The sequence below is a fragment of the Nonomuraea sp. NPDC004186 genome (genome assembly GCF_053603495.1).
The window spans coordinates 1-55,797 of the sequence record NZ_JBSGFQ010000078.1; the positions used below are offsets into that span (position 1 = coordinate 1).

General features: G+C 71.8%; 50 protein-coding genes and 1 pseudogene (1 of these 51 only partly in view). 37 read left to right on the plus strand and 14 right to left on the minus strand.

What is annotated here, in order from left to right; translation table 11 throughout:
* The 5 genes and pseudogenes from ACWEPL_RS44100 to ACWEPL_RS44120 all read left to right on the plus strand — a co-directional run.
* Positions 1-201: pseudogene (locus ACWEPL_RS44100) on the plus strand (hypothetical protein); the annotation flags it as partial.
* A gap of 119 nt (positions 202-320) precedes the next feature.
* Positions 321-803, plus strand: a complete 483-nt coding sequence (locus tag ACWEPL_RS44105; protein ID WP_452439713.1) for a nuclear transport factor 2 family protein — start codon at positions 321-323, stop codon at positions 801-803.
* A 40-nt stretch (positions 804-843) separates the two neighbouring features.
* On the plus strand, positions 844-1,074 hold the full coding sequence (locus ACWEPL_RS44110; RefSeq protein ID WP_452439714.1) for a hypothetical protein: 231 nt from the start codon (positions 844-846) through the stop codon (positions 1,072-1,074).
* Positions 1,075-1,105: 31 nt separating this feature from the next.
* A complete protein-coding gene (locus ACWEPL_RS44115; RefSeq protein WP_452439715.1) occupies positions 1,106-1,576 on the plus strand; it encodes a heme-degrading domain-containing protein in 471 nt (156 codons plus the stop codon).
* Positions 1,573-2,532, plus strand: coding sequence for a TolB family protein (locus ACWEPL_RS44120; protein WP_452439716.1), 960 nt, complete (start codon positions 1,573-1,575; stop codon positions 2,530-2,532). Before ACWEPL_RS44115 ends, ACWEPL_RS44120 begins: the two co-directional genes overlap by 4 nt.
* Before the next feature lie 10 nt (positions 2,533-2,542).
* Here the strand turns inward: ACWEPL_RS44120 and ACWEPL_RS44125 are convergent, their stop codons facing one another.
* Complete coding sequence (locus ACWEPL_RS44125; RefSeq protein WP_452439717.1) at positions 2,543-4,027, minus strand: alpha/beta fold hydrolase; 1,485 nt, start codon at positions 4,025-4,027, stop codon at positions 2,543-2,545.
* Positions 4,028-4,610: 583 nt separating this feature from the next.
* On the opposite strand from ACWEPL_RS44125, the gene ACWEPL_RS44130 reads away from it, so the two are divergent.
* The 9 genes from ACWEPL_RS44130 (at position 4,611) to ACWEPL_RS44170 (ending at position 16,839) form a co-directional block, all read left to right on the plus strand.
* Entirely contained in the window at positions 4,611-6,542 is a 1,932-nt protein-coding gene (locus tag ACWEPL_RS44130; protein WP_452439718.1) for a S9 family peptidase, read from the plus strand.
* Positions 6,506-7,819, plus strand: a complete 1,314-nt coding sequence (locus tag ACWEPL_RS44135; protein ID WP_452439719.1) for a serine hydrolase domain-containing protein — start codon at positions 6,506-6,508, stop codon at positions 7,817-7,819. Before ACWEPL_RS44130 ends, ACWEPL_RS44135 begins: the two co-directional genes overlap by 37 nt.
* 10 nt (positions 7,820-7,829) lie before the next feature.
* Entirely contained in the window at positions 7,830-9,143 is a 1,314-nt protein-coding gene (locus ACWEPL_RS44140; RefSeq protein WP_452439720.1) for a serine hydrolase domain-containing protein, read from the plus strand.
* On the plus strand, positions 9,136-9,978 hold the full coding sequence (locus ACWEPL_RS44145; protein ID WP_363985341.1) for a serine hydrolase: 843 nt from the start codon (positions 9,136-9,138) through the stop codon (positions 9,976-9,978). The genes ACWEPL_RS44140 and ACWEPL_RS44145 overlap by 8 nt, the downstream gene beginning before the upstream one ends.
* A 29-nt stretch (positions 9,979-10,007) precedes the next feature.
* A complete protein-coding gene (locus ACWEPL_RS44150; RefSeq protein ID WP_452439721.1) occupies positions 10,008-11,597 on the plus strand; it encodes a PucR family transcriptional regulator in 1,590 nt (529 codons plus the stop codon).
* Positions 11,598-11,694: 97 nt separating this feature from the next.
* Positions 11,695-13,275, plus strand: coding sequence for an ABC transporter substrate-binding protein (locus ACWEPL_RS44155; RefSeq protein ID WP_363985337.1), 1,581 nt, complete (start codon positions 11,695-11,697; stop codon positions 13,273-13,275).
* 47 nt (positions 13,276-13,322) lie between these two features.
* Positions 13,323-14,282, plus strand: coding sequence for an ABC transporter permease (locus ACWEPL_RS44160; RefSeq protein ID WP_452439722.1), 960 nt, complete (start codon positions 13,323-13,325; stop codon positions 14,280-14,282).
* On the plus strand, positions 14,282-16,165 hold the full coding sequence (locus ACWEPL_RS44165) for a dipeptide/oligopeptide/nickel ABC transporter permease/ATP-binding protein (RefSeq protein WP_363985333.1): 1,884 nt from the start codon (positions 14,282-14,284) through the stop codon (positions 16,163-16,165). Before ACWEPL_RS44160 ends, ACWEPL_RS44165 begins: the two co-directional genes overlap by 1 nt.
* A complete protein-coding gene (locus tag ACWEPL_RS44170; RefSeq protein WP_355211588.1) occupies positions 16,162-16,839 on the plus strand; it encodes an ABC transporter ATP-binding protein in 678 nt (225 codons plus the stop codon). The genes ACWEPL_RS44165 and ACWEPL_RS44170 overlap by 4 nt, the downstream gene beginning before the upstream one ends.
* A gap of 41 nt (positions 16,840-16,880) precedes the next feature.
* Here ACWEPL_RS44170 and ACWEPL_RS44175 read toward each other — a convergent pair whose 3' ends face one another.
* Positions 16,881-17,249: a cupin domain-containing protein gene (locus ACWEPL_RS44175; protein ID WP_363985331.1), complete on the minus strand. Its 369-nt coding sequence runs from the start codon at positions 17,247-17,249 to the stop codon at positions 16,881-16,883.
* A gap of 35 nt (positions 17,250-17,284) precedes the next feature.
* Here ACWEPL_RS44175 and ACWEPL_RS44180 point away from each other — a divergent pair, with 35 nt between their 5' ends.
* Positions 17,285-17,887 carry a TetR/AcrR family transcriptional regulator gene (locus ACWEPL_RS44180; RefSeq protein ID WP_452439723.1) on the plus strand — a complete coding sequence of 201 codons (603 nt, stop codon included), beginning with the start codon at positions 17,285-17,287 and terminating at the stop codon, positions 17,885-17,887.
* 78 nt (positions 17,888-17,965) lie between these two features.
* Here ACWEPL_RS44180 and ACWEPL_RS44185 read toward each other — a convergent pair whose 3' ends face one another.
* From ACWEPL_RS44185 to ACWEPL_RS44200, 4 genes are all read right to left on the minus strand, one after another.
* Positions 17,966-18,439: an SRPBCC family protein gene (locus ACWEPL_RS44185; RefSeq protein ID WP_363985327.1), complete on the minus strand. Its 474-nt coding sequence runs from the start codon at positions 18,437-18,439 to the stop codon at positions 17,966-17,968.
* Entirely contained in the window at positions 18,436-18,795 is a 360-nt protein-coding gene (locus ACWEPL_RS44190) for an ArsR/SmtB family transcription factor (protein ID WP_363985325.1), read from the minus strand. Before ACWEPL_RS44190 ends, ACWEPL_RS44185 begins: the two co-directional genes overlap by 4 nt.
* A 63-nt stretch (positions 18,796-18,858) precedes the next feature.
* Positions 18,859-19,476, minus strand: coding sequence for a LysE family translocator (locus tag ACWEPL_RS44195; protein ID WP_452439724.1), 618 nt, complete (start codon positions 19,474-19,476; stop codon positions 18,859-18,861).
* Positions 19,473-20,222: a metallophosphoesterase gene (locus ACWEPL_RS44200; protein ID WP_452439725.1), complete on the minus strand. Its 750-nt coding sequence runs from the start codon at positions 20,220-20,222 to the stop codon at positions 19,473-19,475. The genes ACWEPL_RS44195 and ACWEPL_RS44200 overlap by 4 nt, the downstream gene beginning before the upstream one ends.
* A gap of 93 nt (positions 20,223-20,315) precedes the next feature.
* Between ACWEPL_RS44200 and ACWEPL_RS44205 the strand changes: the two genes are divergently transcribed.
* Positions 20,316-20,933, plus strand: a complete 618-nt coding sequence (locus tag ACWEPL_RS44205; RefSeq protein ID WP_363985319.1) for a CGNR zinc finger domain-containing protein — start codon at positions 20,316-20,318, stop codon at positions 20,931-20,933.
* A 21-nt stretch (positions 20,934-20,954) separates the two neighbouring features.
* Here ACWEPL_RS44205 and ACWEPL_RS44210 read toward each other — a convergent pair whose 3' ends face one another.
* Positions 20,955-23,750 carry a helix-turn-helix transcriptional regulator gene (locus ACWEPL_RS44210; protein WP_452439726.1) on the minus strand — a complete coding sequence of 932 codons (2,796 nt, stop codon included), beginning with the start codon at positions 23,748-23,750 and terminating at the stop codon, positions 20,955-20,957.
* A gap of 148 nt (positions 23,751-23,898) precedes the next feature.
* On the opposite strand from ACWEPL_RS44210, the gene ACWEPL_RS44215 reads away from it, so the two are divergent.
* Both ACWEPL_RS44215 and ACWEPL_RS44220 read left to right on the plus strand, forming a co-directional pair.
* Positions 23,899-25,014 (plus strand): MFS transporter, encoded by a 1,116-nt coding sequence (locus ACWEPL_RS44215; RefSeq protein ID WP_452439727.1) that lies wholly within the window; start codon positions 23,899-23,901, stop codon positions 25,012-25,014.
* A complete protein-coding gene (locus ACWEPL_RS44220; RefSeq protein ID WP_452439728.1) occupies positions 25,004-26,395 on the plus strand; it encodes a M20/M25/M40 family metallo-hydrolase in 1,392 nt (463 codons plus the stop codon). The genes ACWEPL_RS44215 and ACWEPL_RS44220 overlap by 11 nt, the downstream gene beginning before the upstream one ends.
* Here ACWEPL_RS44220 and ACWEPL_RS44225 read toward each other — a convergent pair.
* Entirely contained in the window at positions 26,356-29,757 is a 3,402-nt protein-coding gene (locus ACWEPL_RS44225; RefSeq protein ID WP_452439730.1) for a protein kinase domain-containing protein, read from the minus strand. The genes ACWEPL_RS44220 and ACWEPL_RS44225 overlap by 40 nt on opposite strands.
* Before the next feature lie 267 nt (positions 29,758-30,024).
* Between ACWEPL_RS44225 and ACWEPL_RS44230 the strand changes: the two genes are divergently transcribed.
* From ACWEPL_RS44230 to ACWEPL_RS44240, 3 genes are all read left to right on the plus strand, one after another.
* On the plus strand, positions 30,025-30,615 hold the full coding sequence (locus ACWEPL_RS44230; RefSeq protein WP_452439731.1) for a Chromate resistance protein ChrB: 591 nt from the start codon (positions 30,025-30,027) through the stop codon (positions 30,613-30,615).
* Complete coding sequence (locus ACWEPL_RS44235) at positions 30,612-31,052, plus strand: YkvA family protein (RefSeq protein WP_363985307.1); 441 nt, start codon at positions 30,612-30,614, stop codon at positions 31,050-31,052. The genes ACWEPL_RS44230 and ACWEPL_RS44235 overlap by 4 nt, the downstream gene beginning before the upstream one ends.
* Before the next feature lie 76 nt (positions 31,053-31,128).
* Positions 31,129-31,581, plus strand: a complete 453-nt coding sequence (locus ACWEPL_RS44240) for a winged helix-turn-helix domain-containing protein (protein ID WP_452439732.1) — start codon at positions 31,129-31,131, stop codon at positions 31,579-31,581.
* Positions 31,582-31,603: 22 nt separating this feature from the next.
* Here the strand turns inward: ACWEPL_RS44240 and ACWEPL_RS44245 are convergent, their stop codons facing one another.
* Entirely contained in the window at positions 31,604-33,484 is a 1,881-nt protein-coding gene (locus ACWEPL_RS44245; protein WP_452439733.1) for a sensor histidine kinase, read from the minus strand.
* A gap of 60 nt (positions 33,485-33,544) precedes the next feature.
* Between ACWEPL_RS44245 and ACWEPL_RS44250 the strand changes: the two genes are divergently transcribed.
* The 4 genes from ACWEPL_RS44250 to ACWEPL_RS44265 all read left to right on the plus strand — a co-directional run bounded on the left by ACWEPL_RS44250 (position 33,545) and on the right by ACWEPL_RS44265 (position 37,506).
* On the plus strand, positions 33,545-34,150 hold the full coding sequence (locus ACWEPL_RS44250; protein WP_355211647.1) for a response regulator transcription factor: 606 nt from the start codon (positions 33,545-33,547) through the stop codon (positions 34,148-34,150).
* Positions 34,151-34,291: 141 nt separating this feature from the next.
* The gene (locus ACWEPL_RS44255) at positions 34,292-35,182 is read left to right on the plus strand and encodes an alpha/beta hydrolase (protein ID WP_363985303.1); all 891 of its coding nucleotides are present in this window, start codon (positions 34,292-34,294) and stop codon (positions 35,180-35,182) included.
* Complete coding sequence (locus ACWEPL_RS44260) at positions 35,182-36,225, plus strand: aldo/keto reductase (protein WP_452439734.1); 1,044 nt, start codon at positions 35,182-35,184, stop codon at positions 36,223-36,225. The genes ACWEPL_RS44255 and ACWEPL_RS44260 overlap by 1 nt, the downstream gene beginning before the upstream one ends.
* 27 nt (positions 36,226-36,252) lie before the next feature.
* Complete coding sequence (locus ACWEPL_RS44265) at positions 36,253-37,506, plus strand: alpha/beta fold hydrolase (RefSeq protein ID WP_452439735.1); 1,254 nt, start codon at positions 36,253-36,255, stop codon at positions 37,504-37,506.
* 129 nt (positions 37,507-37,635) lie between these two features.
* Here the strand turns inward: ACWEPL_RS44265 and ACWEPL_RS44270 are convergent, their stop codons facing one another.
* Positions 37,636-38,598 carry an aldo/keto reductase gene (locus ACWEPL_RS44270; RefSeq protein WP_452439736.1) on the minus strand — a complete coding sequence of 321 codons (963 nt, stop codon included), beginning with the start codon at positions 38,596-38,598 and terminating at the stop codon, positions 37,636-37,638.
* Positions 38,599-38,704: 106 nt separating this feature from the next.
* Between ACWEPL_RS44270 and ACWEPL_RS44275 the strand changes: the two genes are divergently transcribed.
* Entirely contained in the window at positions 38,705-39,325 is a 621-nt protein-coding gene (locus ACWEPL_RS44275; RefSeq protein WP_363985295.1) for a TetR family transcriptional regulator, read from the plus strand.
* Positions 39,326-39,643: 318 nt separating this feature from the next.
* Positions 39,644-40,933: a glycoside hydrolase family 30 beta sandwich domain-containing protein gene (locus tag ACWEPL_RS44280; RefSeq protein ID WP_452439737.1), complete on the plus strand. Its 1,290-nt coding sequence runs from the start codon at positions 39,644-39,646 to the stop codon at positions 40,931-40,933.
* 42 nt (positions 40,934-40,975) lie between these two features.
* Here the strand turns inward: ACWEPL_RS44280 and ACWEPL_RS44285 are convergent, their stop codons facing one another.
* The gene (locus ACWEPL_RS44285) at positions 40,976-42,736 is read right to left on the minus strand and encodes a helix-turn-helix domain-containing protein (protein ID WP_452439738.1); all 1,761 of its coding nucleotides are present in this window, start codon (positions 42,734-42,736) and stop codon (positions 40,976-40,978) included.
* A 117-nt stretch (positions 42,737-42,853) separates the two neighbouring features.
* On the opposite strand from ACWEPL_RS44285, the gene ACWEPL_RS44290 reads away from it, so the two are divergent.
* The 6 genes from ACWEPL_RS44290 to ACWEPL_RS44315 are packed head-to-tail and all read left to right on the plus strand — an operon-like array spanning position 42,854 to position 49,442.
* Positions 42,854-44,317 (plus strand): aldehyde dehydrogenase family protein, encoded by a 1,464-nt coding sequence (locus ACWEPL_RS44290; RefSeq protein ID WP_452439739.1) that lies wholly within the window; start codon positions 42,854-42,856, stop codon positions 44,315-44,317.
* Positions 44,318-44,348: 31 nt separating this feature from the next.
* Positions 44,349-45,746: an MFS transporter gene (locus ACWEPL_RS44295; protein WP_452439740.1), complete on the plus strand. Its 1,398-nt coding sequence runs from the start codon at positions 44,349-44,351 to the stop codon at positions 45,744-45,746.
* Positions 45,743-46,936: an FAD binding domain-containing protein gene (locus ACWEPL_RS44300; protein WP_452439741.1), complete on the plus strand. Its 1,194-nt coding sequence runs from the start codon at positions 45,743-45,745 to the stop codon at positions 46,934-46,936. The genes ACWEPL_RS44295 and ACWEPL_RS44300 overlap by 4 nt, the downstream gene beginning before the upstream one ends.
* 24 nt (positions 46,937-46,960) lie before the next feature.
* Positions 46,961-47,407 (plus strand): hypothetical protein, encoded by a 447-nt coding sequence (locus ACWEPL_RS44305; protein ID WP_452439742.1) that lies wholly within the window; start codon positions 46,961-46,963, stop codon positions 47,405-47,407.
* On the plus strand, positions 47,404-48,375 hold the full coding sequence (locus tag ACWEPL_RS44310; RefSeq protein ID WP_452439743.1) for an amidohydrolase family protein: 972 nt from the start codon (positions 47,404-47,406) through the stop codon (positions 48,373-48,375). The genes ACWEPL_RS44305 and ACWEPL_RS44310 overlap by 4 nt, the downstream gene beginning before the upstream one ends.
* Positions 48,372-49,442, plus strand: a complete 1,071-nt coding sequence (locus ACWEPL_RS44315; RefSeq protein WP_452439744.1) for an NADH:flavin oxidoreductase/NADH oxidase — start codon at positions 48,372-48,374, stop codon at positions 49,440-49,442. Before ACWEPL_RS44310 ends, ACWEPL_RS44315 begins: the two co-directional genes overlap by 4 nt.
* A gap of 9 nt (positions 49,443-49,451) precedes the next feature.
* Here ACWEPL_RS44315 and ACWEPL_RS44320 read toward each other — a convergent pair whose 3' ends face one another.
* The 3 genes from ACWEPL_RS44320 to ACWEPL_RS44330 form a co-directional block, all read right to left on the minus strand.
* The gene (locus ACWEPL_RS44320) at positions 49,452-50,126 is read right to left on the minus strand and encodes a hypothetical protein (RefSeq protein WP_452439745.1); all 675 of its coding nucleotides are present in this window, start codon (positions 50,124-50,126) and stop codon (positions 49,452-49,454) included.
* The gene (locus ACWEPL_RS44325; protein WP_363985275.1) at positions 50,123-50,632 is read right to left on the minus strand and encodes a SigE family RNA polymerase sigma factor; all 510 of its coding nucleotides are present in this window, start codon (positions 50,630-50,632) and stop codon (positions 50,123-50,125) included. Before ACWEPL_RS44325 ends, ACWEPL_RS44320 begins: the two co-directional genes overlap by 4 nt.
* An 85-nt stretch (positions 50,633-50,717) precedes the next feature.
* On the minus strand, positions 50,718-51,611 hold the full coding sequence (locus tag ACWEPL_RS44330) for a LysR family transcriptional regulator (RefSeq protein ID WP_452439746.1): 894 nt from the start codon (positions 51,609-51,611) through the stop codon (positions 50,718-50,720).
* Between the two features lie 121 nt (positions 51,612-51,732).
* Here ACWEPL_RS44330 and ACWEPL_RS44335 point away from each other — a divergent pair, with 121 nt between their 5' ends.
* The 4 genes in view from ACWEPL_RS44335 to ACWEPL_RS44350 are tightly spaced (at most 57 nt apart) and all read left to right on the plus strand, a layout consistent with a single transcriptional unit that may run on beyond the window.
* Positions 51,733-52,269: a nuclear transport factor 2 family protein gene (locus ACWEPL_RS44335; protein ID WP_363985271.1), complete on the plus strand. Its 537-nt coding sequence runs from the start codon at positions 51,733-51,735 to the stop codon at positions 52,267-52,269.
* Between the two features lie 57 nt (positions 52,270-52,326).
* Positions 52,327-52,836, plus strand: coding sequence for a PadR family transcriptional regulator (locus ACWEPL_RS44340; protein WP_452439747.1), 510 nt, complete (start codon positions 52,327-52,329; stop codon positions 52,834-52,836).
* On the plus strand, positions 52,833-53,525 hold the full coding sequence (locus ACWEPL_RS44345; RefSeq protein WP_363985268.1) for an ABC transporter ATP-binding protein: 693 nt from the start codon (positions 52,833-52,835) through the stop codon (positions 53,523-53,525). Before ACWEPL_RS44340 ends, ACWEPL_RS44345 begins: the two co-directional genes overlap by 4 nt.
* Positions 53,522-55,797, plus strand: partial view of an FtsX-like permease family protein gene (locus ACWEPL_RS44350; RefSeq protein ID WP_452439748.1) — the 5' portion only. Its footprint extends 229 nt past the window's final position; 2,276 of the gene's 2,505 nt are visible here — the first part of the coding sequence; the start codon lies at positions 53,522-53,524; the stop codon falls past the right edge of the window. Before ACWEPL_RS44345 ends, ACWEPL_RS44350 begins: the two co-directional genes overlap by 4 nt.

Below are 55,797 nucleotides of genomic sequence, written 5' to 3' on the forward strand. Positions count from 1 at the left end.
GACGCCGGGGAGCACACGGTGCCCGAGCGGCTCGACCTGCTCATCGAGCATCGCGACACCATCCGCCGCCGGATCCGTGAGCTGACCCTCTCCCTGACGGCCGTCGAGTACAAGATCGCCACGTACGGCGGCGAGACCGGGCCGGACGTCCAGACCCCCGCCATCGACCGCACGGCGCGACGGGCACTACCGGCTGGGTGAGGGAGAACGCCTGCCCCGTTCGCCGGTTGAGTGATGCGGGCGAATACGGCGGCGCCCGCGAAGGCCGCGCTCGCGGGAGTGCGAATGACACGCCTCGGTGCGCGTTCTAGAGTCGGATCATGCGGGCAGCCTTCACCCCTGACGTCATCGATCACGATGCGGCGGCCGCGTTCGTCGAGAGGTTCGAGGACGGCTGGCGGACGCCCGATCTGCGCAAGCACGAGGCTCTGTGGAGTGATCAGATCGTCCTCGTTCAGCCGCTGATGGGCACGCTGCGGGGGCGTGACGAGTGCCGCGTCGCGTTCGCCCGGCTCTTCGAACTCGTCCCGGACATTCACGCGACCGTTCACCGCTGGAGCGCCACCGACGACGCGATCTTCATTGAGTTCACTCTCAGCGGGACGTTCGGCGGCCGCGAACTGGCCTGGACGGCGGTCGATCGCTTCGTCCTTGTGGACGGGCTGATCGCCGAGCGGATCTCGTATTTCGACTCGGCTCCGCTCGCCCTGGCGATGGCCGGGCGGCCGCGCGGCTGGCGACGGTTGCTGGGAACCCGCTTCATCCCCCGCTTCCAGCGCTATGTCCAGGACCCCAACGCCTGAAACGAGGACTTCCTCCCCGGGGATTCGCGGCCGGGGAGGCGTGCCTGCGCTGGGCCGGGCCGCCGCGCCGGCACGTGCGAGACCGGGGCCATCGCTGCGGTGGAGCGACCCGACCGGGCTGCGCGGCTTCGACGGGCTCTCTTGGGAGGCGACCGCCCTGGCCCGATTCGTCGGCGAGGGCCGCACCGAGTCGCCCGTGCACATGCTGGAGGAGACCGTCTCGATCATCGCCACCATCGACCAGGCCAGAGCCCAGCTCGTAGGGTCGTGAGACCATCCGCGACCCGAGGGAGAGCCCGCCCATGACGGATCTGATCGCCGCGCTGGAGCAGCAGGAACAGGAGCTGGTTTTCGACGCGTTCGACCACGCCGACGCCTGGCGGCTGGGCTCCCGCATCACCGCGATCGCACAGGAAGCCGGGCACAAGGTCGGCATCGACCTCCGCAGGCCCGGTCTGATCCTGTTCCGCGCCGCGCTGCCGGGCATCACCCCTGACCAGGACGTGTGGATCGCCCGCAAGGCCGCGGTGGTGCTGCGCATGGAGAACAGCAGCGCCCTGGTCGACGCTCGCCTGTCCGCTGCCGGTGTGGACCCGGCAGCGGTCGGATGGCTGGGTGCGGACTACGCGGTCACCGGCGGATCGTTCCCCATCCGTGTCCGCGGGGTCGGTGTCGTCGCCGCCGCGACCGCGTCCGGCCTGTCATCGATGGAGGACCATGACCTCATCGTCGCCGGGATCCGGGCTCACCTCGCGGAGGGGGCCGGAAAGTGAGTGACGAGAAGATCCCCCAGCGGGTGCTGCGGCCTGGTCAGTCCGCGCGCATCCGCGTCTGGGAGCGTGCGACCCGCACCGTGCGTACCGTGTTCGAGTCCCGCGACCGGCTCTACGAGGCGCCGAACTGGACGACGGACGGGCAGTTGCTCGTCAACGGTGACGGCAGGCTCTGGCTCCTGCCCGCCGACGGCCCTGCTGACGGCCCTGCTGACGGCCCTGCTGACGGTTTTGCCCCGCCACGTCAGATCCCTGTGACGGGCCTGCCCGACGTCAACAACGACCACGTGCTCGCCCCCGATGGCGTCACAGTGTTCGCCTCCGCGAACGACTGGCACATCTGGGAGGCCCCCCTCGCCGGTGGGGCGGCTCGCCGAGTGACCGTCGAGGACGGGGGGATGCACTTCCTGCACGGCGTCAGCCCCGACGGGCGGCGCCTCGGCTACGTGCGCCTGGAACCGGAAGGGGACAACTGGTGGGCGTCGGCCACCATCCACACCGTCGGGCTGGACGGGCAGGACGACGTCGCGGTCACCACCGACCCGGGCCCGGCGGACGGGTGCGAGTGGACGCCCGAGGGCGAGTGGATCGTGTTCAACACCGAACAGTTCTCCACCGCCCCAGGGCACGCGCAGCTGGCCCGGGTGCGGCCGGACGGGACCGGGCTGGAGCAGCTCACCTTCGACGAGCGGGTGAACTGGTTCCCGCACGTCGCGCCCACTGGCGATGTCGCCGTGTACCTCAGCTACCCGCCCGGCACGACCGGGCACCCCGCCGACCGCCCCGTCGAGCTCCGGCTCGTGTCGGTCGACGCCTGGCAGGAGCCGGAGACGCTGGTGGCGCTGCACGGTGGGCAGGGCACGATCAACGTCCCCAGCTGGGCGCCCGACGGGTCGGCGTTCGCGTTCGTGGACTACCCCACAGGCTCCCGGAACGACCTGGAGAACCCGGCCTGAAGATCTGGCTCTAGCCTTGGGGCTCTTCCGCCGGGCAGCGGGTGCCCCGCGCGGGCACGGTCAGCGAGATCAGGTACTCGTCCATGGCGGCCGTGCTGCACTGGGTCATGCCGTAGACGCCGTGGCCCCAGCCCTCGTACGTGAGCAGCGTGGCCTTGGAGCCGAGCTGCCGGGCCACGTTGGCCGACCATTCGTACGGTGTGTCGGGGTCGTGCATGGAGGTGCCCACCAGCAGCGGAGCGCTACCCGTGTACCGCAGCCGGTGCTGCGGGTTGTTGACCGGGTGGCCCTGGCAGATCGGCATGTCGCCCATCGGCATCGGGTTGTACCGCAGGTCCGGGGCCACCGCGTTGGAGCTGCGCATCACGTCGGCGTACTCGTTGTAGTTCCGGAGCGACAGGTTGAAGTCCTCGCAGAGGATCGCGGTGGGGAGTTCGGCGAACTCACCGCCCACGGGCCCGTTGCCGGGAGGGCCCGGCATGTCATCCGGCACCGGCCCGCCGGCCAGGGCGAGGAGCACCTTGGCCTCCTGCCGCCAGGCGGGCGCCTCGTTGAGCACCACGCCCAGCCAGAGGAGGTTATGAGCGCTCACCGGGCGGTCGGTGACGCCCGGCCAGTACAGCTCGCCGCGGTCCGCCTTCTCGAGCAGTCCCTTCCACAGCGCCCGGACGTCGCGCCCATGCAGGACGCAGTCTGTGCTCCGGTCGCACCAGGCGACGAACTCGGCGAAGCTGTCCTGGACGGTGGCCGCCTCGGTCACCTGGAACGCCTTGACGTTCAGGCTGTGGTCCATGTTGCTGTCCAGCACCATGGCCCGGATCCGGTTCGGGAAGAGCTCGGCGTACATCTGCTGGGCGAGCGTGCCGTAGGAGACGCCGTACGAGGTCAGCTTCTCCTCGCCGAGCGCGGCGCGAATGGCGTCCATGTCGCGCGCCACGTTGGCCGAGTCGATGTGGTCGTACAGAGGGCCGGTGAGCTTGCGGCAGTCCGCGCGCAGCTTCTTGTTGAAGGCGACCCACTTGTCGTAGTCGGCCTGGCTGGTCATGACCGGGTACGGCATCTCGTTGTACACCGAGGCCGAGCAGGTCACCGAGCCACTGCGGGCAACGCCCCGGGGGTCGTAGCTGACGATGTCGAACCGCCGCTGGACGTCCTCGCTGAAGCCGGAGGGGCGAAGGATGTCGTTCACGCCGGAGTTGCCGGGTCCGCCCGGGTTGGTCAGCAGGGACCCGATTCTCGCGGAGGGGTCGGCGGCCTTGCGCCGGGCGAGGGTCAGGTTGACCGTGGGTCCGTTCGGGTCGGACCAGTCGACCGGTACGGCCAGCAGGCCGCACTCGACGGTGGGCTCCTCCTCACACGGCCCCCAGGTGATGCCGCGCTTGCCGATGGCATCCGTGACGTCGTCTCCGGTCACCGTCGCGTGGGCCATCGGAGCGGTTAACAGCGTCGCGAACACCACGAGGGCGGTGGCCAGCAGGGAAGTTCTTCTTGGCACAGTTCTCCTGTCGTTGATCGGCCGGCTCGGTGACCGCGGCGGTGGCACGGCCCTCGGCGAGCGCCTGGGCAGTGGCGAGCCGCCCGGTCGGGCCGTTGGCTCCAAAGATCATGAGCCTACTTTCTTCAGACTTGCGCCGCTACATCCATTTTTGCGTATCTAATATTCATTAGGAGCTGCGTAAAGTCGTAGGTCTGATGAGGCGCTGGAAGCCGGCGGCGGCCTGCCACAGTGCGCCCCTTAGGTGAGCTCACGGATGGCCTGCTCGCCCCGTGCGCGGACGAAGGTTTCGTCGAGCGGCTCGGGCGGGGCGTCGGCTCCCATCTGGCCGTGGCCGCTGTCGGAGGAGCCTACGAGACCGCTGTTCCGTTCCGCTTCCGTTCCGGTTCCGTACCGATGGGCAGGGGAGAAGCCCAGGCGCGTTATTGCCGGCGCCGCGGCGGTGGCAACAGCGACAGGAAGCCGTTGGGGCGCCTGATTTCGCTCCGGGACGGTCCGGGCGTTGGGCTCCCGCACAAGCCAGGCAGCGTCGTTCGTCGGGAGCGCCGAAGATGCCCGGACGGTGGAGGCTTACGGTTCGTTCATGCCGCATCTCGCGCTCGACGACCTGTACCGCCTCGCCATCCCTTCCGATCCCCAGGTGCGTCCCGACGGGGGAGCGGTGGCGTACACGCTGACGACCGCCGTCCGGGACTCCGACGAGAACCGCACCGAGATCTGGCTGGCCGCTCCCGGCGCCGAGCCCCGGCGCCTCGCCGCGGGCAGTGCCGCGCGGCGGTCGCCGGACGGCCGGACGCTGGCGTTCCTGCGGCCGGTGGACGGCAGGCCGCAGATCCACCTGATGCCGATGGACGGTGGCGAGCCCGCACCGGTGACCTCCGCGAAGCTCGGCGCCGGCGCGCCCGTCTGGTCTCCGGACGGCTCCCGCATCGCGTTCGCCGCCCCCGTCGGAACGGGTGAGGACGGCGGGATGCCCGACCCCAACGCCCCTGTCGTGACCGGCCGGCTCGACCACAAAGCCGACGGCGCCGGGCTGCTGCGCGGCCTGACCAGGCACCTGTTCGTCACGGACCTGGCCGGCGGCGAGACCGTCCAGGTCACCCAGGGTGACTTCCACGCGGGCGAGCCGTCGTGGTCGCCCGACGGCCTGCGCCTGGCGTTCGCCGCCGCCATGGACGCCGACCGCGACCTGGAGGCGGGCGGGGCCGCGTACGCCGTCGAGGCGGCCAAGGGTGGTGTGCCGGAGCGGCTGACGGATCCCGGCCTCATCTGCGGCGGCGTCTGGTGGCTCGGCGGCCGGCTGGTCGCCGCGGGGCTGAAGGGCGCCGTGGTGGGGCACGAACGGCTGTTCGCGCTCGGCCCTGGCGGGTGGACCGAGGTGGAGACGGCCCTCGATCGGAATGTCATGACCGGCGCCCCCGGCTACCCCGGCGGCACCCCGGCGCTGCTCGGCGAGGACCTGCTGTTCTGTGCGCGCGATGGTGGCTCGACGCATCTCTACCGTGTCTCCGACGGCGCGCCCGGCGAGCGGCTGGTGCCCGGTGAGGTCAACATCTCGGGGATCAGCACGGCGGTGGGGGCGGTCGCGTACGTGGCGGCGACGCAGCGCAGCGCGGGAGACGTCTACCTGATGACCCCAATCCCGAAAAAAGCAACGCCGGGCGAAATGTCGGATATATCTGGCGCGCCAGCGCCGGATATATCCCGGCTCACCGACTACGGCCTCGACGACGTCGAGTTGTTCACCGCCCGCCGCCGCACGTTCACCGCCCCCGACGGCACCCAGGTCGAGGGTTTCGTCCTGCGCGACGAGACCGCGCGGACGCCCGGCCCCCTGCTGCTCGACGTGCACGGTGGCCCGCACAACGCCTGGTCGCCCGTCTTCGACGGCTTCCACCTCTACCACCAGCTCCTCGCCGCCCGCGGCTGGACCGTCCTCACCGTCAACCCGCGCGCCAGCGACGGGTACGGCGAGGACTTCTACACCGCCTCCCTCGGCGCCTGGGGGGTGAGCGACGCCCAGGACCTGCTCGCCCCCATCGACGCCCTGGTCGCCGACGGCGTCGCCGACCCCGACCGGCTGGCCGTCACCGGCTACAGCTACGGCGGCTACATGAGCTGCTGGCTGTCGGCCACCACCGGCAGGTTCAAGGCCGCGATCCCGGGCGGCTGCGTGAGCGACCTGACGAGCCTGAGCGGCACCTCCGACCTCGGCCACCTGATGAAGGTGCACGAGTACGCCGGTGACCTGGCCGCCCAGTCGCCGATCACGCACGTCGCGGACGTCACCGCCCCGACGCTCATCCTGCACGGCCAGGACGACGACCGCTGTCCCGTGAGCCAGGCCGAGCAGTGGTTCACCGCGCTGCGCGAGCGCCGGGTGCCCGTCGAGCTGGTGCGCTATCCCGGCGCGAGCCATCTGTTCATCCTGAGCGGGCGCCCCTCGCACAGGTACGACTACAACGAAAGGATCATCGCGTGGCTGGAGCAATGGGTCAGCGGCTCGCCGAGCTGATCGCCGAGTACGAGGTTCCCGGCTCGGCGCTGGCGTACTGGCACCAGGGCGTGCTGCACGAGTTCGCGGCCGGCACGCTGAACGTCGACACCGGCGTCGAGGCGACCACCGACGCGCTCTACCAGATCGGCTCGGTCACCAAGGTGTGGACCGCGACTCTGATCATGCAGCAGGTCGAACAGGGCCGGCTCACGCTGGACACGCCGGTCATCGAGGTACTGCCCGAGTTCAGGGTGGCCGACCCCGAGGTCACCAAGAACGTGACGATCAGGCACCTGCTCTCCCACACCAGCGGCATCGACGGCGACCAGTTCATCGACACGGGCCGCGGCGACGACTGCGTGGAGAAGTACGTGGAGGCCTGCGCGACCCTGGCACAGAACCACCCGCTCGGCGTCACCCAGTCCTACTGCAACTCCGGGTTCGTCATCGCGGGCCGGGTGCTGGAGCAACTGACCGGCAAGCGCTGGGACGACGTCCTGCGCGAGGGCGTCTGCGAGCCGCTCGGCCTGACCCACACCTGGACGCTGCCGGAGGACGTGCTGCGCTTCCGCGCCGCGATGGGCCACGAGGACGGCAAGACCACCCCGGTGTGGGGCCTCATGCGGTCGATGGGCCCGGCCGGGCTGATCTGCGCCCGCCCGGCCGACGTGGTCGCCTTCGGCCGCGCCCACCTGGAAGGCGGCCTGCTGGAGAACCCGGCCGCCATGTGGGAGCCGCAGGTCGACATCCCCAACCCGTACACGCTGGGCAGGCAGTGGGGCATCGGCTGGATCATCGACGAGTGGAGCGGGCACAAGGTCATCTCCCACGGCGGCAACACCATCGGCCAGCACGCCATGCTGTGGGCCGTGCCCGGCACCGGAACCGTCGTCTGCGTGACCGCCAACGGGGGCCGCAGCGGCGAGTTCACCCGAGCCGTCGCCACCGAGTTGTTCGCCGAGCTCGACGGCCTGACCGTGCCGCCCACGCCGTCCCTGCCGGAGACACCGGCCGGCGTGGACGTCGCGCCGTACGCGGGCGTCTACGAGCGGGCCGGCGCCCGGATCACGGTGAGCGTGCTCGACGACGGCAAGGCCCGCCTGCGCCTGGAGGCCACCGGCGAGCTGGCCGCCCTGCATGAGCCCGAGGAGTCCGACTTCGTCCCGGTCGATGAGAACCTGTTCCTGTTCCAGGCGCCGGGCACCCGCGACTGGATGGCGGCCGTGTTCTTCGAGCTGGCCGATGGCACTCTGTACATGCACATGGGCGCTCGCGCCACTCCCAAGGTCGGCTGAGGAGAAGGACATGGACCTGCGGGATCGCCTCGCCGAGGCGGCGCGCGAGCATGGCGTGCCCGGCGCGGCCGTCGCGGTGTGGCACGACGGCGAGCTGCACGAGGCCGCCACGGGCGTGGTCAACACGGCCACCGGCGTGGAGACCACGAAGGACAGCCTGTTCCAGGTCGGCTCCACCACGAAGGTGTGGACGGCGGCGCTGGTCATGCAGCTCGTGGAGGACGGCCTGGTCGAGCTCGACCAACCGGTGGGGGAATACCTGCCGGACTTCGCGTTCGGCGGCGTCACCGTCCGGCAGTTGCTCATGCACACGGCCGGCTTCGACGGCGACGTGTTCGAGGACACCGGGCGCGGCGACGACTGCCTGGACACGTTCCTCGAGCACCTGCGCACCGCGGGGCACGTGCACGAGCCGGGCGAGCTGTTCTCCTACTGCAACGCCGGCTACTGCGTGCTCGGCGCGCTGGTGGCCAGGCTGCGCGGCGGCACCTGGGAGCAGGCGATGCGCGAGCGCCTGCTCACCCCCTTGGGTGCCACGCACGCGGCGCTGTTCGGTGAGGAGGCCGTGCTCTTCCGCGCGTCGGCGGGGCACGTCGGGCCGGACGCCACCGTCTACCCCCGCTGGCAGATGCCCCGCTCCAACGCTCCGGCCGGCTCCACCATGTGCCTGGCGCCGCGCGAGCTGGTCGCGTTCGGCCGGGCGCTGGCGGCCGGCGGCCTGGCACCGAACGGCACCCGGCTGCTGTCGGAGGAGTCGGTGGCCGCGATGCTCACGCCGCAGATCCACGTGCCCGGGGTGGGCGGCGCGCTGGCCGACCGCTGGGGTCTGGGAGTGGAGCTGTTCGGCTGGGGCGCGTTCGGCCACGACGGTGGCACGCCCGGGCAGAGCACGTTCTGGCGCGTCGTTCCCGAGTCGGGCTTCGTGATCGCGATGAGCGGGAACGGCGGCTCGTTCTTCGGCCTCATGGACGACGTGGCGCGGCCGGTCATCGAGCAGGCGACCGGCCTGACGATGCCCGCGCGGCCCCTGCCGCCGCAGGCGCCGAAGCCCGTGGACGGCGCCTCGTACGCGGGCCGCTACACCGGCCCGCAGCTCGGCTACGAGGTCGCCGCCGCCGGAGACGGCCTGGACGTCACGCTCATCCCCGGCCCGCTCATGGAGAGCATGGGCTCCACCCGCACGACCACCCGGTACGTGCACCTTCACGGCGAGTCGTTCATCGCCGTCGAGGCCGAGGGCGGCCGGCACGACGTGGTCACGTTCGTGATGCGGGACGGGACGGCCGCCTACCTGCACAACGGCCGTGCGGTGGCCCGTGCCTGACCTGCGGGAGGTGTTCGACGAAGCGGGCGTGCGGGGCTTCCTGCACGCCCGAGAGGTGGACGGCGACGCCGAGATCGGGATGGACCCAGACGAACCCGTCGTGCTCGCCTCGGTCTTCAAGATCGCGATCGCGCTGGAGTACGCCCGGCAGGCCGCCGCGGGCGAGATCGCCCGCGGCGAGCGGCTCACCGTCACCGCGGCCGACAAGGACGGCGGCATCGGCACCTCCGGCTGCCTCGACGACGTGTCGCTCACCCTGCGCGACCTGGCCCACTTCATGATCACGATGTCCGACAACGCGGCGACCGACGTGCTGCTCCGCCGCGTCGGGCTCGCCCGGGTCAACGGCACCCTCGCCACGCTCGGGTTGAGCCGCACGCGGCTCATAGGCGGGTGCGCGGAGCTTTTCCGGCAGGTCACCGAGGACATCGGTGCGGACTGGGACGCCGCCACCGAGGACGAGCTGCGGGCCATGGCCGTACGCGACCCGGCCCGCACCACCGCCGGCACCCCGCGCGAGATCACCACGCTGCTGAGCCTCATCTGGCGCGACCAGGCCGGCCCTCCGGAGGCGTGCGCCGAGGTGCGGAAGGTCATGGGCGAGCAGATCTGGCCGCACCGGCTGGCCGCGGGCTTCCCTGATGAGGTGAAGGTGTCGGGCAAGACAGGCACCCTGTGGGGGATCCGCAACGAGTCGGGCGTCGTCGAGTACCCCGACGGCAAGCGGTACGCCGTCGCCGTGTTCGTACGAAGTGACGTCATCCGGTCCCGCCTGCCCGCCGCGGACGCCGCCATCGGCCGTGCCGCCCGCCTGGCCGTCGACCGGCTCCGCTGATGTCGGTTTTCGTGGACTATCGTGACCGTGTGAGGAACCGTCCCCGTGCCAGTCTGGGACGGATCCTGCAGGACCTCGGCACCACCGTCCTCGACGTGGCGGCCTCACCCGGTGACCTCGACGCCGAGGTCACCGGCGTGCACATCTTCGATCCGCTCGACGAGCTGATCGTCCCCACGGGTGGGATCCTGCTCGCGGTCGGCGTGCGGGGCGCCGCGGAGATCTGCTCCCTCATCGAACGCGCGCCCGCCGCCGCGGGCGTCGTCGTGAAGCTGCCCGTGGACGTCGACGAGCAGGTCCGCGCCACCGTGCTGGAGACCGGCGTCGCCGTGCTCGGCCTCACCCGGGCCGCCTCCTGGGCGCAGGTCGCCGCGCTGCTGCGTTCCCTGCTGGCCGAGGCCGACCTGGCCGAGCCCGAGCAAGGGCCGCAGGGAGACCTGTTCTCGCTGGCCAACGCCGTCTGCGCGCTGCTCGACGCGCCCGTCACCATCGAGGACAGGTCGTCCCGGGTGCTCGCCTTCTCCGGCCGGCAGGACGAGGCCGACCCGGGCCGCGTGGAGACCGTCCTCGGCCGTCAGGTGCCCGAGCGCTACCTGCGGATGCTCGACGAGCGCGGATTCTTCAAACAGCTCTACCAGAGCCGCGCGCCCGTCTACATGGAGCTCGAGGACGAGGGTGTGATCAACCGGGCCGCCGTGGCCGTGCGCAGCGGCGACGAGATCCTCGGCTCGATCTGGGTGGCCGTGCGCGAGCCGCTCAGCGAGCAGCGGCAACGCGCGCTCGCCGACGCCGCCAAGATCGTCGCGCTGCAGTTGCTGCGCGAGCGGGCCGGGGCCGACACCCAGCGGCGCCTGCGCGCCGACCTGCTGTCCACCGTGCTGGCCGGCGGCGGCGACGCGCCCGAGGCGGCGGGGCGCCTCGGCATCGCCACCGCCCGGCTCTGCGTGCTGGCCGCCCAGCTCGTCCCGGACGACACCGCCGCCGATCCCGCCCGCGGCGAGAGCGATCGGCAGCGGTTCTGCGACGCGCTGGCGCTCCACGTCGCCGCCATCCACCCCAAGGCCGCCGCCTCGCTCGTCGGCTCCGTCGCGTATGCCGTGCTGCCGCTGCACTCGATAGGAGACGAGGAGGCGCGGGCCGTACGCGTGGCGGAGAGCTTCCTGGCGAGGGTCGGGCCCCGCCACGCCGCCAACATCGGCGTGGGACGCCTGGCCGCCAACCTTTCCCAGGTCGCCAGGTCGCGCGCGGACGCCGACCGGGCGCTGCGCGTGCTGGGCGCCCGCGGCACCACCGGCCAGGTCGCCGGCTACACGACCGTGCACTTCGAGTCGCTGCTGCTGCAGGTCGCCGACGTGGCCGCGGCCGAGGAGCAGACGCCCACCGGTCCCTACCAGCGGTTGCTCGACCACGACGCCGAGCACGGTACCGAGCTGGCCCCCACCCTGCGGGCCTATCTCGACGCGTTCGGCGACGTCAACGCGGCCAGTGCCCAGGTGCACGTGCACGCCAACACCTTCCGCTACCGGCTCAAGCGCCTGGTCGAGATCAGCGGCCTCGACCTGTCCGACCCCGACGCCCGGCTCACCGCGATGCTGCAGATGCGGATCTTCGGTCGCTAGCACGAGCCTTCCCGGCTTTTTCGTGTGCAGGCACATAGAACCGGATCTGCGCAGGCAGGAAGGTTGTGCACACCCCCCGTGCTCGTCTGGAGTCCTCATGACAAAACCAGCAGTCGCGGCCCTCGCCGGGCTCGCTCTGCTCACGGCCGCGTGCGGAGGCACGACGAGCGGTCCCGAGCAGGGCAAGCCGGCCACCGGCGGCACCTTCACGTTCGCGATCCCGGCCGATCCCGGCGTCCTCGACCCGGCCACGGGCGTGCTGACAGTCACCAACAACGTGCTCGTTCTGGCTTACGACACGCTCGTCTCCGTCGACGAATCAGGGAAGATCATCCCCGAGCTGGCCGAGAAGTGGGACGTCAAGCCCGAGTCGGTCACCTTCACCCTGCGGAAGGGGGTCACCTGCTCGGACGGCTCCCCGGTGACCCCCTCGAACGTGGCCGACAACGTCAACCACATCGCCGACCCCGCCGCCAAGTCGCCGATCTACGGCGTGCTGGTGCCCGTGGGCATGAAGGCGAAGGCCGACGACGCCGCCGGCACCGTGACCCTGTCCATGCCCGAGCCGTTCAGCTTCATCCTGGAGAGCACGCGGACGATGTTCATCGTCTGCGGCAAAGGGGTGAAGGACCGTGCCTCGATCGCTCGGGCCACCTCCGGCAGCGGGCCTTACCAGCTCACCGAGGCCGTCCCCGGCGACCACTACACGTTCAAGGTCCGCCGCGACTACGCCTGGGGTCCCGCCGGCGCCACCGCCAAGGACCTGCCGGAGACGCTCGTGATGAAGGTCGTGCCGAACGAGCAGACCTCCGCCAACCTGCTCATCGCCGGCTCCCTCAACGGCGCCCTCTTCAACGGTGCCGACCGGTCCCGCGTCGAGGCGTCCCCGGGCGTGACCAAACAGTCGATCACGGCTGGCAACGGCCAGTTCTTCTATCACCAGGGCGAAGACCGGCCGGCCCGCGACCCGGAGGTCCGCAAGGCCCTCACGCGGGCGCTCAACCTCCAGGAGCTGGCCGGCATCGCCTCCGGCGGCACCGGCAAGCCGGCCACCGGCCTGGTCCTGGCGCCCCGTCCCTGCCCGGGCGACTCCGTAGCCGGGCATGTGCCCGGCTACGACGCCGCGGCCGCCGCGGCCGCGCTCGACGCGGCCGGGTGGAAGCTCGGCGCCGACGGTTTCAGGGCCAAGGACGGCAAGCGGCTCAGCCTGCGCTACATGTACGCCACCACCCGCGGCCCCGGCTTCCAGGCCGCCGCCGAGTACATGGCGGAGACGTGGAAGAAGCTCGGCGTCGAGGTGAAGCTGAACGGCGTGATCGACACCAAGTTGTCGGAGTCGCTCAACGCCACCCAGGACTGGGACGTCGTGTGGCTGCCTTTCGGCGTCACCCTGCCCAGCCAGCTCGTCGGCTTCCTGTCGGGGCCGCCCGCCCCCAAGGGCGCCAACTTCGCCCACCTGGCCAACAAGCGCTACGAGGAGCTCGTCTCCAAGGCGAGCAAGCTCCCCGCCGCCGAGGCCTGCCCGTTGTGGCTGGAGTCGGAGTCGGCCCTGTTCGAAAGCGCCGACCTGGTGCCCGTGGTGGACAGCACGGCACTGCTGGCCGGCAAGGGCGCCACGTTCCGCACCACGGCCGGGAGCCTGGTGCCCACCTCGATCCGCCTCACGCAAGGAGACTAGTGAGCGTCCCCCGGACCACGCGGCGCCCGGGCAGCAAGGCGGGAAGCATGACCGTGCGCAGGACGCTGCGTACGGCCGTGCGCCGGATCGTGCGGTTCGCCGTGTCGCTGGCGGCGCTGCTGGTGGCGCCGTTCGCGATGATCCACCTCATCCCGGGCGACCCGGTGCGCGCCTCGCTCGGGCCGGCCGCCCCGATCGAGCTGATAGAGGCCCGTACGGCCGCGCTCGGTCTCGACCGCCCCCTGCCTGAGCAGTTCATCACGTACGTCGGCCACGTCCTGACCGGTGACTTCGGCACGTCCTTCCTGACGGGGGAGGCGGTGGGCGACGTCATCGCGGCCCGCCTGCCGAACACCCTGACCCTCGCCCTCCTGGCCACCGCCGTGGCGCTGATCGTGGCGGTGCCGCTCGGGATGTGGGCCGCCGTACGCACCGAGAACGGCCGCAACCGCGGCACCGACCTGGCCTTCGGCACGGTCACCGGCACCGCCGTGGCCGTGCCCGAGTTCCTGTACTCGATCGCGCTGGTGGCCGCGCTGGCCGTCGGCCTCGGCTGGTTTCCGCCCGCGGGCAAGGCCGGGCCGCTCACGTACGTGCTGCCCGTCGCAGCCCTGTCGGCCGGGCCGATCGCCATGATCGCCCGGATCACCCGCGTCGAGACCCTGCGAGAGCTGGGCACCGACTACGTGCGCCTGGCCCGCGCCAAGCGGCTGCCCGCGGCCCGGCTCCACCTGCGGCACGTGCTGCCCAACACGCTCACGGCCACCCTGACCGTGGGCGGCCTGCTGCTGACCTCGCTGATCGCGGGCAGCGTCCTGGTCGAGTACGTCTTCGCCTGGCCCGGACTCGGCCTGAAGATCGTCGAGTCGATCACGCAGAAGGACTACCCGGTCGCGCAGGCCGTGATCCTCGTGTACGGCGCCATCGTGCTGGTCGTGAACCTCGTCGTGGACCTGGTGCTCGGCGCGCTCGATCCCACCTCGGAGATCAAGGAGGTCTCGGCCTGATGCGGGCCAGGACGGCACCGGACGGCCCCCGGGCCGTGGACGGCCACGCGAAGAAGGGGCCGAGGTCCCGGGGCGGCCTGTGGCGCAGCGCCCCGGCGCTGATCGGCGGCGTGCTGGTGCTGCTCATGGCGGTGCTGGCCGTGGCCGGGCCCATCATCTGGGGCGAGGCCGCGGAACGCATCGACGCCGGCGCCATCCTCCAGGGCGCCTCCGCCGAACACCCGCTCGGCACCGACAACCTGGGCCGCGACCTGCTCGCCCGGGTCCTGGTGGCGGGCCGTTACTCGCTGGCCCTGGCGCTGGCGGCCACGCTCATCGGCGCCGTCGGGGGCACCCTGCTCGGCGCGCTCCCGTCCGTGCTGCCCCGCCGGGCCGCCCGGATGGTCACCGGCACGGTCAACGCGCTGGTGGCCTTCCCCGGCCTGCTGCTGGCCATGTTCACGGCGGTGGTCACCGGGCTCGGCGCGCGTGGTGCGGTGCTCGGGATCGGCGTGGCCATCGCGCCCGGCTTCGCGCGGCTCACCCAGACCCTGGCCGCCTCGGTCTCAGGCGCCGACTACGTGGCCGCGGCCCGCATGCTCGGCGTGCCCCGCCGCCGCATTCTCGCCCGGCACATTCTGCCCAACATCGCCGAGCCGCTCATCCTCAACCTCGCCCAGTCGCTCGGCGGCGCGCTGCTCGGCCTGGCCGGCATGTCGTTCCTTGGCCTCGGCGTGCAGCCACCGGACTTCGACTGGGGGCGCCTGCTGTTCGACGGGTTCGCGCGGATCTACGTCACGCCCGTGGTCGCGGTCGGTCCAGCGGCGGCCGTCGCGCTGGCCGGCATCGGCTTCAACCTGCTGGGCGACACCCTGGCCAGGGCCGCCGCCCGGTCCCCGGCCGGGCAGCGCGACAGCGTCCGCCCTGAGCCACCGGAACCGGCCGGGCAGCCGGACCCGGACGCCGTCCTCGAGGTCCGCGACCTGACCGTCTCGTTCCCGGGTGGTTCGATTCCCGTACGCGAGCTGTCGCTGACCGTGACGCCGGGGGAGATCGTCGGCCTGGTGGGAGAGTCCGGCAGCGGCAAGAGCCTGACCGCCGCCGCCATCGGCGGCCTCGTTCCCTATCCCGGATCAGTGACGTACGGCCGGCTGGTCCTCGGCGGCGCCGACGTCGCCACCATGTCCGGCAAGGAACTGGGCACCGCGCTCGCCATGGTGTTCCAGGACCCGATGGCCTCGCTCAACCCCGCGCTGAAGGTCGGCGGCCAGCTCGCCGAGGTGGCCGTCGTGCACCAGGGCGCGAGCCGCGCGGATGCCCGCCGCCGCGCCGTCGACCGGCTGCGCCACGTCCAGCTGCCCGACCCCGCCAAGCACGCCGTCCAGCATCCGCACGAGCTGTCCGGCGGCATGCGCCAGCGCGCGGTCATCGCGATGGGCCTCATGGGCACGCCACGCCTGATCATCGCCGACGAGCCCACGACCGCCCTCGACGTGACCGTGCAGCGGCAGATCCTGCGGCTGCTGCGCGAGGTCGTCGAGGAGACGGGCGCGGCCCTGCTGTTCATCTCCCACGACATCGCCGTCGTCGGCGAGCTGTGCGACCGCGTCGTCGTCATGTACGCGGGTCGGGTGGTCGAGGAACTGTCCGCCGACCGGCTCGCCGACGGTGCCGCGCACCCCTACACCAAGGCGCTCATCGCGTCCCTGCCCGACCTCGACACCGACCGGAGCCGCCCGTTGGCCGGCATCCCCGGCACCCAGCCGGCCCCGGCGCAGGTCGGCGCGGGCTGCGCGTTCGCCGGCCGGTGCTCGCTCGCCACCGAACAATGCCGGACGGAACGTCCCGAACTCGTGGTCCATGGCCCGCGGCAGCGGGTCGCCTGCTGGGAGGTCACCTCGTGAGGATCGAAGGGCTGACCGTGCGCTACGGCGGCTTCACCGCGGTCGACGACGTCACCCTGGAGATCCCCGACGGCCACGTCGTCGGCCTCGTCGGCGAGTCGGGATCGGGCAAGTCGTCGCTGGCCAGGGCCGTGAGCGGGCTCGTGCCCTACACGGGCGGGATCGAGGGAGCGCCACGGATCCAGATGGTGTTCCAGGATCCGTACGCGTCGCTGGACCCGCGCATGACGATCGGCGAGACGGTCGGGGAGGGCATCGAGAAGCGCCGCCGTGCCACGGAGGTGCCGCGGCTGCTCGGTCTCGTCCAACTGCCCGCCGAGCTGGCCGGACGTTACCCGCGCGAGCTGTCGGGCGGTCAGCGGCAGCGGGTGGCGATCGCCCGTGCCCTGGGCGGCGACCCCGCCCTGCTGGTCGCCGACGAGATCACCGGCTCGCTCGACGTGTCGGTCCAGGGGGCCGTGCTCAACCTGGTCCGCGGGCTGCGCGACGAACTCGGACTGTCGATGTTGTTCATCTCGCACAACCTGGCCGTCGTCCGGTACGTCGCCGACACGATAGCCGTCATGCACCACGGCCGGATCGTCGAGCACGGGCCCGCCGAGCAGGTCGTCGGCGAGCCGGCGCATGACTACACGCGCGCGCTGCTGGCAGCGGTGCCACGGCTCAGAGGGTGATCCACGCGGTGGAGGCGGTCACCTCGGCTCCTGGCCCCGCCTCACGTCTCAGGGCCGAGCGCCGTCCTGGCCGGGACCGCGCTCGCCGCTTCCTTGAGCTCGACGAAGATCGCGTACGTTTCGGTGTCGCCGATGTTCTGCCCGGCGTGCTCTTGCGCGCTCAGCCACCGCACCTGCCCCGCCTCCAGCGCGAGCTCGACCTGATGCCCGCCCGAGGTGAGGCGGCGGGTGAAGGACGACAACGTGACCATCACGCTGTCGGGATGCTCGTGCGGGGAGGTCGCGTCCCCCGGCCGGTCCCGGTAGCGGAGCACCCTGACCCGCTCGTTCTCGAAGACCACCGTGTACAGATCCGGGTTCGTCACCGCGGGATCGGCGCTCATGAACACCTCGCAGAGGCTTCGGCTCATCAACGGCTACATGGGATGACGGTACCATGATGGGCATGTCAGTACCATATGAGCTGACCGGCCGCCGACAGCAGAAAGCCCGCACCCGCCGATCCCTGGTCGAGGCCGCCCGTCACCTGCTGGCCGAAGGCGCCGACCCCACCGTCGAAGACGCCGCCGCCGCGGCCGGGATCTCCCGCACCACCGCCTACCGGTACTTCCCCAACCAGCACGCCCTGCTGGCCGCCGCCCACCCCCAGATCGAGCAGGCATCCCTGCTGCCCCCAGACCCGCCTGCCGACCCCGCGGCCCGGCTGGAGCTGGTGATGACCGCTTTCACGCAGCTCACCCTCGACTGGGAGCCGCAATTGCGGGCCTCGCTGCGCCTGTCCCTGCAACCCGAGAGCGGCCGGCCGGCACTGCGCGGTGGGCGGGCCATCGGCTGGATCGAAGACGCCCTGGCCCCGCTCCGCGACAGCCACCCCGGCCTGGACATCCGCCGGCTGGCCGTGACCATCCGCTCGGCCACCGGCATCGAATCGCTCATCTGGCTCACCGACATCGCCGGTCTCACCCGGCAGCAGGCGGCGGACACCATGCGGTGGTCAGCCCTTGCACTGCTCACCACAGCTCTCGACGAACACCGTCCCCGTTCCTGAACCCTGCGACCCGATCCCGGTCGAGCCCGTCACGCATGGCTCGGACGCCTGCCGTCAGGGTCGTCTCCGCGTTCTGCGTCAGGACGGCTGTCCCGCGCGGCGCAGGTACGCCTCGATCCGGTCGAGCGCTCCCACCCAGACCTGCTTGACGAAGAAGTCGCGGATCTCGGGTGCCGGGAAGCCGCTCTGCACGACCGTGAACAGGGTGCCGCCCTCGTGCTCCTCGAAGGTGACCTCGACAGTGGTGGTCATGGTCATGCCGTCGGGAGTGCTGCCGGTGGACTCGCTGAGCAGGCGGTGCGGGCGGTCGATCTCCAGGAAGGTCTGCGTCTCACGGAACAGGTTGTCGGCGTCCGGTCCCCAGACCGCGGTCTGCCGGCCTCCGACGCGCAGGTCGACCTCGATCTCGACGATGCCGGGCTCCTCGTCGAGGATGCTGAACCAGATCTTCTGCTTCTCGGCGTCGGTGTAGGCGTCGAAGACCTCCTCGGGGGTCGCGGGCAGCACGCGGGTCGTGCGCAACTGGATGGCCTCGGTGTCGTTCCGCGTCATCGCTCGGTGTCCTTCCCGGTGTTCGCCTCAGGGGCGTTCTTGAGGGTGAAGTAGGCGTCGAGGCCGTCGAGCCGGCGCTCCCACAGGCGCTGGTAGAACGTGATCCACGACATGGCGTCCTCCAGGCGCTCGGCTCCCAGACGGCACTGCCGCGATCGGCCGACCTTCTCCGTCGTGACCAGTCCGGCGTTCTCCAGGACGTGCACGTGCTTCTTCATGCCGGTGAGCGACATGCCGAAGGGTTCGGCCAGCTCGCCGATCGTGGCGGGACCCTGGCCGAGCCGGATGAGTATCTGCCGCCGGGTCCCGTCCGCGAGGGCGGCGAACGTGCGATCGAGGACCTCTTGCTGAACCATATGGTTTACTTTACGACACTGAACCGATTGGTGCAATAAGCGCGGCGATCCGGAAGGCGGCGCCTACGTCGCGGCGGCCCGGACGCCGAGGACGACGAGCACCACGGCTGTCACCTTGCCGAGCGCCCGCTTGAAGCGGGCCTTGCGCACGAGGTGCGCCCCTTGGTGGATGAGGGTCGTCCAGGTCAGCAGCCACACCGCCATCAGCAGGGCGTGGGCGGTGGCCAGGGTGAGGATCTGCCCGCCGAGGGGACGGCCGGGCTGGATGAACTGCGGGACCAGGGTCAGGTAGATGGAGGCGGCCTTCGGGTTGAGTACGTTCGCGAGCAGGGCTTGGGTGTAGACGGAGCCGGTCCGTTTCGGCTGTTCCGTGCGCGGGGGAGGTGGGGGCAGGGTGGTGGAGCGCCAGGTCCACAGGCCCAGGCCGACGAGGTAGGCCGCGCCGAGGAGTTTGACGGTGGCGAAGGCCTGGCTGGAGTGCATGACGAGCGCCGACAGGCCGGCGACGGCCAGGGTCGCGTGCGCGTACAGGCCGGTGACCGTGCCGAGGATGACGGGGAGAGCCTGGCGGCGGCCGCCGGTCGTGACGTGCTGGATCAGCAGGGTCAGGCTGGCGCCCGGAGTGGCGATGACGGGCAGGATCGCCAGCAGGAACGCGGCGACCGCGTACGGGTGGATCATGCCGGGAGCACGACGCGGTAGTGGGTGGTGAGGCGGAGGTCGTCGTCCAGGATGTGGAAGGCGAGGCCGGGCGGTTGCTCGCGGTCGGCGGGCCGGTCGCCCTCCCACGGCAGGCGCAGGGTCCAGGTGACGGCCGGTCCGACGATCAGGGGGCGGCCGGCGAAGGTGGAGGCGGCGGCGGTGTGAGCGTGGCCGGTGAGCACGGCGACGACGTGGGGGTGGGCGTGGAGCAGCGCGGCCAGGGCTTCGGGCTCTTGTAGCCGTGCGGAGTCGGGCAACGGGTGGTGGAGTTCGACGGGCGGCTGGTGGAAGGCGATCAGCGCGGGGGTGTCCGGGGCGAGCCCGTCGAGGGTGGTGTGCATCCAGGCGAGGGTTTCGGGGTCCAGGCGGCCCTCGTCATGGCCGGGGATGGTGGAGTCGCACATCAGGATGGCGGTGCCGGCGATGTGGTGCACCTGGTTGACGGGGCCGGGGCCGGTCGGGCGGCGCAGCAGCGCCTTGCGGTAGGCGGGGCGGACGTCGTGATTGCCGGGGCAGGTGAGCACCGGGAAGGGGGCGTCCAGGATCGCGGCGGCCTGCTCGTACTCGGCCTCCTCGCCGTGATCGGCGATGTCGCCGGTGACCAGCAGGGCGTCGACCGGGCGGGGCAGGGCTCTCAGGTAGTCCATGACCCGGGTGGCGCGCCGGGTGGCCCTGTCGGTGCCGTCGAGGTGCAGGTCGCTGATCTGGGCCAGCAGCAACGTCATCGTACGATCTCCCGCTTGGTCTCTAATGGTTAAATAAGATTTAGCGTTAGGAACATAAGGTATGGATGGGACGCAAGCAACCGGGAGGTTCGAGTGGAGCGCTGGCCGGCCCTGGAACTGGCGAGCACGATCCGTCACGACGGCGACGGCGGTGTCGCCGACGACCTGGCGACCTTGCAGAGTGCGACCCGCTGGATCCACCAGCAGGCCGAGCTGCTGGCCGGCCACGTCGACCTTGCGGGGCTGACGATGGACGAGGAGCTCAGGAGCGAGATCGTCGAGTTGCGCCGGGCCGTGCGGGCGCTGTTCGCGCGGGCAGTCAGCCCGGCGCCGCCCAGCCGGGCCGACGCCCATCGGCTGATGCCCGCCGAGCTGGCGCTGGCGCACCTCAACGCGGCGGCCGCCCGTGAGGCGATCGTCCCGCAACTTGACTGGCCCGAGGGCGGGACACCTCGTACGGCAGTGTTGTCGGGCGAGCGCGACGCCGGCGTCCGGCTGATCGCCGGCCTGGCGCGGGCCGCCATCGATTTTCTGAGCGGTCCGCAGCGTGAGCAGTTGCGGTCCTGCAACGCGCCGCGCTGCGTACGCTACTTCGTCAAGAGCCACGGGCGGCAGGAGTGGTGCAAGCCGTCCTGCGGCAACCGCGCCCGGGCGGCACGCCACTACCAGCGTCACAGCGCCACGGCCGCCCGAGACCTGCCCGGGACCTGACCGCCTACGCCTTCGGAAGAACTAGATCAACTCGTGCCGGTGGGCGGCCGTGGCGGCTTGGACGCGGCTGCGTACGCCGAGCTTGGCGAGGATGTTGCTCACGTGCGCGCCCGCCGTCTTGACCGAGATGAACAGCTCCTCGGCGATCTGCCGATTGGTACGGCCGTCGGCGACCAGGCGCAGCACGTCCCGCTCGCGCGGCGTGAGGCCGAATTCGCGCTCCTCGGCCGGCTCGGTTCCGACCTGCACGGCGAGGGGGATCCGGGCCAGGCGCGCCAGCCGTTCGATCCGGGCACGCAGGGGCTCTGCCCGCAGGCGGCCCGCCTCCCGGGAGGCGTCGGTCAGATGGGAGGAGGCAGCGGAGCGGTCTCCCGTCTCCGCGGCGTGTTCCGCGGCCCGCAGCAGGGCCAGAGCCTGGGGGTACGGCTGGCGAAGATCTCTCCACGCGGCCGCGACGCGGGCCCAAAGGTCAGGCTGTCCGGTCGCGGCGGTGCGGGCGAGGCGGTGGGCCTCCTGGACGGGCCCGATCACCGGCAACGCGGCCGCGGCCTCGGCCAGGCCGGGTACGGGCAGGGACGCGCCCGCCTCGATCACCGGCCACAGGTAGCGCGGGCTCGTTCTTCCGCTGCTCAGCGCCTCCTCCACGAGTCGCGCGGCGTCGGCCGTGCGCCCCTGCGCTCTGCGCAGATCCACTTCCAGACGCACCAGCAGGAGGTGGTCCTGGGCATAGGACGTGCCTCTGGTGAAGACCTCGCGGGCGTGGGTCGCGGCGTGCTCGGCGCCTGCGAGGTCGCCTCTGGCCAGCGCGATCGTGCCGGTCAGCACCATCAGGTACGCGCGAAGGCTGGGTGTCGGGGTGATCCGCAGGGCGTGTTCGACGATCTCGGTGGCCTCGTCCCACCGGCCCAGCGCGATCAGCGCCTCCGCGAGGTTGCCCGCGTGGGTCGGGCCCGCGGTGCGGGCGAGACCCGCCCGCGTGGCGGCGGCGAGTCCCTGGCGGGCCGCCTCGGCCGCTTCGGCGTACCTGCCGGCACCCTGCAGGACGTCGGCCTCACAGCGATAAGCGTGCAAAAGCGCGCCCTCGTCACCGATGCGGCGGGCCGTCGCCTGGGCGGTGATCAGGTGAGGCAGCTGGGCGTCGAGGTCGCCCGCGCGTGCCCGCGCGTACGTCAGATTGACGGTGGCCATGACCTCAGCCCTGGCATCGCCCGCGGCCTGCGCCGCTTCCCGCGCCTCGCGGGCGGCGACGCGGCCTTCCTCTTCCAGCGGGACCGTGAGGAGGCGATTGGCGAGCAGATTGAGTACGGTCGCGCGTGCCGGATGCCCGTCCGGTGTGAGCCGGGCGGCTTCGCGTAGGTCGTCCAGGTCGCCCGGCAGGCCGAGGAGGTGGCGCAGTTCGCCGCGGTGGGCGATCAGCCAGCCGGCACGCGCGGGATCGACCTCGGCCGGGAGCGCTGCCTCGACCAGCTGGACGGCGGTCGAGTTCTCGCCCGCGGCGACGGCGGCGCGTATCGCTTCGTCGAGCACGCCGGCCTTGGAGGTGGCCGGATCGGGCGCCTGATCCCACAGCTCCAGCACGCGAAGGAGCATGTGCAGGTGTTCCGCGTGCGCCAGGGACGCCGCGGCCTCGGCGGCGGCGCGGCGGGCGGCCGCCAGCGTCCTGGCCGGATGGCGCTTGGCGGCGTGCCAGTGCAGGGCGGACTCGTACGCCGCCCGGCCCAGCGGGGCGAGCTCCGGGTCCGTCTCCAGGGCTTCGGCATAGCGTACGTGAAGGTGCCCGCGTTCCCCGGGAAGCACGTCCTCGTAGAGCACCTCCTGGATCAGCGTGTGACGGAACGCGTACACCTCCTCCTCGATCAGCAGGAGGTTCGCGCTCACCGCGGGGCGCAGCGCGTCGGTGAGGCCGGCGTCGTCCAGCCCCGTGACGGTGCGCAGCAGCGCGTGGCCGACCCGGGCGCCGCCGACGGCCGCGGCGTGGACCACCCGGCGGGTTTCCCGCGGCAGCCGGTCCAGCGGGGTGATCAGCAGGTCGCGAATGGACGCGGGCACCGGCGCGCCCGCCCGGGCCGACAGCGCCTCGACGAACAGCGGATTGCCCTCGCTGCGCCGGACGACGTCCTCGATGACCGCGGGGGCCGGCTCGCCGCCGAGCAGGCCGCGAAGCTGCCGGACCACCTCGCCCCTGCTGAGCCGGCCGAGCTCCATCCGGGTCGTCCACGGCCGGCGATCCCATTCGGCCAGCACGGGGCGGAGCGGATGCGTCCGGTGCAGGTGGTCGCTCCGGTAGGTCACGACCAGGAGGAACGCCGCGGCCGCCTGCTGGTTCCTGATGAGGAAGTCGAGCAGCTCCCGGCTTGAGCGATCGCTCCAGTGGGCGTCCTCGGCGACGATCACCAAGGGCCGGTCCTCGGCGAGGTTCTCGAACAGGGTGAGGAACTCTTCGAAGAGCCGCGCCTGCGTCAGGGCGGGATCGCCGTCACCGGCGGGCCGGCCCAGGAGCGGCAGCAGCCTGCCGAGCTCACCGGGCTCGCCACGGGGCAGGAGGCGGAGGAAGCCGTCCGCGCCGATCTCGCGCAGCAGGCGGCGCAGCATGGCGGTGAACGGCGCGAACGCCAGGCCGTTCTCGCCCACCTGGGGGCAGTCTCCCGAGAGCAGCCACGCCTCTCCAGCCAGCGGCGCCGCGAACTCGGCGATCAGCCGGGACTTGCCCACCCCGGCTTCGCCGCCGAGCAGCACGGTGGCGGGAGAGCCTTCCCGGGCATGCGCGTAGGCCGCGTCCAGAGCGGCCAGCTCCGCGTCCCTGCCTACGAAGACCATGGGACACAGGCTCTCAGATCGGGATGAAACCTAGGGATGGCGGATAGGGCATTCGCCCGATGTGTTCGGCGGCCGTTCTGGCGAGGCTGGCCCGGTGATCCAGACCGGTGTGCAACCGCTGCTCCGCGGTCCGATGGTCATCCTGGGGATGACCTCGGTCGCTGCGATGACGAGCTTCTACCTGCTTGTTCCGATCGTTCCGCTGTACGCGACGTCAGGTGGTTCGGGGGATATGGGCGCCGGGTTCTCCACCGGCGTCACCATGCTGGCGACCGTGCTCATGGAACTGGCCATGCCGGCATTGCTGGCCCGGTACGGCTACCGCGTCGGCATGGCGCTGGGCGTCCTCCTCCTCGGCGTTCCCCCGGCCCTGCTGGTCCTGTCCTCCGCGTTGCCGATGGTGCTGGCCACGAGCCTGGCGCGCGGGGCCGGCCTGGCCATCGTGGTCGTGGTGGGCCCCGCCATGGTGGCCGAGCTGGCCCCGGCCGAACGCCGGGGCGAGGCGCTGGGCGCGTACGGCGTGGCCGTCGGGATCCCCGCGATCCTGGGGCTGCCGACCGGCTTGTGGCTGGTTCCGCTCATCGGCTACGGGCCGGTCTTCCTCGCGGGGACGGGGCTGGCGCTGCTCGCGCTCATCGGGATTCCAGGACTGCCCGCGAGGGCGGCGCCGGTCGAGCAGCATGGGGGCGTCCTTCGCGCTCTGCGCCACGCCGGTCTCGCCCGGCCCGCCATCGTCTTCGCGACGATCACGCCGGCGGCCGGCGTGCTGCTGACGTTCCTGCCGCTGGCCGTCCCCGCCGGCTCAGCGGGGACGGCCGCGACGGCGCTGCTCGCACACTCCTGCGCGATGCCGCTCGCACGGTGGGCGGCCGGCCGATACGGCGACCGCCACGGCCAGTCCGTCCTGCTGATGCCGGCCGTGCTCGCCGCGGTCATCGGGATGGCCGGGATCGTCTGGCTCGACAACCCCTACGCGGTGATCGCGGGGGCGGCGCTCTTCGGCGCCGGGTTCGGCGCCGCCCAGAACGTCACCCTGGTGCTGATGCTCGCGCGGTCCTCCTCCTCCGCGTTCGGCCGGGTGAGCGCGCTGTGGAACCTCGCCTACGACGGCGGGATGGGGATCGGCGCCGTCGGGTTCGGACTCGTGGCCGGGCCCGCGGGATATCCGGCGGGGTTCGCGCTGATCGCCGCGGTGCTGGCTCTCGCCGTTCTTCCCTCCTGGCTCGACACCCGATCGGAAAGGAAACCCATCAATGAGCGATGACCTGCGGCGCGCCGTGCAGAAGGCGCTGCCGGGCGTACGAGCCGACCTCGAAGCCCTCATCCGCATCCCCTCGGTGAGCGCCGACCCGGCCGCTGCCGAGGACGTGCGCCGTTGCGCGGAGCTGACGGCACAGCTCTTCCGCTCCGGCGCCGCGCAGGAGGTGGAGATCCTGGACGACGTCCCCGGCGGCCGGCCGGTGGTCCTCGCCCGTTGCCCCGCACCACCCGGCCGTCCCACCGTGCTGCTGTACGCCCACTACGACGTGCAGCCCGCCGGCGATCCGGCCCTGTGGTCGAGCAGGCCGTTCGAGCCGCGCGAAAGTGGCGGGCGGCTGTACGGCCGCGGATCCGCCGACGACAAAGCGGGAATCGCCACCCACCTGGCCGCGTTGCGCGCGCACGGCGGGTGTCCGCCGGTCGGAGTCGTCGTCATCGTCGAAGGAGAGGAGGAGATCGGCTCCCCGACGCTCGGCGCCTTCCTCGACCGGCACCGTGACAGGCTCGCCGTCGACGTGATCGTGCTGGCCGACTCGGAGAACATCGACGTCGGCGTCCCTTCGTTCACCACCACGTTGCGCGGCATGGCCAACTGCGTCGTCGAGGTGCGGACGCTGGCGGAGAGCGTGCATTCCGGCACGTACGGCGGGGCCGCTCCCGACGCGCTCACCACGCTGTGCCGCCTGCTCGCCACCCTCCACGACGAGGACGGCCACGTCGCGGTGGACGGCCTGGTCACCGGCAGCCCGCCGCGGACGGGCTACCCCGCGGAACGGTTCCGGGCCGAGGCAGGCGTGCTCGACGGCGTCAGGCTGCTCGGCTCGGGCGGCATCCCCGAACGGGTCTGGACCGGACCCGCGGCGACCGTCCTGGCCATCGACGCGCCCGCCGTATCCGGAGCCGCCAACGCCCTCACCGCATCCGCCCGAGCCAAGGTGAGCCTGCGCATCGCGCCGGGCGACGACGCGGTACGGGCCCGCGCCGCACTGGCCAGGCACCTCCGCGACCACGCACCCTGGGGCGCGCAGGTCGAGGTCACCGAGGCGGAGATCGCGCAGCCCTGTGCGGTCGACACCCGGGGTCCGGCCTTCGACGCGGCACGCCGCGCCTATCAGCGGGCCTTCGACGCCGACGTGGTCGATCTCGGAGGCGGCGGCGCCATCCCCTTCGTCGCGGAATTCGCCGCCGCGTACCCGAAAGCCGCCGTCCTCATCACGAGCCCCGGAGGCGACCCAGCCGCCCGTGCCCACAGCACCGACGAGAACCTGTACCTGGCCGACTTCGAACGCGCCTGCCTCGCCGAGGCATTCCTGCTCACCGAACTCGCGGACTGGGGCTCCCGCGCTCAAGAGCAGCTGTCGCGGTACGGAAGGTCCGGGACGTAGGCCCTCCATTCAGCGGTGGTGAGGGAGCCGCCCGCCCGCCGGCAGATCGCCCGGATGACGCCGGCAGGCTCGACGACGTGCGTCCGCGCCACCCCGTTGAGATCAAGGGTGACGACGCCGGCCCCGTCAGCCGTGAAGGCGATCGACTGGAGCTGCCCCATCTCCGAATCCCGGCCTCCCCCGAAGTCACGCAGCGTACCGAGGCTCGTTCCCGTGACCGGATCGAACAACCGCACCCTGCCGTCCGTCGCGCCGACCGCGACGACGTCGTCACGCGGGGAGTAGGCGGCGATCGACAGATCGCCGGACTTGTCGCGGACGACCGGCCCGAGGCGCTTGCCGGCGGTGTCCCACAGCGTCAGGCGGCCTCGGGAGTCCAGGACCACCACGCCGTCGCCCTTGTGGAGGAAGAAGATCCGGCGGCCGACGGTGTCCCTTCCGCTGGCGCTGAAGGGCCCGGTCACCGGCCGTCCGGTGGCGGCGTCGAGCAGGCGCTGGCCGGCACCGGCGAGAGCCAGCCGCCTGCCATCGGGGGAGAAGGCCACGTCGTTCGTCTCCGGGAGCGTCGTGTTCCAGAGCTTCCGCTTGGCCTTCCAGTCCCATACCTGGGCGGCGTACTTGAGCACGGCGCGGCCATCGTCCGGGCTGCGCAGGACGAGCGCGAGGCGGGTGCCGTCCGGGCTGAAGCTCACCACGTGGGGCTCCAGATCTCCCGGGTCGATCTGGCCCAGGACGGCTCGCGTGGCGACGTCCACGATCTTCACCGTGCCCTGGTCCACCGCGGCCAGCAGCCTGCCGTCCTTGCTGAAGTACGCCTCCTCCGTGGCGGGCAGAGCGCCCACCGCCTTGTTGCTGCGCACGTCGCGCAGCTGGGTCCGGTCGCCGGTCTGGGTCACCGAGAGCTGCCCGTCCGGGCTCAGCCTGCCGAAATTGGTCGAAGAGTCCGCCGGGGTGACGGAGAGGTCGGAGACGTCGACGGAGAAGACCCGGTCCTCGACGAGGTAGCGGAATGTCCGGCCGTCGAAGGCGCCCTGGGGCTGCTCGCCGTCAGTGTCCATGTTGCCCAGCAGCGGCACCGCGGTGAGCAGCTGGGCGTCGGCCATCCGCCAGAACTGGACCTCCTCGCCGGTGATCGAGGCGAGCAGCTTCCCGTCCCCGCTGACCGTCACCGCGCCGCGGTTCCAGGTCCCCTGTGTGCCGGCGCCGTCCTTGACGCCGATGTCCACGACGGACCTGTCCTCGACGTCGGTCAGGCGCACCGACTTCGCCCGCGGCGTCGCCTGCCACCTGCCGTCCGCGCTCGCCGTCGCGGCGACCGTGGAAGGCCGCGTGCGCTCGCCGGTCCGCGGGTTCCACTGCTGGTACTTGTCGGGGTCACGGATCACCACCGTCCGGTCGTCCGCGCGGACGATCTCCGCCCAGCCGTTCACGAGGTCGAGCGGGCGATCGAAGACCCAGGTCCCGATGGCCGTTCCGCCGGACAGCTCCCAGGCCCGGATCCGCTTGTCCGTCAGGACGACGAGCGTACGGCCCGAAGGGGCCAGGGCCACCGCGGTCACCTGGTCTCCGGCCAGCCCCAGCCGGTTGATCCCACCGATCCGCTTCCCGGTGCGCACGTCCCACACCTGGGCGGTGTCCTGGCTGACGTCGGCCAAGGTACGCCCGTCGGCACCGAGGGCCCGGACCGTGTCACCGGCGCTCACCCGATCCGTGAACGTCGCCGACTCGCGCTGCGCGAGCGCCGTCATCAGCCCTGCCCTGGTGAGCGGCGTGCGGTCCAGGCTCCACGCCGCCACGCTCAGCCGCATCGCCAGCATCGGATCCGTGACGCGTACCTGTTGCACGAGCCCGGCCAGCCGGGTCGCCTCCGACCTGCCGAGCGACGCGGTGACCTCCTCGGCGCGCCGATCGGCGACCAGGCCCTGCTGGACGGCCAGCCCGCCGGCCACCAGCGAGATCACCAGCAGCCCGCCGAGGGCGAGCGACACCAGCCGGGCACGCTTGGCACCGCGTCTGGACAGGTCCGCACTCGCCTGGAGGAAACCTCGCTCCACCGGGGCCAGCGTGATGTCGCGCCGAGAGTTGGCCGCCCACTGCAGGGCGTCGTCCAGCCTGCTGCCGCGGAACAGGTCGCCGTCCCGCCGGCCGGCCCCGTCCCACCGGCGCGCCGCCGTGAGGATCTCCCGGTGGACCGCCAGCCCGTCGCGGTTGTTGCCGATCCAGTGCCTGTACCTGGGCCAGGCGTGCGGCAGGGCCGGCCGCGCCAGCCAGATCTCCTCGCCGCCCGTGGCCAGGAGGTACGTGAACACCTCCAGAATCCGGTTGATCGCCGCCGTCTCGTGCTGCCCCCTCCCCTGGAGGAGCTCGGCCCGGGCCGCCCGCCGTCCGATCAGCTCCCCGTGCTCGTCCACGGTGACCAGCCGCAGGAAGACCTCGGCCACCATCTCGCGCTCGGCGGGCCCGAGCATCGCGTACGCCTCCTCCGCCAGCGCGCCCAGCGCGGGGTCGTCGGCCGTCACCGCGATCCGGGTGGCCTCGCGGCCGCCCACGGCGAGCAGCCCGGCGACATCCAGCTGCCCGCCGCCGCTGACCAGGCCGAGCAGCAGCTCCCGGGAGGTCGGACGGTCCAGCGGATCCTTGGCCAGGGCGGCGGCCACCAGCGGGTGCAGCGACTCCGGCAGCACGCTGAGATCCGGGCTGGCGGACAACACGCGGTGCATGACCCCACCCAGGCTCTCGGCCTGGAACGGGTCCTCGCCGGTGGCGGCGAACATCATGATGCCGGCCCAGGCGAACACGTCCGCCGGCGCCCCCGCCCGGTGCCCGGTGAACACCTCCGGGGCCATGTACGTGGGCGTTCCCGAGACCAGGCCGGTCTCGGTGAGCGACATCTCCATCGTCCGGGAGATGCCGAAGTCGATCACTCGCGGGCCGTCCGGCCCGAGCAGCACGTTGTCCGGCTTCAGATCGCGGTGGATCACGCCTGCCTCATGGACGGCGGTCAGGGCGGTGGCGATGGCGGTGGCCAGCCGGTGCAGGTCCCCGCCCACGAACCGGCGGCCGTCGAGGACGACCTGACGCAGGCTCGGCCCTTCGACGTACTCACTGACGATGTACGGGCGAGTCCCCTCCAACTGGGCATCGAGCACGCGCGCGGTGCAGAACGAGGCCACCCGCTGCGCGGCCGTCATCTCCCTGCCCAACTGGGCGGCCTGGTCGCTGTGCAGGACCTTGATCGCGACGCGGCGGGCGTCCTCCGTGTAGGCCTCGTAGACGACCCCCTGGCCGCCCGCGCCCAGCCGCCCTGCCAGCCAGTACTGCCCCAGCCGCTGCGGATCCCCATCCAGCAGTTTCGTCGCCATACATCATCCCCGTTTGTCAGTGACTATGCGGGATTCGATGCGCCCGGCCCGAATAAAGTTCGATCACGAGAGCTCACTCGTACGGCGCCGAGGACGCGCGAGCAGAGCCTCAGCCTGCGCCATCGGTAAGGGGACGACCAGCGTCCCTCCCACGACCAGGAGCACCCGCACCGCCGACCCCGCCGACCCCGGCGACGGCGGAGCGGGTGTGCATCCGATGCGATGTACACCTCTTGCCGCCATTTGTTACGGATGTAACATGGCGGCGTGACGGATCCTACGGACGAGGCGGGATGGTTGCTGGTCAGCGTGTCCACGGCCGGGGCCGCGCCGACGCTTCGTGTGCAGGTGTGGCGCAAGCTGCGTTCGCTGGGGGCGTTGTATCTGCAGCAGTCGGTATGTCTGCTGCCCGAGCGGGAGCAGACGTTGCGGCAGGTGCGGCGGTTGCTGGATCGGGTGCGCCAGCAGGGCGGCACGGGCCGCATGTTGCGCCTGACCCTGACCGACGCGGCGGAGGAGCGGCAGGTCATCGGCGAGTTCAACGCCGCCCGCGACGCCGAGTACGCCGAGGTGCTGGAGCGCCTGCCCGCCTTCCGCGACGAGCTGGCCATGGAACGGGAGCGGGGCCGGGCCACCTACGCCGAGGTCGAGGAGTCGGAGGCGGATCTGGAACGGTTCCGCTCCTGGATGGCCAAGATCGACGCGCGGGACTACTTCGCCGCCCCGACCGGCGCGGCGGCTCGGGCGGCGGTCGAGGAGGCGTCCGCCGACCTGGCCGCCTTCGAGCAGGCGGCGCTGGCGGCCGAGGCCCCGATCGGCGTCGGGCCATCTGATGTGCGTGAGGGTGATGAGGCATGACCGGCTCGTGGTTCTGGGACCTGTTGATCGGGATCGTGGTGGCGCTGCTGGTGGCCTGGGTGGTGCTGATCGGCGCGCTGGCGATCGTCCGGCCCCGTGGCGGCCTGTTGCGTGAGGCGTTGCGGCTGCTGCCGGATGTGCTGCGCCTGGTGCGCCGCCTGGCGGCCGACCCCGACCTGCCGCGCGGGGTACGGGTCCGGCTGGCGCTGCTGCTGGCGTACCTGGCCCTTCCCATCGACCTGGTGCCCGACTTCATCCCCCTGCTCGGCTACGCAGACGACGCCATCATCGTCACCGCCGTCCTGCGCTCTGTCGTACGCCGCGCCGGGCTGCCCGCCGTACGCAGGCACTGGCCCGGCACCGACGACGGCTTCGCCGTTCTGGCCCGGCTGACCGGGCTGGACAGAGCGGCCACCGGTCCTCAAGAAGCGGAATGACGGCGCAATCGTGGGCGGGTTGCAGAGCCTCCGGGATGGCCTGCACCTTCCCCGCAGGTTGGCCGCTCAGGGTGAGGTGCACGTGGTGTTCGGCGGCCAGGGCGGCCCAGACGGCGGCCCGGTCGGCCGGCACCGCGTCCAGGTCGACCGGCTCGGGTACGGTGGCCGCGTGCTCCAGCGCGAGCAGCCCGTTGACCATCCGGGCCAGCACGCCCTGGCCCGCCGCAAGCCCGACGCGCGGCCCCGGACGCTGCGCGCGGCCGGGATCGAGCTGGACCCGGTCCGCCGCACGGTCGTTCGCGACGGGCGGCAACGGGACCTCTCGGTGAAGGAGTTCGCCGTGCTGGAGGCGCTGCTGCGGACGAGCCCCGGCTTTCTGAGCGCCGAAACCCTGCTCGAACAGGTGTGGGACGAGAACGCCGACCGGTTCACCAACACCGTCGCAGTGACGATGGGCCGGCTGCGGCGCAAGCTCGGCGACCCGCCGGTCATCGCGACGACGCCCGGAGTCGGCTACCACATCGCCTAGCCGGTGCACACTCCTCCCGGCCCTAAGGATCTGTGGCGAATTCGGCGACCAGTTCGAAGCGGCCGCCCCTTTGCGATCCGGCGGTGAGCCGGCCCCCGGTGCGTTCGGCCAGGCCGGTCAGCCCTGATCCGCCGGGGCCCGGTCGCGGGGCTGAGGGCGGGGCTTCGGCGGCTCCGTCGTTGACGACGCGCAGCCGGACCGTGTGGCCCACGGAGACGATGGTGATGGTGCAGGTTCGGGCGGCGCTGTGCCGTACGACGTTGGTGACCGCCTCGCGCAATGCCGCGGCCATCGCCGTGTCCACCTCGGGTGGCAGGGGTCCGGTCTCGACGGTGGCGACGGTTCGTATCCCGGCGGTCTCCAGGACGGTGTGCGCCGCGGCCAGTTCCTGGTCGAGGCTCAGCCCCACGGTCGCGTGGGCCACTGATTCCAGTTCGGCCCGTGCGCGCTCGACCAGTTCGGGCAGCGTGGCCAGTTCGGCGCGGGCGCGTACCGGGTCGATGTCCAGCAGCCGCTCGCACAGCTCTCCCTTGAGCGCCACCGCCGACAGGCTGAAGGACAGCAGGTCGTGCAGGTCGCGGGCGACCCGGGTGCGCTCCTGGATGAGGGCTTCGCGGGTCAGGTCCCGCTCGGCCTGGTGCAGCAGGACCACCAGATTCGACAGCCGGATCAAACCGTAGGAGACCCAGGTGAGGATGGTCAGGGATATCAGGTTCGCCGCCATCCCCGGCAGGTTGGATACCGGCGGCGGGTAGAAGAGGAGCGCGATGTACAGCGCCACCGCCACACCGGTGAGGACCAGGGAGCGCGGCGGCCGCATGCGGGTGAGCACCAGCCCGAGGAAGAAAGGCCACAGGCAGGTGAGGAAGATGAGCTCCCAGAGCAGGTAGCCGAACGGTATGACGGGGACACCCAGCAGCAGCCCGAGAAGGATCAGCTGCCTGCGTGACGGCTTCATCAGCAACAGGACCGCTCCGGCCGCGGCCATCAACGGCACCGTCAGGAGCAGGGTCCACGGCCGGTGGTAGGTCATGACGGAGACGACCGCGTGAAGCGAGGCCTGGCAGGCGATCAGCGCGGCCAGCATGAGGCGCGCCACCTTCGGCGACTCGATCGGCGGCGGCAAAGGGGGCGAGACGCGGTAGCCGGCGGCCGTCGCGCGGATGTCGGCCAGCGCCTGCCGGGCGGCGCCGACGGCCACGTGGAGCCGGTCGCGTGCGATCTCCGGGTCGGCGTCGACGGCTTGCGCGAGCCGCTCCGAGACCGCTCGCAGGTGCTCGCCGACGACCGCGCCCAGCTCGCCGCCGAGCCGTCGCCGTTCCCGCTGCAGCTCCAACCGCGCCAGATCCCCGCGCGCCGCGTCGAGCCTGGCCGCCATCACCGTCAGGGCGTACAGGCCGAAGACGATCAGACCGTTGGTGGCGGTCTTCAGCGTTCTCATGATCGTCGTCAGCACGTCGTCGCCGGCCCACAATCCGGCCACGCCCGTGGCGACCAGGAGGAGCCCGAACAGCGGCCAGGCAACCCGCCCCCGGAAGGAGCACAGCACCGCGACCGCCAGCGGCCACGGCAGCCACTCCCAGTGGGTGCCCGCGACGGCGAACGGCACGGCGTACAGGATCACCAGCGCCGCCAGCAGGCCGTTGCGGACCCGGAGGCGATGCGGCCCGGTCAGCAACGCCACCAGCGGCGGATAGGGAGCCATCGTGACGAGCACGACCGGCCACGCCAGCCCTTCCTCCAACGCCACCATCAGCCGGAAGGTCATGATCAGGCCGAGGGCGGCCCACATCATCGCGCGCACCAACCGCAGCCGCGTATCCCGAGTGTCGTCCAACTCGTCGTCCACCGGGTCGTCCTTCACTGCCGCGTCGGGAAACTGGAGATCAGTGGGACCAATCATCCGGTACCACCTGCCTGGCACCACACCCGGCTGCCGGAAGGCCTGGTGATACTGTTCGGCGTGATCAGGATTCTGCTCGCCGAGGACGTGGAGCTGCTGCGTTCGGCGCTGGTGGGACTGCTGTCCTTGGAAGACGACCTCCAGGTGGTCGCGGAGCTCGCCTCTGGCGCGCTCATCGTGCCGACCGCGCTGGAGGTCCGGCCTGACGTGGCCGTGCTCGACATCGACCTGCCCGAGGTGGACGGCCTGACCGCCGCCGAACGGCTCCGCGAGCGGCTGCCCGGGTGCCGGGTGCTCATCCTGACCGGTCTGAACCGGCCGGGCCAGCTCCGTCGGGCGCTCGCCGCTCAGGTGGCGGGGTTCCTGCCCAAGGACGTACGGCACGCCGAGCTGACCGGTGCGATCAGGACCGTGGCCTCGGGCGGCCGGGTGCTGGACCCGGCGCTCACGGCAGCGGCGCTGGAGGCGTCGGCAAGTCCCATGTCGCAGCGGGAGACGATGGTGCTCCGCCTGTCGGCCACGGGCGCCTCCCCTGGGGAGATCGCCGAACAGCTCTTCCTCACCCCCGGGACCGTCCGCAACTACCTCACGTCCGCGGCGGCGAAACTGGACGCTCGCAATCGCGTCGACGCCATCAGGATCGCCACCGAGGCGGGCTGGATCTGAGGCCGCCCGTCGCTATGAAAAATTCACATCTCAACAGGTGACGGACACGCTATCGAGCGACCCGCCAGATTTGAAAATCTCCTCTCCGGCAAGCGCCGTACTCCGCAGGTGACGCCTGCGTGAGAGCGAAGGAGATTCCTGATGTCGATGGAAAAGGTCGAGTTCGGCAGCGACGGGTACCGGCTGACCGGCGACCTTCACCTGCCCGAGCCGGGGACCGGCCGCGGCGCGGTGGTGCTGACCGGCCCGTTCTCCGGGGTGAGGGACCAGGTCACCGGTTACTACGCGGAGCGGTTCGCGCAGCGTGGATATGTGGCCCTGGCCTTCGACCACCGCAACTGGGGTGACAGCGAGGGCGAACCGCGTCAGCACGAGGACGCCTCAGCGAAGGTCTCGGACCTGCGCAACGCGGTCGGCTTCCTGGCCTCCCGGCCGGAGGTCGACCCCGACAAGATCGCGCTGTGCGGGGTGTGCCTGGGCGGGATCTACTCGGTGCAGCTCGCCGCGTTCGACCCCCGGGTCAAGGCCGTCGCGTTGATCGCGGCCGCCTACAACAACCCCGAGCTGATCCGTGATCGGTTCGGCGCGGAGAACTTCGCGGCGCTGATGGCCCAGTTCGCGCAGATAGCGCAGCGGCAGTCCGACACCGGCGAGATCGAGTACTGGCCCGCCGTCAACCCCGAAGGCATGCCCGCGGGGAACCCCGGCCCGGAACCGTTCGAGTACTACGGGACGGAGCGAGGGGCCCGGCCCGGCTGGGAGAACCGCTGCACCGCGCTGTCGGTGCTGCAGGAGCTGGCGCTGGACGTCGACTCCTACCTGCCGCTGGTCTCCGCTCCTCTGCTGATCGTGCACGGCACCGGCGACCAGGCCATTCCCGTGGCCGACGCGCAGGCCGCCTTCGCGGCGGCGCCCGAGCCCAAGGAACTCTTCCTGCTCGACACCGGCAACCACATCGAGTTGTACGACGACGACCGTTACGTAATCCCTGCCATTGATTGGACCGTTTCGTTCTTCGACAGGAGCATGTGATGCGTTACCGGCTGCTTGGCCGCACCGGTCTGCGGGTGTCGGACCTGTTCCTGGGAACGATGACCTTCGGACAAGAGTGGGGATGGGGCGCCTCCGTCGAGGAGTGCCGCAAGATGTTCACCGCCTACGCCGAAGCGGGCGGGAACGTGATCGACACCGCCAACCGGTACACCGAGGGCAGCAGCGAGCGGATCGTCGGAGAGCTGCTCGGCTCCGACCGCGACCGCTTCGTGCTGGCCACGAAGTACACCCTGACCATGGACGGCACCGACCCCAACGCCAGCGGCAACCACCGCAAGAACCTGGTCCGTTCGGTCGAGGCCAGCCTGCAGCGGCTGGGCACCGGCTACCTCGACCTCCTGTGGGTGCACATCTGGGATCCCAACACGCCCGTCGAGGAGACCATGAGGGCCCTCGACGACCTCGTACGGGCGGGCAAGGTGCTGTACGTCGGGATCTCCGACGCGCCCGCCTGGCTGATCGCCCAGGCGAACACCATCGCCGAGTTCCGCGGGTGGACCCCGTTCGCCGGCCTCCAATTGCCCTACAGCCTCGTCAAACGCGACATCGAGCGGGAACTGCTGCCCATGGCCGCCGCCCTGGAACTGTCGGTGGCCGCGTGGTCGCCGCTGGCCGGAGGCGTCCTGTCGGGCAAGTTCACCAGGAGCGGCGCCGAGGGTCCCTCCCGGGTCGAGCGGGCCACCGTCTCCGAGCGCGACCTGGCCGTCGCCCGTACGGTGGACGCCGTGGCCGACGAACTCGGCGTGTCCTCGTCGCAGGTCGCCATCGCCTGGACGCGAGCGCACCGGCCCTGGATCCACCCGATCCTCGGCGCCCGCACCCTGGACCAGCTGACCGACAACCTCGCCGCGATCGACCTGGACCTGCCCGGAGAGGCGGTGACGCGGCTGGAGGAGGCCGCCGCGATCGAGCTGGGCTTCCCGATGGAGTTCATCCTGGACACCACGGCCGACTTCGTCTACGGACCCAGCGGGAAGCAGGTCGACGGCCGCCACGCGGCAGGTCCCGTTCGTTCCCGCTGACCGATCCCCAATGAAGAGGAGCCTCCCATGAGGTCTGTTCGTCATGCCCTGCTGACCGGCGTCCGCCGGCTCTCCCTGGCCGCCGCGGTCGGTGCCGTCCTGGCTGCCACCGCGCCTGTCACCGGCGCGAACGCCGACGACTGCGACCAGGCCTGCCAGATCGACTGGGCCTGGGCCGCCCAGCGGCAGAACGCCCTGCCTCGCACCGCCTTCTACGATGCGCCCGACCCGCTGCCGTGGGCACCGGGCGGGACCCTGATCCGCGCGGAGACCACCTCCGACTACGTGGTGGAGGACAAGCCGGTCAAAGCCGTCCGCGTGCTGTACCACTCCCGTACCTCCCGGGGCCGGGACGTGGCGGCCTCCGGCGTCGTCCTGGTGCCGCAGGACCGCCCGCGTCCGGCCGGTGGCTGGAAGGTGGTCGTGGACGCGCACGGTGCCAGCGGCATCGCGGCGGGCTGCGCGCCGTCGTTGATGCGCGACCTCTACCACGGCAACCAGATGGTCCGGTTCCTGGAGCAGGGCTACGCGGTGGTCGCCCCGGACTACGCGGGCCTGGGCACGACCGGCCGTCCGGAACTGCTGAACAAGGCCGCCGCGGCGGAGGACATCGCCGGTGCGGTACGGTCCGCGCGCCAGGCGGTGCCAGGCCTGTCGGGCGAGTGGGTGCTGTGGGGCCACTCGCAGGGCGGCGGCGCCGCACTCGCCTTCGCCGAACGCCAGCTGACCCGCCCGGTGCCGGGCTACCGGGGCGTGGTCGTCACCTCGCCCGCCGCTGACCTGCCCACCCTGGCCGCCCACGTCGCCACGACCGTCCCGTACGGCGGATTCGCCCCGCTGCTGGCCCAGGGCGCCGCGTACAGCGACCCGGCGATCGACGTCGGACGCCTGCTGACCCCGGTCGCCGTGGCCCGCATGGACGGCGCCAGGAACGGCTGCCTGGGCGTGGCCACCGCGGTGTACGCGGACCTGACCGGGCCGGCGCTGATCCAGCCGGGCTACTCGGGCGACCCCCGCTTCACCGGATACCTGCGCGACAACAGCGTCGGCCGGAAGCGCGTCGCAGGACCGGTGCTGTTCCTGCAGGGCGGCGCGGACACCGTCACCCCCGAATCGGTCAACGCCAAGGTCGCCGCCGAACTCCGCGGCACCGGCACCCAGGTCACCTACCGCGTCTACGACGGCCTGGAGCACGACACCTACGGTGCCGCGACCGGGATCGACGACGGCGCGATGGCCGACATCCTCGCCTGGGTCGGGGCCCGCCTCGCCGCCCGCTGAAGCCCCGCGAGTGCCCGCGGGCCTGCCCGGCCGCTCACCGTCGCGGCGAGAACCCGAGGACCCGCAGCCGCTGCCCACCTCGGGGTGCCGCACGCCGTGCGGGCCCCGGGTGGCTGCGGAGGCAGGGGTTCAGACCCAGGTGGGGAGGGAGGCCTCGGCGTAGCGGCCGCCGAAGCCGCCGGTGGGCAGGATCGCCGCGATGGCGTCCAGGTCGGCGGGGGTGAGGACGAGGTCGGCGGCGGCGGTGTTCTCCTCCACTCGCTCGGGGGTGCGGGTGCCCGGGATCGGCACGATGTCCTCGCCCTGGGCGAGGATCCACGCCAGAGCGAGCTGGGCGACGGTGGCGCCCTTGCCGGCGGCGAGCTCCGACAGCTGCCGTACGGCCTCGACGTTCTTCTCGAAGTTGCCCGGCTGCCAGCGCAGGTCGCGGTTGCGCATGTCGCCCTGGTCGTAGGATCCGGCGGGCCGGGCGGTGCCGGTCAGGAAGCCGCGGCCCAGAGGGGAGTAGGCGACGAACCCGATCCCCAGCTCCCGCAGCGTCGGGAACAGCTGCTCCACGTCCCGCTCGAACAGCGAGTACTCGGTCTGCAGGACCGACACCGGCTGCACGGCGTGGGCCTTGCGGATCGTCTCCGGCCCCGCCTCGGACAGGCCGAGGTACTTCACCTTCCCGGCCTCGATCAGCTCCCCGACGGCCCCGGCGACGTCCTCGATCGGCACCTTCGGGTCGACCCGGTGCTGGTAGAGCACGTCCACGTGGTCCACGCCGAGGTGGCGCAGGCTGTTGTCGAGCACCTCGCGGATGTGCTCGGGACGCGAGTCGGTGCCGTAGTCGCGGGTGAACCCGAACTTGGTGGCGATGGTGATCTCGTCCCGGAACGCCGCGACGGTCTTGCCGACCAGCTTCTCGTTCTCGCCCCACCCGTACAGCTCCGCGGTGTCGAAGTGGGTGACGCCCAGCTCGTGGGCCCGCTGGATCGAGGCCGCCCCACCGGTCTCGTCGGCGGGCCCGTAGGCGAAGGAGATGCCCATCGACCCGAAGCCGATGGCTGAGGCGGCCAGACCCTGACGGCCAAGAGTGCGCTCCTGCACAGCGATCCCTCCAAATCAAACCAAACCGTTTGGTATGAACGCTTCTCACACTACTCGCCGGATCGGCGAGGTCAAACCGAACGGTTCGGTTGACTACAGTTGGGGCATGGCCAGCACCGATTCCACCCACGACCGGATCATCGCCGCCGCCCGCGCAGAGTTCGCCCAGCACGGGATCGCCGGCGCCCGCGTCGACCGGATCGCCAAGGCCGCCAGCACCAGCAAGGAACGCGTCTACGCCTACTTCCGCAGCAAGGAAGGGCTGTACGAGCACGTCGCCTCCGCCGAACTCGTCGCCGCCGCCGACGCCGCCCACCTGGACCCCGCCGACCTGCCCTCCTACGCCGGCCAGCTGTTCGACTACTTCACCGCCAACCCAGACCGGCACCGGTTCATCCTCTGGGGCCGCCTGGAACGGGCCGCCGCACCCAGTGAGACCGCCTACACCGGTGCCGTCCTGCGCACGCTCCCCGCCAAGATCGAAAAAATCCGGGCCGCCCAGGCCGACGGTGATCTCGATCCCGCCTGGGATCCCATCGACATCCTGGCGCTGGTCGTCCAGATCGCCATGACCTGGATCGACCAGACCGAACTCGGCGCCGTCGCGCCCCGTACCGCCGCCGACCCCAGCCCGGCCGCCCGCCGCGCCGCCGTCATCCGCGCCGTCGCCACGCTCTTCCCGCCCGCCACCTCCCGCGAACGGACAGAGGCCCCGACGGCCGGCTGACGTGCCTGCCGGCGGCCCGCGCCGCATTGCCCGCGCAAGTGAAAGTTTCACAGAAGTCACCCGTCGGAAACTGCGTAATTTGCGGCGGATAAGGAGTTAATTTGCCGCCCACAGGAAGGGCCGTGCCGCCGCGCCGGTTGACGGGTCGCAGTAAGGGCTTTACGTTCCTGCAGAGATGTTAGCGCGAACAATCAGCGCAGGCCGTACGCGGGAAATCAGCGACTCTGGACACTCTTGCTGCCGATGCCAGGCCGAGGCGCATTCCGAAAGTGGGAGCGCTCCCAAAGAATTCGGCGCCAACAGCCACGAGGAGGAGACATGACGCAAGGTCGGAACGAGCCCGTCGGCGGCGAGCGGCGATCGCTGAGCCGGAGAGCCGTCCTGGCGACGATGGGGGCCCTGCCGGTCCTCACGGCCGCGACACCGGCCGCGATGGCTGCCGCCGCCGCGGTCATCGATGCGTCGGTGCAGCGGCAGACGATACGGGGCTTCGGCGGCATGACCCACACAGCCTGGATCGGCGACCTGACGGCTGCCCAGCGGGACACGGCGTTCGGCACCGGCGAGGGACGGCTGGGGTTCTCGGTGCTGAGGATCCCCGTCCCCGAGAACCAGGCGGACTGGGGTCGTGACCTGGCGACGGCCAGGCGCGCGAGCGAGCTCGGGGCGGCCGTCATCGCGTCGCCGTGGAATCCGCCCGCCCGCATGGTCGAGACCTTCGTCCGCGGCAGCCAGACCAACGCCAGACGACTCAGATACGACATGTACGGCGCCTACGCCCAGCACCTGAACGACTTCACCACCTACCTGCGGAACAACGGGGTGAATCTGTACGGCATATCGGTGCAGAACGAGCCCGATTACGCGCATGACTGGACGTGGTGGACTCCCACCGAAATGGTGCGGTTCCTTCGGGAGAACGCCGGTTCGATCGGCACCAGGGTCATCGCGCCCGAATCCTTCCAGTACCTGAAGAACATGTCGGACCCGATCCTCAACGACTCCACGGCGCTCGCCAACGTGGACATCATCGGGGCGCACCTCTACGGCACATCGTTCGCGAACTTCCCCTATCCCCTCTTCAAGCAGAAGGGCGCGGGCAAAGAACTCTGGATGACCGAGGTCTACTACCCCAACAGCTCCGATTCGGCGGACCTGTGGCCTCAGGCGCTCGACGTGGGGGAGCACCTCCACCGCGCCATGGTGGAGGCGGAGTTCCAGGCGTACATCTGGTGGTACATCCGGCGCGGCTACGGCCCCATGCGTGAGGACGGCCAGATCAGCAAGCGCGGCGCCAACATGGCGCACTTCGCCAGGTTCGTCCGGCCCGGGTATGTGCGGATCGAGGCGACGGCGAGCCCGGCGTCGAACCTCTACGTGTCGGCGTACCGGGGTGGCAGCTCCACGATCGTCGTGGTCGCCGTCAACAAGGGGACCTCCGCGGTGAGCCAGCAGTTCACCCTGAGGAACAGCACCGCGTCCAGGGTCTCCTCCTGGCTGACCGACGCGGGCAGGAACGTCGCACCCCAGGGCACGACCAGCGTGTCGAACGGTTCCTTCACCGTCACGCTTCCCGCTCGAAGCGTGATGACCTTCGTGACCGCGTGACCCGGACGATCGGCGGGACCGACGCCAAGCCGGGAGACAGGCTCACACCCGGTCGTGCGCGGCGTCGGTTCCTTCTGCCACGTCGAACACGATGAGGGCGGCACGGGCGTCGACCACTGCCTGGGACGAGCGGAGGTCGAGGCCGGTGAGGGCTTCGATGCGGCGAAGGCGCTGGCTCACGGTGTTCGGGTGCAGGGTGAGGGCGCGGGCCGTCAGGTGGCGGTCCATGCCCGAGTCGAGGTAGGTGCGGAGGGTCCGCAGCAGCGCGGCTCCGTGGTCGTGGTCGTACCTGAGCAGGGCGCCGAGCGTACGGTCGGCGTATGCCCGCAGCCGCACGGGATCGCCGAGTTGCAGGAGAAGCCCCGCGACGCCGAGATCGTCGAGGGTGATCGTGCTGCCGCTCCGCCCGGCATGGCCGGCGACGGTGAGCGCGCCGCGTGCCGTGCGGTAAGCGTTCAGGAGGTCGCGCTGGGCCGGGTCGGACACGGCGACGGTGGCGTCGTCGACCCCGCGGGCAGAACGCACGCTCCGCCGGAGCGCGTCGGCGGCGGGTCTGCCCGCTGCGGGGCCGGTTGCGACGACGGGCCACAGGGCGACGATGACGTCGCGGTGAACCGCGACGAGCGGTCGGGGACGCACACCGGACGCGAGCGCGACGGCCTCGGTCAGCGCGCGCTGGACGGCGCCCGCCGGAGCCGGGCCCCCGCCCGTGGTCACCTGGGCGACCAGGGTGAGATGGTCTCGGACGAGATCGTGGCCGAGCAGGCCGGCGCGGTCGCGTACGGAGGGTGACATGGGGTCGGCGCCGGCGAGGAGGTCGGCGAGGAGGTCGCCGCGCAGGTTCTGCTCGACCTCAAGGGCGGTGCGCCGGCGCAGGAGTTCGAGGGACAGCACGATGGAGGCGTGCTCGAGGGCCCGGCGGTCCAGAGGTGCGAGCTCGCCGGCCCGGCCGGGAACCCAGACCCGGGCGGCCACCTCCCCTTCGAGGACGACGTCGGCGACGACGTGCGGGCCCTGCTCGCGGACGAGCCCGTCCCCCTCGGCGCGCCGGCCGTAACCGGCATCAGCAGGGAGATCGGGCGGACCTCCGGCCTGGGCGAGGACCTCGCCGCGTACGTCCCGGACCAGCACGGGAGCGCCGAGAAGATCGTGCAGGGCGCCGGCGATGCCCTCGACCCCGCCCGCGCGTACGGCGACCCGCAGCAGGCGTTCGTGGATCTTCTCCGAGCGCATCACGAGGTCGCGCTGGTCGCGCAGATCGTCCAGCACCCGTGCCGAGGTGATGGCGAGGGCCGCGTGCTCGGCGAGCAACTGCAACCGGTCGATCTCCTCGGGGCCGAACTCGTGCACGGCCGAGCGATAGCTGTTCAACGTGCCGATCACGCCGGAGGCGGTGACCAGGGGGACCGACAGCATGGACCGGTAGCCCTGCTCGCGGGCAACGCCGCCCCAGATGAAGTCGGGCTCGAGGGAGATGTCGGCGACCGCGCACGGCCGGCCCGACCGGTACGCCCGGCTGGACGGGGCGCCGCCGGACGCGTCGGCCTCCAGCCGGACCGGCCGGTCGGAGTTGACCCGGGCGACATAATCCTCGGTGAGCCCGCTCCAGCCGGCGATCACGAGGTTCCGCTCCGCGGGGTCCGGCACGAGCACGCCGCAGAAGTCGAGCCCGAGCAGCTCCCGGGCGGTCGCGGCGACGAGGTCGAGGACGTCCCGCAGCCCCCTGCCGGCGTTGACCGCCGCCGTCAGGGCGCTGACCGCCGCCAGCCAGCTGCGCAGCTCCATGGCATCTCCGCCGTCCATGCCGTGAATGTACAGCGCAACACTTCATGTCGGAAACAGTGTCACTCCGAACATGGTCGTGGCGACACTTCGCCGTAACACTGAGTTCATCGAAGTCGCACCACCGGAGGTCATGGCATGTCGAACTCCCCCGAGGAACCCAGGGACCGGCCGATCATCGATCCGGCCACCGGCGCCGTGATCCGTACCGTGCCGGACAGCACTCCCGGCGAGGTCGACGCGGCGATCCGCCGGGCGCGGGCGGCGTTCCTGGACGGGCCGTGGCCGGCGCTGACCCGGAGCCGGCGGGGCCGGCTGCTGCTCCGCGCGGCCGACGTGATCGAGGAAGCCGCGGAGTCGCTGTACCGGCTGGAGACCCGCAACAACGGCCGGCCGGTCACCGAGACGCGCGCCCAGCTCTCCCGGGTCCCCGAGTGGTTCCGCTACAACGCCGGCCTGCTCGCCGCACAGCGCGACGCGGTGCTGCCGTCCGACGGCCCCTACCTCACCTACCAGCGCAGGGCGCCGCTGGGCGTCTGCGGCATCATCACGCCCTTCAACCACCCGCTGCTCATCCTGGCGCGCAGCCTCTCCGCCGCCCTGGCCACGGGCAACACGGTCGTGGTGAAGCCGTCCGAACTGACCCCTCTGTCCACGCTCGAACTGGTCGGCCTCCTGCACAAGGCGGGCCTGCCGGAGGACGTGGTCACCGTCGTGACCGGCGGTCGCGAGGTCGGCAAGCGGCTCACCGGACACCCGGACATCGCCAAGATCACGTTGACCGGCGGCACCGAGGCCGGGCGCGCCGCCGCCGTGGCGACCGCGGCGCGGTTCGCGCGCGTCACCGCCGAGCTCGGCGGCAAGACGCCGATCGTGGTCTTCGACGACGTCGATCCCGAGGTGGCCGCGGAGGGCGCGGCGTTCGCGGCCTTCGTCGCGGCAGGCCAGTCCTGCGTGGCCGGATCCCGGTTCCTCGTGCAGCGAAGCGTCCACGACCGCTTCGTCTCGGCGCTGGCCCGCCGTGCCGAGGCGATCCGGATCGGCGCCCCGTCCGACGCTCGCACCCAGCTCGGCCCGATGGTGAGCGCCGCGCAACGGGACAAGGTCCTGCGGATGATCGCCGTGGGTGTGGAGGAGGGCGCGCGGCTCGTCGCGGGCGGCGGCGTCCCCGATCTGCCCGAGCCGCTGAGCGGCGGCTTCTTCGTCCGCCCCACCGTCCTGGCCGGCGCCTCGAACGACATGCGGGTGGCGCAGGAGGAGATCTTCGGCCCGGTCGCCGTCGTCGTGCCGTTCGAGGACGAGGCCGACGCCGTCGCGAAGGCCAACGACAACCGGTACGGCCTCGGCGCCGGCGTCTGGACCCGCGACCTCGCCCGCGGACACCGCGTCGCGGACCGGATCGCGGCCGGGATGGTCTGGGTCAACGACCACCACCGCCTGGAGCCCTCGCTGCCCTGGGGCGGGATCAAGGAGTCCGGCACCGGCCGCGACGCGGGCGCCGAGTCCTTCGACGACTTCACCTGGATCAAGACCGTCGTGGCCCGCACCGCGCCCGACGACGTCGACTGGTACGGCGCGGACACGCCCGGCCGCCTCAACTGACCTCCGCACCCCCCGGCCAAGGAGAAGGTCCATGCCGAAAGAATCGTACGAATCACCGCCCGGCCACTGGCGCGCCGAGATCACCCGCACGCAGTGGCTGGTCCTGGCGGGCACGACGATGGGCTGGGCCCTCGACGGGTTCGCGGCCAGCCTGTACGGGCTGGTCCTGGGCCCGGCGATGACCGAGCTGCTGCCGCACAGCGGTATCGCCGCGGACGCCGGAAGCATCGGCCTCTACGGCGGCCTCACCGTCGCGCTGTTCCTCCTGGGATGGGGCACGGGCGGCATCCTGTTCGGAATGCTGGCGGACCACTTCGGACGCGTCAAAGTGCTGTCGGCCGGCATCATCACGTACGCCGTGTTCACCGCGCTGGCCGCCTTCGCCGACACCTGGTGGCAGCTCGGCGTGTTCCGGTTCATCGCCGGCCTCGGGTCCGGCGTGGAAGCTCCGGTCGGCACCGCGCTGGTCGCCGAGGCCTGGCGCAACCGCTACCGGGCCCGGGCATCCGGCGTGATGATGTCCGGCTACGCCATGGGCTTCTTCATCGCCGCGCTGGCCTACGCCGTCCTCGGCGGGCACGGCTGGCGGCTGATGATGGGCATCGCCGTCATCCCCGCGCTGCTGGTGTACTTCATCCGCCGGCACGTCCCCGAGCCGCCGGAGATCAGCGGCAGCATCGCCGCGCGCCGGGAGCGGAAGGCCCGCGGGCACCGCACCGCGCAGGACCGGTTCGTGCTGCGGCGGCTGCTGACCCGCCCGTTGCTGAGGCACACGCTGATCGGGACCGGGCTGGCCACCGGTTCCCTGGTCGCCTTCTGGAGCGTCTCGACCTGGTACCCGCAGGTGATCCGGCAGGCGGCCGCGGCCGCGGACCTGCCCGCCGCCGTCGCCAACGAGCGCGTCGCGGTCGCGTCGATGCTGTTCAACGCGGGCGGCATCCTCGGCTACGCCAGCTGGGGCTTCCTCGCCGACGTGATCGGCCGCCGCAGGGCCTTCGCCACCAGCTTCGCGATCTCCGGCGCGAGCGTGGCGTTCCTGTTCCCCTTCTCCCACACCCACACCACGTTCCTGCTGGTCATCCCGATCGTCGGGTTCGGGCTGTACGGAGCCCTGTCGGGGATCCTCGTCTACGGACCCGAGCTCTTCCCGCCGAGCGTGCGGGCGACCGGCATCGCGCTCTACAACGGGATCGGACGCTACATCACCGCGAGCGGCCCGCTGGTCGCCGGCGTCGTCGCCGCCTCCTGGTTCGGCGGGGACCTCGGGCTCGCCACGACGTGCGTCGTCGCCGTCGGGATGCTGGGCTCGCTCGCGCTGTTCGCCGCCCCCGAGACCCGCGGCGCCCCGCTCCCGGACGATCCCGTGCCCGCCGCACCGTCGAGCCATCCCGACCGCGACGCGGTCAGCGCCGGAGAGGAGACCCGATGACGTCCCGCTACGAAGGTGCCCGCGCCGCCGTCATCGGCGGATCCATCGGCGGGCTGACCACCGCCCTGCTGCTGCGCGACCTCGGGTTCTCGGTCGAGGTGTTCGAGCGCACCCCCACCCCGCTGGACGGGCGGGGCGGCGGGATCGTCCTGCAGCCCGACACCGTACGGTGGTTCACCGAGCGCAGTACGCAGAGCCTCGACGCTCTGAGCACCGCGACGGAGTACGTCCAGTACCTCGACCGCGACAACGGGATCGTGCACCGCGATCGGCGCCGCTGGACCCATACCTCCTGGGGCACCTTCTACCGGGGCCTGCTCGCGGACTTCGGCACCGACCACTACCACCTCGGGGAGTTCGCCTGTGGCGTCGCGCAGGAGGCCGAGCACGCCACCGTCCGGTTCGTCAGCGGCCGCCGGGCCGAGGCCGAGCTGGTCGTCTTCGCCGACGGCATCACCTCGACCGGCCGTCCCCTGCTCGATCCCGGCGCCCGGCTCGAATACTCCGGCTACATCGGCTGGCGGGGCACCGTACCGGAGCACGAGCTGAGCGGGACGACCCGCGCCCTGCTCGGCGACGCCATCTCCTACAGCGTGGTGCCGCACTCGCACATCACGCTCTACCCGATCCCCGGCGAGCGTGGCACCGGCCAGCGGGACCGGCTGATGAACTACGTCTGGTACCGCAACGTGCCGGCAGGCGGACAGCTCGCGGAGATGCTCATCGACAAGCGCGGCTTCACCGGCACCGTGTCCCTGCACCCGGGCCAGGTCCAGGACCGCTACGTCGAGGACATGCGAGAGGCGGCCTCCCGGTTGCTCGCGCCCGCTGCGGCCGAGGTCATCGCGGCCACCGAACACCCCTTCATCCAGGTGGTCTCCGACATCCGCTCCACGCGGATGGCCGACGGCAGGGTGGCCCTGGTAGGCGACGCGGCCGCGGCGGCACGCCCACACGCCGCCGCGGGCACCGCCAAGGCGGCCGCGGACGCCTGGGCGCTCGCCGACGCCCTCGCCGCCGCCGACGGCGACATCCCCGCCGCCCTGCGCAAATGGGAGCCCGGGCAGCTCGAACTCAGCGCCAGGCTGCTGGAGCGCGTGGTGGCGATGGGGGAACGCTCGCAGGTCCACAACACCTGGACGCCCGGAGACCCCAGCCTGCGCTTCGGGCTCTACGGCCCCGGCCGCTGACACACAACCAGATGAGGAGATGAGATGTCCGACACCGCTTTCCTGTCCGACCTGCCGCTGGCCGGCGACCTGGTGGCCACCGGCTTCGACGGCTGGTCCGACGACCTGCGTGCCGAGTTCGACGCGCACGCCCACGACGGCGAGGTGGGCTCGAGGCTGCTCAGCGCGAACGACCGGGTCCGGGTCTGGGAGATCAGGCTCGCGCCCGGCGAGCGCTGGCACGCCCATCGGCACGTCCTGGACTACTTCTGGACCGCGGTGAACACCGGCCGCAGTCGCCAGCACACCAGTGACGGGACCACGCGCGAGGTCTCCTACTCCGCCGGTGAGACACGGCACTTCGCCTTCGGGGCGGGGCAGTACCTGTTGCACGACATCGAGAACATCGGCGACACCGACCTCGTCTTCACCACCGTGGAGCACCTCGACAGCGCGAACGCGCCGCTCCCGCTGCCCGGGGCCGTTCGATGATCGGTCCCCTCGCGGACGGCCCGATCGACGTCCACGCGCACTGGCTGCCGCCCGAGTTGTTCGACCTCCCGCCGGGGGCGCCGTACGGCCCGTTGCACGACCGCGACGGCGAACTCCACCTCGGCGACGTCCCGCTGTCCATCCCGACCCGGGCGATGAGCGACGTGCCCGCGATCCTGGACGACATGGCCGCCGCCGGGATCGGGGTCCGGGTGCTCTCGGCTCCTCCGTTCGCCTTCCCGGTCGCCGGCCCCGCCGCACCGTACGTGGACGCCTTCAACGACGCGCTGGCCCAGGTCGTGAGCGGCTCGGGCGGGGCCCTGGCCGGGCTGGGCCTGGTGTCCCTCGACGACGCGGAAACGGCGACGGCGCAGCTCAAGCGGCTCGCCGCGCTGCCCGGGGTCGCCGGGGTGGCCGTCCCGCCCGTGCTCGCCGGCGCTTCGCTCGACCGTGGCGTGCTGCGGCACGTCCTCGGCGTCGCCGCCGCGGAGGGGCTGTCCGTGCTGGTGCACCCCATGCAGCTCCCGCGCCCGGAGTGGCGCGACCACTACCTCGCGAACCTGGTCGGCAACCCGGTCGAGACGGCCACCGCGGTCGCGGCGCTGTTGCTCGGCGGGGTCGTCGAGCAACTGCCGGACCTGCGGATCTGCTTCGTGCACGGCGGCGGATGCGCGCTCGGACTGCTCGGCCGCTGGGACCACGGGTGGCGGACCCGCGCGGACGTGCGGCGCGACTCGGCCCGGCCGCCGGGCGAGAGCGTGCGCTCGTTGTGGTTCGACACCGTCACCCACGACCGCGCGCTGCTCGGCCTGCTCACCGCGAAGGCCGGGAAGCAGGCCGTGGTGTGCGGCAGCGATTATCCCTTCGACATGGCGCAGCGCGACCCCGTCGGTTTCGCCGAGGCGGGCGGCCTCGACGTGGCCACGCTCGCCGTCAACGCGCGCGCGTTCCTGGGGGTGCCGGCATGAGCACGCTCTTGAGCCCGCTGACGCTGCGCGAGCTCACCCTGCCGAACCGGGTGTGGCTGTCGCCGATGTGCCAGTACAGCGCCGGCCCGGACGGCGTACCGGCGGACTGGCACCTCGTCCATCTCGGCGCCCGGGTGACGGGTGGCTTCGGACTGGTGCTCACCGAGTCCACCGCGGTCTCGCCGGAGGGGCGGATCAGCCCGCGGGACACCGGCTTGTGGTCGAACGAGCAGGTCGCGGGCTGGCGGCGGATCACGACGTTCGCGCATGCGCACGGCACACCGATCGGCGTGCAACTCGGCCACGCCGGACGCAAGGCGTCGACGTTTCCGCCCGGGCTCGGGAGCGGCTCGATCCCGGCGGCGGACGGCGGCTGGACCGCGCTCGGGCCGTCGCCGCTCGCCTACCGCGGCTATGCCACACCCGCACAGGCGAGTGCCGCCGACCTCGACCGGATCGTGGCGGACTTCGCCGCCGCGACCCGGCGCGCGGCCGCGGCCGGCTTCGACGTCGTCGAGATCCATGCCGGGCATGGATACCTGTTGCACCAGTTCCTCTCGCCGCGCGCCAACCGGCGGACGGACCGCTACGGCGGCGGCTTCGACAACCGGGTCCGGCTGCTGCTGGAGGTGGTCGATGCCGTGCGCGGGGCATGGCCGGCCGAGCGCCCCCTGCTCGTCCGGGTCTCGGCCACCGACTGGGTGGACGGCGGCTGGACGCCGGAGGAGACGGTCGATCTCGCCCGGCTCCTGCACGACCGCGGAGTGGACCTGCTCGACGTCAGCACCGGCGGGCTGGACCCGGACCAGCGGATCCCGGTCGGCCCCGGCTACCAGGTCCCGTTCGCCCGGCAGGTGCGGGACAAGGCGATGCTGCCGGTCGGCGCGGTCGGCCTGATCACCGACCCGGACCAGGCCGAGACCGTGCTCGGCGAGGGCTCCGCCGACGTCGTCCTCCTGGGGCGGGAGGCACTGCGAGATCCGTCGTGGCCGCTGCGCGCGGCCGCGCGCCTCGAACCGGCCACCCTGCGGGACCGCTATCCGCGGCAGTACCTGCGTGCCGTCTGAGGCAGGTCGTCACACGGCGATCTTCTGCAAGGTCTTCCCCTTGGCGTCGGTGATGACGAGCCTCAGCACGTTCGTTCCCGGGGGATACTCGACGGCCCAGAGCCCGAGCCCCGGGCTGACATTCCGGGCGAGGTTCGCCTGAAGCCTCCGCCCGTCCTTGGTGACGGCCGTCACCCCGTGAACGTCGTCCTTGGCGACACCGAACCAGACGGCTTTGCCCCGAAGCTTGCCCTGGATACGGGCGAACTCCTTGGTGAGCGGCGGAAAACCGGAGCAGGAGCTACCGTTCGGGCCGCTTTCGCACAGGAAGAGCTCACCCTTGCGGGGCGCGTCGCTCACCCACATCATCAGCGGCGGTACGGAGGCGATCGTCCCCTTGGGGGGATGCTTCTTCTTGAGTTCCGCGAATCCCCTGCCGGGCCGTGGCGTGACCGTGATCGTGACCATGGCGGACGGCGCGGTGGGCAGGGCGGCGACGATGCTGTTCTGGCGCTCCGACCACGGGTGAACCGGCCAGGCCACGAGAACGGCCGCGGCGGCCCCCACCGCCGACGTCGCGGCGACGGCAGCATGACGGCGTCTGCGCCGGGCGCGTCCCGTCGCCATGGCCCGGCTCACGTTCGTCGTGCTCGGCGGCCCCTCTTGGCGCGCCAGCGAGTCGAACACCTCTTTGACATCCATCACGATTCCTCCGTACGTGCGAGACGGGACTCCGGCGCGTCGAGCAGCGAGCGCAGGGTGGCCAGGCCGCGCGCGGTCTGGCTTTTGACGGTTCCGGTGGAGCAGCCCAGCGCGTGGGCGGTCTGCTCCACGCTCAGGTCACAGTGGAAGCGCAGCACGAGGGTGGCGCGCTGGCGGGCGGGAACGGCGGCCAGAGCCCGGTTGACGTCCATGACCAGGTCCCGGTCGCCGCCCTCGGCCGGCCGGTCGGACGGAGTAGGCGTCAGCCGTACCCGGGAGAACCAGCTCCCTCGCTGTTCGGCGAGGAAGACCCGGATCAGCATCGTGCGCACGTAGGCGTCGAGGTCGTCCGCGGCCCGTGCCTGGCGCCATTTCACGTAGAGCCGCGTTATCGCCGCCTGCACCAGATCGTCGGTGCGGTGCCAGTCCTGGCACAACGGGTATGCGATCTTCCTCAGCCAGGACAGCCGGACACTCACATAGGCGGTGTACTCCTCGTCAAGGCTCATTGGTCTCCCCGATAGACGACTTCACACCCAGAAGATGCGTCCGGCCCGGGCGCAGGTTGCAACACGCCGGCCGATGGATGGTCGCTCAGGCGGAAGTGACCAGGTGGTGAGCGGCCTCGGCGAAGGCGCGGACCCGGGCGGTGGCGCCGTCGGACCGCCACAGCAGTCCCCATCGCAGCGGCGGCGCGTCGCTGATGTGGACGTAGGCGACGTCGGGGCGTGCGTAGTAGCGCCTGGCCTGGGCTCCGACGGGGAAGGCGCCGTGGCCGGCGCCGATGAGGGTGAGCATCTCGTTGAACGTCGAGGCCGCGGGACCCGGCTCGATCGGCCGTCCGGAGGGAGTGACGCCGGGGGTGCGGTCCTGTCGCAGCGAGACGGGCAGGGTGTCCGGTAGCTGGAGGAGCTTGACCCTGGCCAGGTCCTCGAGCGAGACCGACGTACGGCGGGCGAACGCGTGTCCGGACGGCACGGCGAGCATGCGCGCCTCGGACACCAGCACCGGGCCGGTGGCGATGTCCGGCTCGTCGATGGGGAACGTGCCCAGCGCGAGATCGACCTGGCCGTCGCGCAGCCAGGGCATGAGATCGACCATCTGCGCCTCGCGAAGCCGCACCTCGCAGTCCGGCAGCCGCCGCTGGAACAGCTCGGCGGCCCCCGCGAGCAGCTGCCCGCCCGCCGCGCCGACGAAGGCCACCCGCAAGATGCCCGTCAGGCCCCGACCGGTGTCGATCGCCCGCGTGAACGCGGCGGCGATCTGGTCCCAGGCGGGCCGGACCTCCTCGTACAGTCGCCGCCCCACCGGGGTCAGCTCCACCCGGCGGCTGGTACGGGTGAACAACGGCACCCCGGTCCGGCGCTCGAGCTTGGCGATCGTCTGGCTGATCCGGGCGGTGGACACGCGCAGCCGCTCGGCGGTACGGCCGAAGTGCAGCTCCTCGGCCAGGGTCAGGAACGCCTCCAGCTCATGCCGCTCGAGCATGTCACCTCCAGATCGTTAACTGTCGCTTCACGATCCTTCCACAGAGCCGCGTTGATCGCCCTTCGCCCCGGGACGAGAGTGGTACCCGCCAGACACCCTCTGACCTGCACGGGAGCAAGCCATGTACGTCACCGCCGACCACGCCGTCGCCACCCCGGCGAACGACCCGGACGCACTGGTACGGGAGCTTCGGGACCGCGCCGAGATCCTCGACGCGCTGTACCGGTTCGGCCTGGGCCAGGACCTCAAGGACAAGTCGCTGTTCGCCTCCGCCTTCGCCGCCGGGGCGGAACTCGACTTCCGCCCCGCCGCCGCCAAGTGGGGCGGCCGGCCGCCGGTGATGTCCGGGCGGGACACGATCGTCGGCACCATCCTGACCATGTTCACCGGCCGGGTGGACACCACCCACCAGGTCACCAATCCCCGCATCGCCGTGGACGGGGACACCGCGCGGCTGACGGCCCTGGTGGAGGCCCAGCATCTGCTCACCGCCGACCACGCCGTCTTCGCCCTGCTGAAGAACCCCTATGACGTCGACCTGGTCCGCGACGGCGAGCGCTGGGTCATCCGCCGCGTGCGCATCGACAACGCCTGGTACACCGGCGACCCCACAGCGATCTTCGGCTCCCCGGCGACGCCTTCACCCCGGCCGCGCTGAGCCGAATGCGGCGGATCCGCTTGAGCGATGCATACTGCATATGCATACTTAGTATCCATGTCGATCAGGCACGGCCTGCTGGCGCTGCTCAGCAGAGGGCCTCGGCACGGCTATCAGCTGCGGGTGGAGTTCGAGGCCTCGACCGGGGCGACCTGGCCGCTCAACATCGGCCAGGTCTACGCGACGCTGTCCCGCATGGAGCGCGACGGCCTCGTCGAGCCGGGCGAGTCGGACGAACAGGGCCGGGTCGCCTACACGCTCACCGCGGCCGGCCAGGCGGAGCTGGCGCGATGGTTCAGCACCCCCATCGTCCAGTCCGACCGGCCGCGGGACGAGCTGGTCATCAAGCTGGCCATGGCCGTCGAGGCCAAGGAGGTGGACGTCGCGGAGGTCATCCGCCGGCAGCGTACGGCGACCATGCGCGCCCTCCAGCAGCTGACCAAGGCCAAGCGAGCTGTGACGGGAGGCGCGGCTCAGCGGCTGGTGCTCGATTCCATGATTTTCCGGGCCGAGGCCGAGCAACGGTGGCTGGACCACTGCGAGGCCGTTCTCAAGGAGGAAACATGACGGTCGTACGGCTGGCCGAGGTGGCCAGAGTCCACGGCGAAGGGGCGACAGCCGTACACGCTCTCAAGGGCGTGAGCCTGGAGGTCGACGCGGGGGAGCTGGTCGCGGTCATGGGCCCGTCCGGGTCGGGCAAGTCGACCCTGCTCAACCTCGTGGGCGGGCTGGAGCAGCCCACGTCGGGCACGGTGCACGTCGACGATCAGGACCTGGCCGCCGTACGCGACCTGGCGGCATTACGGCGGCGCAGCGTCGGCTACGTCTTTCAGGACCTCAACCTGATCCCGTCGCTGACGGCGGTGGAGAACGTGATGCTGCCGCGCGAGCTCGACGGCGCGCGCCCACGCCTCGCCCGCGAGGAGGCCATGGTCGTGCTGGCGGAGACCGGCGTGGAAGAGCTGGCCGACCGCTTCCCCGACGAGCTGTCCGGCGGCCAGCGCCAGCGGGTCGCGATCGCCCGCGCTCTGGTCGGCGAGCGGCGCCTGGTGCTGGCCGACGAGCCGACCGGCGCGCTCGACACCCGCACCGGCGATGAGATCCTGCAGGTCTTACGCGCCCGCTGCGACGCGGGCGCGGCGGTTCTACTCGTCACCCACGAGCCGCGCTACGCCGCATGGGCCGACCGGGTGGTGTTCCTGCGTGACGGGATGGTCGCGGATTCCACGGACGTGCCGCTGGAGAGCGCCCGATGAGCGCCGTTCTGGTCGCGCTGCGCCTCGCCCGCCGCAACGCGTGGCGTTCCCGGGGGCGAAGCGCGCTCATCATGGTGATGATCGGCCTGCCTGTCCTGGTGATCACGGCGATGCTCACCCTCGCCGCGACCATGAGCGTCAGCCCGCGGGAGGGGCTGGTGGCCGAGCTCGGCGCGGCCGATGCCCTCCTCATGCAGGCACCCGAGGGTACGGTGCTTCGCCAGGAGCCGAACGGGACGAGCTGGAGCACGGGCGGCGGCGGAGCGACCGTGCCCCGGCGCAGCGCCGCCGAGGTGGGGGCGCTGCTCGGACCGGGCACCCGGGTGATCCCGTTCGATGCCGGTGTGCTCCAACTGGGGACCGAGCGGGTCGAGGTGCTGCGGACCGACCTGCGCGATCCCCTCACCAAGGGGATGCGGACACTGAGCGAGGGCAGGTTGCCCGCGGCCGCCCGCGAGGTCGCGGTGACCTCCGCGTTCGGCCTGCGGCCCGGCGATCTGCTGCGGCCGTCCGGCGCGGCGCCGCTGACGGTGGTGGGCGTGGTCGAGCACCCGAACCGGCCCTCTCTGCGGCAGGTCGTCGGTCCCGATCTCCCGCTGGCGTCGGTGAATGAGTTCTGGTCTCCGCGCGAGAACGGCACCGGATGGCTCGCCGACACCGCCGAGCCCGTGTCCTGGACCCGCGTGAGCGCGCTGAACAGCGCCGGTCTGTACGTCACCTCGCGCGCCATGATGACGGACCGTCGCTCGTGGACTCGTGACTCGGGCTTCGACGTCCAGTCCACGGTCGGGATCGGCACCATGGTGATCATGGTGGTGCTGGTGACCGTGCTGCTGGCCGGGCCCGCTTTCGCGGTCGGGCTCAGGAGGCGGCGCCGGGAACTGGCCGAGATCGCGGCCCAGGGCGGCTCGGCCGCGCAACTGCGGACGATCGTGGTGGCCGACGGACTGGTTCTCGGCGGGGCCGCCACCTTCGTGGCGACGGTGCTGGGCATCGGGGCGGGAACGCTCGGCGCCCCGATCATGGCGCGATGGGGAGGACAGGTCGGCCCGCCGGAAGTGCCGTGGCCGCCGGTTCTGGCCGTCGCCGCTCTGGGCCTGCTCACCGGGATCGTGGCAGCGCTGGTGCCCGCCGTACAGGCGGCTCGGCAGAACAGCGCGGCGGTGCTGGCCGGCCGGACGCCCGCGGTGGCCGATCGGCCGGGATGGCCGCTGGCGGGGGCCGCGCTGGTGCTGGCCGGACTGGGGGCGACCGTGGTGGCGCGGCGCCAGCCGGGCTCGGTGTGGGTGCTCGCCTCCGCCGTGCTGGTCCTGCTCGGGCTGGTGGTGCTGACGCCGTGGCTGGTCCGCTGCACGGGGCGGCTGGCCGGGCGGTTGCGGCTCCCGCTGCGGATGTCCGTACGTGACGCGGTCCGCCACCGATCCCGTACGGCGAGCGCGGTGGCGGCGGTCATGGCGGTTACGGCCACCGTCGTGGCGGTGGGCATCGGCACGTACAGCGAGTACATGGACCAGCGCAACGCCTACACCTCGGCGCGCCCGACCGGCATGCTGGCGATCTGGGCCGGAAACATCGGAGATCCGGCCTGGAGCAGGCTTCGCGCCGAAGCCGCCCGCCAGCTGCCGGGCGTGCCGCTGGCCGCCGGTTACCAGGTGAAGGACACCAAGGGCCACCGCTACGCGTTGCGGTACACGGTGCGATGGAACGGCACCCGCACGCGTCGCACGGTGGCCGTCGGAGACCAGACCCTGCTCAGGCTCCTGCAGGGGCGCCATGATCCGCAGGCGGCCGCGGCGCTGGCGAGCGGGAAGGCCGTGGTGTTCGACCCGGCCGCGCTGCGGGACGGCAAACTCGCGCTGCGGGCGAGCTCCACGTCCGGCCCCGCGCGCAAGCTCGACGTGCCCGCGGTGCTGGCCACACCCGCCGACGAGCACCAGGGGGGCGCCCTGCTGCCGCGTGCCCTGGTGGAGCAGGCCGGTTTCGCGACGGCGGAGCGCCAGCTCTACGCCATGTACCGGCCGTCGGCGAACTCGACGCTGGCGCGTGATCTGGCCAAGGTGACCCCCCGCGTCACGGTCGCCTCCGAGGAGGGCTACCGCAACATGCCCGACCCCGCCCCCGGCCTGTGGCGCTGGCTCGGCGGCGCTCTCGTCCTCGTCGTCGGCGGCACGCTGGCCGCCACCCGCCTGGCAGCCGCCGACATGCGGCCCGAGCGGGCGACGATGGTGGCCATCGGCGCCCCGCCCAGGATGTCGCGGGCGGTCGTGGCGGG

What these genes read in the sequence shown, in the direction of transcription:
- ACWEPL_RS44105 (WP_452439713.1), top strand. Translation starts at nt 321, where the DNA reads ATGCGGGCAGCCTTCACCCCTGACGTCATCGATCACGATGCGGCGGCC.
- ACWEPL_RS44115 (WP_452439715.1), top strand. Translation starts at nt 1,106, where the DNA reads ATGACGGATCTGATCGCCGCGCTGGAGCAGCAGGAACAGGAGCTGGTT.
- ACWEPL_RS44130 (WP_452439718.1), top strand. Translation starts at nt 4,611, where the DNA reads ATGCCGCATCTCGCGCTCGACGACCTGTACCGCCTCGCCATCCCTTCC.
- ACWEPL_RS44140 (WP_452439720.1), top strand. Translation starts at nt 7,830, where the DNA reads ATGGACCTGCGGGATCGCCTCGCCGAGGCGGCGCGCGAGCATGGCGTG.
- ACWEPL_RS44155 (WP_363985337.1), top strand. Translation starts at nt 11,695, where the DNA reads ATGACAAAACCAGCAGTCGCGGCCCTCGCCGGGCTCGCTCTGCTCACG.
- ACWEPL_RS44160 (WP_452439722.1), top strand. Translation starts at nt 13,323, where the DNA reads ATGACCGTGCGCAGGACGCTGCGTACGGCCGTGCGCCGGATCGTGCGG.
- ACWEPL_RS44165 (WP_363985333.1), top strand. Translation starts at nt 14,282, where the DNA reads ATGCGGGCCAGGACGGCACCGGACGGCCCCCGGGCCGTGGACGGCCAC.
- ACWEPL_RS44175 (WP_363985331.1), bottom strand. Translation starts at nt 17,249, where the DNA reads ATGAGCCGAAGCCTCTGCGAGGTGTTCATGAGCGCCGATCCCGCGGTG.
- ACWEPL_RS44180 (WP_452439723.1), top strand. Translation starts at nt 17,285, where the DNA reads ATGTCAGTACCATATGAGCTGACCGGCCGCCGACAGCAGAAAGCCCGC.
- ACWEPL_RS44185 (WP_363985327.1), bottom strand. Translation starts at nt 18,439, where the DNA reads ATGACGCGGAACGACACCGAGGCCATCCAGTTGCGCACGACCCGCGTG.
- ACWEPL_RS44190 (WP_363985325.1), bottom strand. Translation starts at nt 18,795, where the DNA reads ATGGTTCAGCAAGAGGTCCTCGATCGCACGTTCGCCGCCCTCGCGGAC.
- ACWEPL_RS44195 (WP_452439724.1), bottom strand. Translation starts at nt 19,476, where the DNA reads ATGATCCACCCGTACGCGGTCGCCGCGTTCCTGCTGGCGATCCTGCCC.
- ACWEPL_RS44200 (WP_452439725.1), bottom strand. Translation starts at nt 20,222, where the DNA reads ATGACGTTGCTGCTGGCCCAGATCAGCGACCTGCACCTCGACGGCACC.
- ACWEPL_RS44210 (WP_452439726.1), bottom strand. Translation starts at nt 23,750, where the DNA reads ATGGTCTTCGTAGGCAGGGACGCGGAGCTGGCCGCTCTGGACGCGGCC.
- ACWEPL_RS44215 (WP_452439727.1), top strand. Translation starts at nt 23,899, where the DNA reads ATGACCTCGGTCGCTGCGATGACGAGCTTCTACCTGCTTGTTCCGATC.
- ACWEPL_RS44220 (WP_452439728.1), top strand. Translation starts at nt 25,004, where the DNA reads ATGAGCGATGACCTGCGGCGCGCCGTGCAGAAGGCGCTGCCGGGCGTA.
- ACWEPL_RS44225 (WP_452439730.1), bottom strand. Translation starts at nt 29,757, where the DNA reads ATGGCGACGAAACTGCTGGATGGGGATCCGCAGCGGCTGGGGCAGTAC.
- ACWEPL_RS44235 (WP_363985307.1), top strand. Translation starts at nt 30,612, where the DNA reads ATGACCGGCTCGTGGTTCTGGGACCTGTTGATCGGGATCGTGGTGGCG.
- ACWEPL_RS44245 (WP_452439733.1), bottom strand. Translation starts at nt 33,484, where the DNA reads ATGATTGGTCCCACTGATCTCCAGTTTCCCGACGCGGCAGTGAAGGAC.
- ACWEPL_RS44255 (WP_363985303.1), top strand. Translation starts at nt 34,292, where the DNA reads ATGTCGATGGAAAAGGTCGAGTTCGGCAGCGACGGGTACCGGCTGACC.
- ACWEPL_RS44260 (WP_452439734.1), top strand. Translation starts at nt 35,182, where the DNA reads ATGCGTTACCGGCTGCTTGGCCGCACCGGTCTGCGGGTGTCGGACCTG.
- ACWEPL_RS44265 (WP_452439735.1), top strand. Translation starts at nt 36,253, where the DNA reads ATGAGGTCTGTTCGTCATGCCCTGCTGACCGGCGTCCGCCGGCTCTCC.
- ACWEPL_RS44275 (WP_363985295.1), top strand. Translation starts at nt 38,705, where the DNA reads ATGGCCAGCACCGATTCCACCCACGACCGGATCATCGCCGCCGCCCGC.
- ACWEPL_RS44280 (WP_452439737.1), top strand. Translation starts at nt 39,644, where the DNA reads ATGACGCAAGGTCGGAACGAGCCCGTCGGCGGCGAGCGGCGATCGCTG.
- ACWEPL_RS44285 (WP_452439738.1), bottom strand. Translation starts at nt 42,736, where the DNA reads ATGGACGGCGGAGATGCCATGGAGCTGCGCAGCTGGCTGGCGGCGGTC.
- ACWEPL_RS44290 (WP_452439739.1), top strand. Translation starts at nt 42,854, where the DNA reads ATGTCGAACTCCCCCGAGGAACCCAGGGACCGGCCGATCATCGATCCG.
- ACWEPL_RS44295 (WP_452439740.1), top strand. Translation starts at nt 44,349, where the DNA reads ATGCCGAAAGAATCGTACGAATCACCGCCCGGCCACTGGCGCGCCGAG.
- ACWEPL_RS44300 (WP_452439741.1), top strand. Translation starts at nt 45,743, where the DNA reads ATGACGTCCCGCTACGAAGGTGCCCGCGCCGCCGTCATCGGCGGATCC.
- ACWEPL_RS44305 (WP_452439742.1), top strand. Translation starts at nt 46,961, where the DNA reads ATGTCCGACACCGCTTTCCTGTCCGACCTGCCGCTGGCCGGCGACCTG.
- ACWEPL_RS44310 (WP_452439743.1), top strand. Translation starts at nt 47,404, where the DNA reads ATGATCGGTCCCCTCGCGGACGGCCCGATCGACGTCCACGCGCACTGG.
- ACWEPL_RS44315 (WP_452439744.1), top strand. Translation starts at nt 48,372, where the DNA reads ATGAGCACGCTCTTGAGCCCGCTGACGCTGCGCGAGCTCACCCTGCCG.
- ACWEPL_RS44325 (WP_363985275.1), bottom strand. Translation starts at nt 50,632, where the DNA reads ATGAGCCTTGACGAGGAGTACACCGCCTATGTGAGTGTCCGGCTGTCC.
- ACWEPL_RS44330 (WP_452439746.1), bottom strand. Translation starts at nt 51,611, where the DNA reads ATGCTCGAGCGGCATGAGCTGGAGGCGTTCCTGACCCTGGCCGAGGAG.
- ACWEPL_RS44335 (WP_363985271.1), top strand. Translation starts at nt 51,733, where the DNA reads ATGTACGTCACCGCCGACCACGCCGTCGCCACCCCGGCGAACGACCCG.
- ACWEPL_RS44340 (WP_452439747.1), top strand. Translation starts at nt 52,327, where the DNA reads ATGTCGATCAGGCACGGCCTGCTGGCGCTGCTCAGCAGAGGGCCTCGG.
- ACWEPL_RS44345 (WP_363985268.1), top strand. Translation starts at nt 52,833, where the DNA reads ATGACGGTCGTACGGCTGGCCGAGGTGGCCAGAGTCCACGGCGAAGGG.